We start from the raw sequence: 56,536 nt of genomic DNA, 5'->3' as shown, positions 1-56,536 counted from the left end.
CGACCAGCACCTTCATTTCGCCGTCGGCCTTGAGCGCGCGCAGCGTGCTCAGCGCGGCATCGGACTTGCCGGCATCGACCTGCGCCTTGGCCAGGCGCAGCGCCGCCAGTTCGGCATAGATGTTGGCCGAGCCCTTCTGCAGTTCCGCCATGTCCTTGGCGGCCTTGTCCAACTGATTGGCCTGGATGCTCTTGAGCACCGCTTCGTAGCGGGCATTGGCCTGGGCCAGGTCGTTGGACCGCTGCTTGGTCCACCACTGCCAGCCGATGATCGCGCCGAGGCCCAGCACGATGCCGCCGATCAGGCCAGCGCCGTTCTTCCTGAGCCAAGTGCGGACGCGTTCGCTTTGTTCGTGCTCGTCGAGCAGGTCGTCAATCGCCATGCGTACTCTCGCCCCGCCGCTGCGACGGGACATGAAATGTGGAAAGTGAGGAACCGCGCCGCCGTCACTCGGAGGCGGGCACCACGGAACCGTCAGAGGATACCGCAAAGCGCGCCACGTTCGCGCGCCTGAACGGGGTCAGGTCCACGGTACTCCCGGCATGCTGAACCTGGACCGCGGAGGCATTGCCCAGTACCACGCGCCCGACCTGGCCCGGCGCATAGGTGCGGCTCTCGCCGGCCTTGAGCAACGCCTTCTCCACCGGCGTGCCGTCCGGTGCGAGGATCTGCACCCAGCTGTCGCCCTGGAACGACAGGCTCAGGCTGTTCTTCTCCGGCTCCGCCGCCGGACGCGGCATCGGCGTCAGCGAGGCGATGTACGGCGCAGCGTTCGGTGCCGGCCGTGCGGCGGCCGCCGGCGCGGCCGGTGCCGGCGCGGGGTTACCGGCGGCAGGCGTTGCGGTCGCGGCGGCGGTGCTGCCCGGCGCGCCCGGCACCACGTCCAGCGACGCGGTGCTGGGACCGCTGTCGTCGGCGAAATGGCTGCGGGTGGCGTACCACACCGGCACCGCCAGTCCGGCGGTGATCACCACGTAGACCATGCGCCTGGTGGCGTTCTCGAGCATGCGCCGCAGCGGCGGGGTATGCGTGTGGCTGATCAATTCGACCGGCTGCACCGGCGCGATCTGCGCGGTCTGCAGCAACGGCTCCAGATCGACGCCGAGCAGGCGCGCATAGCTGCGCAGCTGCCCGCGGACGAACACCGGCGCGCCGAGGCGCTGCCACTGCTCCGACTCGAGTGCCTGCACCACATGCACCGGCATGCGCAGTCGGCTGCCGACGTCGTCGATGCTCAGGCCCGCCGCTTCGCGCGCTTCGCGGAGCTGTTGCCCGCAGCCTTTGGCGCCATCGAAAGCGTTCGGATTGGAATCACTGATCACAATGCACTAGCCCCGGGTGTCGTGGTCGCGGCGTCGGGAAACTCCTTGCGCAACCGCTGTTGGTAACGGCCGGCGGCAGCCTTGTCGCCCAGCCTTTGCTCAATCTGAATAGCAAGTTGTAACACGGAAGCGGTGGCAGGCGCAGCCGCCAGGCGCCGTTCGGAGAAGGCCCGCGCCTCGAAAAAGCGCCCTTGCGCGACCTCGTTGCGGGCCATCGCCTCGAGCGCGTACGCGTTGTCCGGATCCAGGTCCAGCGCCTTGCGCAGGTCGCGCACGCCGCGCTCGCGCTGGCCGACCTGCAGCGCGCAGCCGCCGGCGTTGGCCAGGGCCGAGGCCGGCGTGGCGTAGTCCTGCAGCGCGAGCGCGCGGTCGAACCAGGTCAGCGACTCGGCCGGCGAACCGTTCGCGCACAGCCAGGCGCCGTAGTTGTTCAAGGTCGCGCCATTGCTCGGCGCCAGCTCGGCGGCCTTGCGGTAGTAGCCGCCGGCGGTCGCGGCATCGCCACGGCGATCGGCGACCACTGCCAGCACGGTCAAGGCGTCCACCGAATCGGCGTCCAACGAAAGCGCCTTGCGCGCGTGCGTCTGCGCGGCGTCCAGGTCGTTGGAGGCGAGCCCATTGGCCGCGAGGCCCAGTTGCTCCTGCAAGGCGACACGCGCCTTCACCGCACGGTTGTCGCGGAAGGAATAATGCGGCTGCACCTGCTCGGCGGTGCGCACCGTACCGGTCTTGGCGGCGATCCAGTTGCAGCCCGGCAAGGCCAGCACTGCGATCGCCACCACCGCGAGGGAACGCCGTTGGCTACGCCGCCGCATCCCGATCCGCCCGCGTCTGCAATTCGCGCTTGAACTCGGCCTGGCGGCGGGTGCGGTCCATGACCTGCCCCTTGAGCTGCCCGCAGGCCGCATCGATGTCGTCGCCACGCGTGCGCCGCACCATGGTCAGCACCTGCGCATCCAGCAGGATCTTCTGGAACGCGCGGATCTCGGTCTCGCCGGAGCGCTCGTAGCGCGTGCCGGGGAACGGATTGAACGGGATCAGGTTGACCTTGCCGGCGTTGGCCGACTGCACCGCGTTGTCGAACTGGCGCATCAGCCGCGCCAGTTGCCGCGCGTGCTCGGGCTGGTCGTTGATCCCCTTCATCAGGGTGTATTCGAAGGTCACCGACTCGCGGCGCTTGTTGGCGCGCAGGTAGCGCGCGCAGGCGGCCATCAGTTCGGCGATCGGGTACTTCTTGTTGAGCGGGACCAGGGTCTCGCGCAGGGCATCGTTGGGCGCATGCAGCGACACCGCCAGCGACACGTCGCTCTCGCTGGACAGCCGGTCGATCTGCGGCACCAGGCCCGAGGTGGACAGGGTCACGCGCTTGTTGGCCAGGCCATAGCCCAGGTCGTCGCGCATCACGCTCATCGCGCGCACGACGTTGTCGAAATTCATCAGCGGCTCGCCCATGCCCATCATCACCACGTTGGTGAGACGGCGCATCTGGTGCGGCACGTTGCCCAGGTGCCGCGCCGCCACCCACACCTGGCCGATGATCTCGGCGGTGGACAGGTTGCGGTTGAAGCCCTGGGTGGCGGTGGAGCAGAAGGTGCAGTTGAGACCGCAGCCGACCTGCGAGGACACGCACAGCGTGCCGCGGGTCTTGTCGGGGATGTACACGGTCTCGATCGCGTTCTTGCCGTCCACGCCCATCGCAAGCAGCCACTTGTGGGTGCCGTCGGCGGAGGGCTTGTCGAACACGATGTTGGGGACGACGACCTCGGCATGCTGCTGCAGCTTGGCGCGCAGCGCCTTGCCGAGGTCGGTCATCTGGTCGAAGTCGGTGACGTAGCGATGATGGATCCACTTCATCACCTGGTGGGCACGGTAGCGCGCTTCGCCGAGGGTCTCGGCGAAGAAACGCTCCAGGCCCTCGCGATCGAGGTCGAGTAGATTCTGCTTGGCCGCCGCGCCGGTCCGCACGGGATCGGCGATGGCCAAGGGAGGATGGACGACCTCGTTCACGACGACCTCGCTTAGCGCGAAACCACTTCGGTGGCAGCGAAGAAATACGCCACTTCGTTGGCGGCGTTCTCGACCGAATCCGAGCCGTGCGCGGCGTTGGCGTCGATCGAATCGGCGAAGTCGGCGCGGATGGTGCCCGGCGCAGCGTCCTTCGGGTTGGTGGCGCCCAGCAGGTCGCGGTGCGCGGCCACGGCGTTCTCGCCTTCCAGCGCCTGGATCATCACCGGGCCGGAGATCATGAACTCGACCAGCGCGTTGAAGAACGGACGCTCGCGGTGCACGGCGTAGAAGCCCTCGGCCTCGCGGCGCGACAGCTGCTTGTACTTGGCGGCCACGACCTTCAGGCCGGCCTTCTCGAAGCGCGAGTAGATTTCGCCGATGACGTTCTTGGCGACGGCATCGGGCTTGATGATGGACAGGGTGCGCTCCAGCGCCATGGGAAGTTCTCCGTTGGGCGGGCCACTGAAGGCCCGAGGTTAACATGAAAAAAACCCGCGTCAAAACGCGGGCTTAGCCAGAATTGCGATGGACAATTCTATCCAATCGGCGCCGGCTTTGCACGGCCAGGCTGAATCGTGCTGCACAGCAGCATGACGCCACTGCCGGCCAGGCCTAGACTCAAACAATCGTTTGATTGATTCTGGCGGCCGCATGGCAAAGCAAGCGCACTTCTCGACCAAGGACCGCATCCTCAGCGCGGCCGAGGACCTGTTCGCGCAGCACGGCTTTTCCGGCACCTCGCTGCGCCAGGTCACCAGCCAGGCCGACGTCAACATCGCTGCGGTCAACTACCACTTCGGGTCCAAGGAAAACCTGGTCAACGAGGTGTTCCGGCGGCGCATGGACGAAATGACCGCCGCGCGCATGGCGCAGTTGGAGGCCGCACAGCGGCAACATCCCGGCCAGCTCGGCCCGGTGCTGGCCGCCTTCGTCGAGCCGGCCCTGGCCATGGCCCAGGAGCGGCAGAGCGGCGGCGCCTTCGTGCGGGTGATCGCCCGCGCCTACGCCGAGAACAACGACAGCCTGCGCCAGTTCCTGTCCGACCACTACGGCCACGTGTTGCGCGAGTTCGGCAAGGCCATTGCCGCCTGCGTTCCAGGACTGAGCAAGCAGGAGCTGTACTGGCGCCTGGATTTCCTGGCCGGCGCCCTGACCTACGCCATGGCCGACTTCGGCCTGATCAAGCGCCCCGCCGGCGTCAGCGAGAGCGCGCATCGCGCCCACGCCGCCCGCGAACTCATCCGTTTCGCCGAAGCCGGCTTCCTCGCCCACTCGGCTCCCTGATCCCGCAAACGTTGACCCACAGAGGCTGATCGCTATGTCCAATCCCCTGCTAGTCCGCCGTGCCGCCGTCCTGGGCGCGGGCGTGATGGGCGCGCAGATCGCTGCGCACCTGACCAACGCCGGCGTCGACACCGTGCTGTTCGATCTTCCCGCCAAGGAAGGCCCCGCCGATGGCGTGGTGCTCAAGGCGATCGCCAACCTGACCAAGCTCAGCCCGGCGCCGCTGGCCAGCACCGCGCTGGCCGAGGCCATCACCCCGGCCAACTACGACTCCGGCCTGGAGCAGCTGCGCGGCTGCGACCTGATCATCGAAGCCATCGCCGAGCGCATGGACTGGAAACAGGACCTGTACAAGAAGATCGCGCCGTTCGTGGCCGACCACGCGGTGCTGGCCTCCAACACCTCCGGCCTGGGCATCAACGCCCTGTCCGACGTGCTGCCGGAGCAGCTGCGCCACCGCTTCTGCGGCGTGCACTTCTTCAACCCGCCGCGCTACATGCACCTGGCCGAGCTGATCCCGGCCAAGCACACCGAGCCGGCGGTGCTGGAAGGCCTGGAGAGCTTCCTGGTCACCACCCTGGGCAAGGGCGTGGTCTACGCCAAGGACACCCCGAACTTCATCGGCAACCGCATCGGCGTGTTCTCGATCCTGTCCACCATCCACCACACCGAGCAGTTCGGCCTGGGCTTCGACGAGGTCGACGGCCTCACCGGCCCGCTGGTCGGCCGTCCGAAGTCGGCCACCTACCGCACCTCCGACGTGGTCGGCCTGGACACCATGGCCCACGTGATCAAGACCATGGGCGACACCCTGCCGAACGATCCGTGGCATGCCTTCTTCAAGGCGCCGAAGTGGCTGGAGGCGCTGATCGGCAAGGGCGCGCTGGGCCAGAAGACCGGCGCCGGCATCTTCCGCAAGGTCGGTAAGGACATCGTGGTGCTGGACCTGCAGAAGCAGGACTACCGCCCTGCCGACCGCGCCGCGGCGCCGGACGTGGTCGAGATCCTGAAGATCAAGAACCCGGCCGAGAAGTTCGCCAAGCTGCGCGAGAGCCAGCATCCGCAGGCGCAGTTCCTGTGGGCGACCTTCCGCGACCTGTTCCACTACAGCGCCTACCACCTGGCCGACATCGCCGAGACCGCGCGCGACGTGGACCTGGCGATCCGCTGGGGTTACGGCTGGGCGCTGGGTCCGTTCGAGACCTGGCAGGCCGCCGGCTGGAAGCAGGTCGCGCAGTGGATCGCCGACGACATCGCCGCCGGCAAGAGCATGAGCAGCGCGCCGCTGCCGAACTGGGTGTTCGACGGCCGCGACGGCGTGCACGCCGCCGAAGGCTCGTACAGCCCGGCGCGCGACGCCAAGCTGCCGCGCTCGGCGCTGCCGGTGTACAAGCGCCAGCGCTTCCCCGATCCGCTGCTGGGCGAGAAGTTCGCGCAGGGCGAGACCGTGTTCGAGAACGACGGTCTGCGCATGTGGCACGACGGCGACGACATCGCCGTGGTCAGCTTCAAGACCAAGATGAACACCGTGTCCGACCAGGTGCTCGATGGTCTGCAGGAAGCGGTCGGCCGCGCCGAGAAGGACTTCAAGGGCCTGGTGCTGTGGCAGCACAAGGAACCCTTCTCGGCCGGTGCCGACCTGGCCGGCGCGCTGGGCCTGCTGCAGGCCGGCAAGGTCGATGCGTTCGAGGCGATGGTGGCCAACTTCCAGGCCACCAGCCAACGCATCAAGTATTCGCTGGTGCCGGTGGTCGCGGCGGTGCGCGGGCTGGCGCTGGGCGGCGGCTGCGAGTTCCAGATGCACAGCGCCAAGACCGTGGCCGCGCTGGAGAGCTACATCGGCCTGGTCGAGGCCGGCGTGGGCCTGCTGCCGGCCGGCGGCGGCCTCAAGGAGATCGCGGTGCGCGCGGCGCAGGCCGCGGGTCCGGGCGGCGATGTGTTCGCCGAACTGAAGAAGACCTTCGAGACCGTGGCGATGGCCAAGGTCTCCACCTCGGCGGTCAACGCCAAGGAGCTGGGCCTGCTGCGCGGCACCGACAAGGTGGTGTTCAACAGCTACGAATCGCTGTACATCGCCAAGGCCGAGGCGCGTGCCCTGGCCGAGGGCGGCTACCGCCCGCCGCTGCCGGCGCGACGCATCCAGGTCGCCGGCGACGTCGGCATCGCCACCTTCAAGATGCTGCTGGTCAACATGCTGGAAGGCCGCTTCATCAGCGAGTATGACTACGAGATCGCCACCCGCATCGCCACCGTGGTCTGCGGCGGCGAGGTCGATCGCGGCGCATTGGTGGACGAGGAATGGCTGCTCAAGCTCGAGCGCAAGCACTTCGTCGAACTGGCCCAGCAGGAAAAGACCCAGGCGCGCATCGGGCACATGCTCAAGACGGGTAAGCCGCTTAGGAACTGAGAATCGGGAATGGGGAATCGGGAATGGAAACGCATTCCCGGCTCCTCCTTCTCCCCCTAATTTTCTGCCGGAAGTAGGACTGCCGCAGATCGCGCGAATCGCTTCACGATTCCCGACTCTCCATTCCCTATTCCCGGCTTTCGGAGAAAGCCATGAGCAAACAGATCCAGGAAGCCTACATCGTCGCCGCCACCCGTACCCCGGTCGGCAAGGCGCCCAAGGGCATGTTCCGCAATACCCGTCCCGACGACATGCTGGCGCACGTGCTGCGCGCGGTAGTCGCGCAGGCGCCGGGCATCGATACCTCGCGCATCGACGACGCGATCATCGGCTGTGCGATGCCCGAGGGCGAGCAAGGCATGAACGTGGCGCGCATCGGCGTGCTGCTGGCCGGCCTGCCGAACTCGGTGGCCGGGCAGACCATCAACCGCTTCTGCTCCTCGGGCATCCAGGCGGTGGCGCTGGCTGCCGACCAGATCCGCCTGGGCAACGCCGACCTGATGCTGGCCGGCGGCACCGAATCGATGTCGATGGTGCCGATGATGGGCAACAAGGTGGCGCTGTCGCCGAGCGTGTTCGCCGACGACCATGTCGCCATCGCCTACGGCATGGGCATCACCGCCGAGAAGGTGGCCGAGGAATGGAAGGTGTCGCGCGAGGACCAGGACGCCTTCGCCCTCGCCTCGCACCAGAAGGCCATCGCCGCGATCGCCGCCGGCGAGTTCCGCGACGAGATCAGCCCCTACGAGATCGTTTCGCACCAGCCCGACCTGGCCGGCAACGTCATCGCGCTGCGCAAGAAGCTGGTCGACACCGACGAAGGCCCGCGCCCGGACAGCTCGATCGAAGGCCTGGCCAAGCTGCGCCCGGTATTCCGCAACGGCCAGTTCGGCGGCAGCGTCACCGCCGGCAACTCCTCGCAGATGAGCGACGGCGCCGGTGCGGTGCTGCTGGCCTCCGAGCAGGCGATCAAGGACTACGGGCTGACCCCGCTGGCCCGCTTCGTCAGCTTCTCGGTCGCCGGCGTGCGTCCGGAAGTGATGGGCATCGGCCCGATCGAGGCGATTCCGAAGGCGCTCAAGCAGGCCGGCCTGCGCAAGGACCAGCTGGACTGGATCGAGCTCAACGAAGCCTTCGCCGCGCAGTCGCTGGCGGTGATCCGCGACAGCGGCCTGGATCCGTCCAAGGTCAACCCGCTGGGCGGCGCCATCGCCCTGGGCCATCCGCTGGGCGCCACCGGCGCGATCCGCACCGCCACCCTGGTGCACGGCCTGCGTCGGCACAAGCAGAAGTACGGCATGGTCACCATGTGCATCGGCACCGGCATGGGCGCCGCGGGCATCATCGAGGCGCTGTAAGCGGGCGGCACCCTCCCCTCATCCGGCCCTCCTGCGGGCCACCCGATGGGAGAAGGGAGCAGCACATAGCCCCTCTCCCACCGGGAGAGGGGTTGGGGTGAGGGTCCGGCATCAAGCATTGCTGTACAGACCCGCGCGCACACAAAAAAGGCAGCCTGACGGCTGCCTTTTCTGTTTGTCACCTGAGTCGACTCATCTGGATCGACATCGACTCAATTGATTGGGGATCCTTTGGCCAGCACGCCGCCCTGCAGCGACGCGCCCTGCCAGGCTCACTCCTCGGCGAGCATCTGAGTCAGCTTCTCGCGCGCGGGCTTGGCCAGCTTCTTGTTCTCCAGCGCGAAGCGGATGGTCGCCTCGACCAGGCCCAGGTGGGTGCCGCAATCGAAACGGGTGCCCTCGAAGCGATAGGCGTCGACTTCGTCGGTCTTCAGCAGCGCGGCGATGGCGTCGGTCAGCTGGATCTCGCCGCCGGCACCGGTGCCGGTGCTTTCCAGCAGGTCGAAGATCTTCGAGCTGAGCACGTAGCGCCCCACCACCGCCAGATCGCTCGGCGCGTCTTCCGGCTTGGGCTTCTCGACGATCTGCGCGATGCGGCCCTTGCGGCCGTCGAAGGCCTCGGTGGCGACAATGCCGTAGCTGGCAGTGTTCTCGTGCGGCACGTCTTCCACCGCGATCACGCTGGCGCCGCTGCGCTCGTTGAGATCGGCCATCTGCTTCAGCGCGCCGTCGCCACGGTTCCAGATCAGGTCGTCCGGCAGCAACACCGCGAACGGCTCGTCGCCGATCACCGACTTGGCGCACAGCACCGCATGGCCCAGGCCCAATGCTTCGGCCTGGGTCACGAAGATCGCGCGCACGCCCTCCGGCAGCACATGGCGGATCATCTCCAGCTGTTCGCGCTTGCCCGCGCGCTCCAGCTTCTGCTCCAGCTCGTAGGCCTTGTCGAAATAATCCGCGACCGCGTGCTTGTAGCGGTTGGTGACGAAGATCAGGGTGTCGCAACCGGCCTCGATCGCCTCGTCCACGGCGTACTGGATCAACGGCCGATCGATGATCGGCAGCATTTCCTTGGGAACGGTCTTGGTGGCGGGAAGGAAGCGGGTGCCCAAACCTGCCACCGGGAATACTGCCTTGCGGATTCTCTTGCTCATCAGAGCCTTCTGGCCTCGCGTGCGGGGAATGGAACGATGGTAGCGGAGCCGTCGTGATCGTCGTGCTGACGCAAGGGCGCGAACTCCGGCATGGTCATGCGCAGCACCTTCTCGATGGTCTCGCTGTCGTAGTCGGCCACGGCGGCACGCAACTGCTGCACGCCGCGCAGCACGTCCTCGCGCGAGAAACTGCGCACGCCCGCTTCCAGAATCTTCGGATGCGAGGTCGGCCGATAGTTCTCGTCGGCGTAGAACAGCGTCTCGTGCAGCTTCTCGCCCGGCCGCAGGCCGGTGTAGACGATGGCGATGTCGCGTCCGGGCTGCTTGCCCGCCAGGCGAATCATCTGCTCGGCCAGCAGGCGGATCGGCACCGGCTCGCCCATGTCCAGGGTGTAGATGGCGCCATGCGACGCGGACGCCGCGGCCTGCACGATCAGCTGGCTGGCCTCGGGAATGGTCATGAAGTAGCGCGTCACCTGCGGATCGGTGACGGTCACCGGGCCGCCCTGGCGGATCTGCTCGCGGAACAGCGGCACCACGCTGCCGGCCGAATCCAGCACGTTGCCGAAGCGCACCGTCACGAAGCGCGTACTCACCGCCTGGTCGTCCAGCGACTGGCACACCATCTCGGCGTAGCGCTTGGACGCACCGAGCAGGTTGACCGGATTGACCGCCTTGTCGGTGGAAATGAACACGAAGGTCGAGACCTTGGCCGCGACGCAGGCGCGCGCCACGTTCTCGGTGGCCAGCACGTTGTTGCGCACCGCCTCGCGGCATTGCTGCTCCAGCAGCGGCACCTGCTTGTAGGCCGCGGCGTGGAATACGGCATCCGGCTCGGCCACGCGCATGGCATGGCGGATCACCGCCGGATCGCCGCAGTCGCCGAGCACGCAGTCGATCTCCAGATCGGGGAAGGTACGGCGCAGGTCGGCATGGATCGTGATCAGCGCCAGTTCGTTGATCTCCAGCAGCACGATCTTGCGCGCGCCATGACGCGCGCACTGCCGGCACAGTTCCGAGCCGATCGAGCCGCCGGCGCCGGTGACCAGCACGGTCCGCCCGGACAGCCAGCCCTTGATCAGCTTCCAGTCCGGGGTCACCGGCTTGCGCCCCAGCAGGTCCTCGATCGCGACCTCCTTGAGCTCGCCCGGCAGGTAGTGGCCTTCGAGCACGTCGAGCAGGCGCGGCACGGTGCGGAACGGCAGGCCGGTGCTTTCGCAGATCGCCACCACGCGCTGCATGCCGGCCGCGTCCAGCGACGGGATCGCGATGACCAGCAGCTTGGCCGCGGTCTCCTTGGCGATCGCGCCGGCTTCGTCGATGCGGCCCAGGATCGGCAGACCCTGCAGCTTGGCGCCGTGCAGATGGCCGGCATCGTCAACGAAGCCCACGGGCTGATAGGCGCCGGACCGGCGCAGGTCGCGCACCAGCGCCTCGGCCGCACGGCCGGCGCCGACGATCAGCACGCGCCGCGCGCTATCGTCCGAGTGCGCGATCTGATAATCCTTCCAGGCGCGGTACAGCAGGCGCGGCGCGCCCAGCAGCGCCGACAGCGCGAACGGGTACACCATCAGCACCGACAGCGGGATCGCATCGAAACGGCTGTAGGCCAGCCCCAGGACGATCGCCACCAGGCCATAGAAACTGGCCTTGAAGATGTTCAGCAGGTCGGGAACGCTGGCGAAGCGCCACAGGCCGCGGTACAGGCCAACCTTCCAGAACACCAGGCCCTGCGCCGCCAACACGATCGCGGTGTTGAGGTTCCACAACGGCAGCGGGTGCTCGCCGGGGAGCATGGTGTAACGCGCAGCGTGCAGTAGTTGCCAGCAGACCCAGACGATGGCCAGATCGTGGATGACCACGGAGGCCTTGGGAAACAATTCGGTGACTCGGTCGCGCGTGGAAAGCATCAGTAATCCGTAAGAGTTCGGCGCATCCGGTTGCGCAAAGCCAGCCAAAGCACACCTGCCGAACAGAACCAGGCGATCGTCAGACCGGCCTGCGTACCCGCATCCAGCGGTCTGCCCAACCGCGCAATTGTAATCGCGACAATGCTAAACAAACCGTAGGCGAGCGTGACGACAGCATGGCTACTGCCGGTGTGTACCCAACGCTGATAGAAATGTTGCGCGTGCGGTTGCCACCAGCGTTCACCGGCGAGCATGCGCGAGGCGAGCGTGAAGCCGGCGTCGATGGCGAAGGCCGACAGCGGCAATGCTGGCAGCCATGGCGCCTGCTCGCCGGCGACGATGCACCAGGCGAACAGCGCGGCGATCAGGTAGCCAAGCGCGCCGCTGCCGACATCGCCGAGGAAAATGCGGGCACGGGGATAGTTGAACGGCAGAAATCCCGCGCAGGCCACCAGCAGGACCCAGCATGGCCATCGCAGCGGCGCCGGCAGCAGGCAGGCAAATCCGACGGCGGCGAGCATCGCCTGGCTGCTGGCCAGGCCATTGATGCCGTCCATGAAATTCCAGATATTGATCAACGAGACTGTCGCCAACCACGCCAGCGCGACCATCCACAGCGGCTGGTTCGTTTTGTAGACAAGTGCAGCCAGCAGGGTCGCCGCCACCGCGTGCACCAGCAATCGCAGCCCCGCCGACAGCGAGCGGTGGTCGTCCCACCAGCCGACGCCGGCAACCAGGAGCAGGCCCGCGGCGAAGGTGGCGATCCCGGCGCCCTGATGCGGCCATTGCAGCGCGGTCCAGCCGCAGGCCAGCAGCACTGCCGCCACGATCGCCACGCCACCGCCGCGCGGTGTCGCCACGGTGTGGCTGCGCCGCTCGCCGGGCGCGTCCATCAACTTGCGTTTGAGCGCGTACCGGCGCGACAGCCAGGTGCCGGCCGCGCTGAACACCCCGAGCGCCAAGAGCAGCGCGGCTCCTGCGATGGGCATTACACCACCGCGTAGTTGAGCAGCGGCTTGACCGTGCCCCACTCCTTGCAGCTGGGGCATTGCCAGTGGTGGGTGCGCGCGCCGAAGCCGCAGCGGGTGCAGCGGTAGCTGGGATTGCGCACCAGCAACTGGTCGGTGATGTGCTTGAGATCCTGCAGGGTCGCGGTGGAATCGGCGCCCTCGGCCAGGGTCAGGTCGATCAGCGCCGACTCGCCGCGCACCGACGGCCGGTCCTTGAGCTGCCGGCCCAGGTAGGAGCGCGCGGCGGAAATGCCTTCCTGCGACTCCATCAGGCGGGTCAGCGCCAGCACCGGGGCGATGCCGCGGTAGTGCTCGGTCATTTCCGAGAGAAACGCGCGCGCGCCGCTGAGATCGTTGCCGCGGCGGTAGCAGTCCATCAGCGCCGGCATGATCTCCGGCAGGTAGTCCGGGTCATGACGCGCGGCGCGCTCGAAGGCGCGGATGGCGGCCTCGTCGTTGCCGTCGTCGACGTCGATGCGCCCTTCCAGGATGCCGGCGCGCACCGACTTGGCGTCGGCCTGGTAGGCGCGCGCGATCGCCGCCCGCGCCAGGTCGTTCTTGCCCGAGGCGCGATAGCGGTCGGCCAGTTCGCATTCGAACTGAGCGATCAGCTTGCCCATCGGCTCGCCGGTCACCTCTTCGTAGCGGGTGGCGTTGTCGATGGCCTTTTCCCAGTCGCGCTCGGCCTGGTAGATGCCGATCAGGTGCTTGAGCGCCTGCGGGGCGCGCTGGTCGATCTGCGCCAGTTCGGTGAACACGGTTTCGGCGCGGTCCAGCAGCCCCGACTTCATGTAGTCCTCGCCCAGCGCCAGCAAGGCCTGCACGCGCTGCGCATCGCTCAGGTCGCCGCGCTGGACCAGGCCCTGGTGCAGGCGGATGGCGCGGTCGACCTCACCGCGGCGGCGGAACAGGTGGCCGAGCGCGACCTGGGTCTCGAAGGTTTCCTTGTCCAGTTCGGCGATGTGCAGGAACAGCTCGATCGCCTTGTCCGGCTGCTCGTTGAGCAGATAGTTGAGGCCGCGGAAATAGGTGCTGGAGAGCCGGCTGACCTGGGTATCGCCATGGCGCTGGCCGCCACGGCGGCCGATCACCCAGCCGCTCAGCGCCGCCAGCGGCAGGAACAGGAAGAACCAGAACCACTCGGTCAGAAAGTCCATCGAAGATCAGCGTCCGTCCAAGGGCTGGTGGGCATGGGGAGAGACCGGCGCGACGGCCGGCGCAGCGGCGTTCGCGGCCTTGTTGGCGCGACGCAGCTTGGCATACAGGGGGATCACCAGGGCCGCCAGGACCAGCGAGGCGCCGATCAACACGCCCGCGAACAGCGACACGATGATGGCGATGCCGGAGGTGGTGGCGATGCTGGAGAACACGAAGTTGATCTGGATCGGCTGCGAATTGAGCGACCCGATGACCAGGCCGGCCAACAGCAACACCAGCAGGATCAGCAGTCGTGCAATCTTCATGAGCAACTCCAGCGTCGGGAGACACTAGATTAGCCGAACAGGCGTGGATTCCGGCAAGCGCCGGACGCCGGGCTCAAGGCGTGTCGGATTCGACCGGGACGACGCCGCTCACGCGCTCGCGCAGCTCCTTGCCGGGCTTGAAATGCGGCACGTGCTTGCCGGGAAGCGCAACGGACTCGCCGGTCTTGGGATTGCGTCCCAGGCGCGGCGGTCGGTAATGCAGGGAAAAGCTGCCGAAGCCGCGGATCTCGATGCGATCGCCGCCGGACAGGGCGCCGCCCATCATTTCCAACAACGACTTCACCGCCAGATCGACGTCGTCCGACTTCAGATGCGCCTGCTTGCGCGCCAGGATTTCGATCAGCTCGGATTTGGTCATTTACGGATGCGTGCAGTGGGGTCGCAACCTGGCACGGCCCGGGAACACCGGGCCGTGCCAGTAACGCTGCGTGTGGCGGATTACTCGGACTTGTTGCCGTTCAGCTGCGCGCGCAGCAGCGCACCCAGCTGGGTGGTGCCGCCCGACGCGGACTGGTATTCCTCCAGCACTTCGCGCATTTCGGCATCGTCCTTGGCCTTGATCGACAGCTGCAGGGTGCGGCCCTTGCGGTCCATGCCCACGAACTTGGCTTCGATCTTGTCGCCGACCTTCAGGTGCTGGCTGGCGTCGTCGACACGCTCGTTGGCGATGTCGCGCGCGGCGACGTAGCCTTCGATGCCGTCGGCCAGGTCGATGGTGGCGCCCTTGGCGTCCACTTCACGCACTACGCCCTCGACCTTCGAGCCCTTCGGGTTGGCGGCCATGTACTGGCCGAACGGATCCTGCTCCAGCTGCTTGACGCCCAGGCTGATGCGCTCGCGCTCCGGGTCCACTGCCAGCACCACGGCTTCCAGCGTGTCGCCCTTCTTGAAGTTGCGCACGATGTCTTCGCCGGTGGTGTTCCAGCTGATGTCGGACAGGTGCACCAGGCCGTCGATGCCGCCGTCCAGGCCGATGAAGATGCCGAAGTCGGTGATCGACTTGATCTGGCCGGACACCTTGTCGTTCTTCTTGTGGGTGGCCGCGAAGGTCTCCCACGGATTGGCGGCGACCTGCTTCATGCCCAGCGAGATGCGGCGACGCTCTTCGTCCACGTCCAGCACCATCACTTCGACTTCGTCGCCGACCTGCACGACCTTGGACGGGTTGACGTTCTTGTTGGTCCAGTCCATCTCGGACACGTGCACCAGGCCTTCCACGCCCGGCTCGATCTCGACGAACGCGCCGTAATCGGTGACGTTGGAGACCTTGCCGAACACGCGGCTGTTGGCCGGGTAGCGACGCGCGATGTTGTCCCACGGATCCTCGCCCAGCTGCTTCAGGCCGAGGCTGACGCGGTTACGCTCGCGATCGAACTTCAGCACGCGCACGTCCAGCTCGTCGCCGACGTTGACCACTTCGGACGGATGGCGCACGCGCTTCCAGGCCATGTCGGTGATGTGCAGCAGGCCGTCGATGCCGCCCAGGTCCACGAACGCGCCGTAGTCGGTCAGGTTCTTGACCACGCCCTTCAGGATCGCGCCTTCCTGCAGCTTGTCCATCAGCTGCTCGCGCTCTTCCGAGTGCTCGCTCTCGACCACCGCACGACGCGAGACCACCACGTTGTTGCGCTTGCGGTCCAGCTTGATCAGCTTGAACTCCAGTTCCTTGCCTTCCAGGTAGGCCGGGTCGCGCACCGGGCGCACATCCACCAGCGAACCGGGCAGGAACGCGCGGACATCCTTGATGTCCACGGTGAAACCACCCTTGACCTTGCCGCTGATGCGGCCGGTGATGGTCTCGTTCTTCTCCAACGCTTCTTCCAGCTCGTCCCACACCATGGCGCGCTTGGCCTTCTCGCGCGACAGCACGGTCTCGCCGAAGCCGTTCTCGAGCGAGTCGAGCGCGACCTTGACCAGGTCGCCTTCGGCGACGTCGATTTCGCCAGCGTCGTTACGGAACTGCTCGATCGGCACGATGCCTTCGGACTTCAGGCCGGCGTTGATCACCACCACGTCGCCGCGGACTTCCACGACGGTACCGGTGACGATGGCGCCGGGCTTCAGCTTGGCCAGGTTGGCTTGGCTGGCTTCGAACAGTTCGGCAAAAGATTCGGTCATTTGAAATTACTCTAGTGGACACACGGACAGGGCGTTTTCTTCTGGAAAACAGCGACTGCCCACCTGGTTAGTCGGCCCGAACAGCGGCCGGGTGTGGAATGGAAAAACCGCAGCGCGGAATGCGCAGCGGAGCCTTTGGAACGATCGATGGAACATGCATGTTGCGGGTGTTGCGAGGAACCGGTGGCTCCATGACGGCGCCACCCTGCTGCCCTGCCCTGCGCGCCGCTCAGAGCGGCAGCAACTGCAGGACGCGGCCCACCACCTGGTCGATGTCCATCCCGGTGGTATCGAGGAGGACGGCATCGTCTGCCGGCCTCAGCGGGGCCACCGCGCGTTGGGCATCGCGTGCGTCGCGGGCCATGATCTCGCGCAGCAGGTCGTCGAATATAACCGAAACCCCTTTTTCCTTCAACTGCTTATGCCGGCGCTGGGCACGCTCCTCGGCACTGGCGGTCAGGAACACCTTGTAGGGGGCGTCCGGGAAAATCACCGTCCCCATGTCGCGGCCATCGGCGACCAGCCCCGGCGGGGTGCGAAAGGCCCGCTGGCGCTGCTTCAGCGCCGCGCGCACCTCGGGAATGGCGGCGATCGCCGAGGCGACCGCGCCGGTGGTCTCCAGGCGCAATTCGTCGGTGGCGTCGGCACCGTTGATGCGGACCCGCAGGCCGCCGCCGGCGACCTCGTCGAAGTCCACCCGGGTATCGAAGGTGCAGCGCACCAGGGCGGCGGCATCGGAAATGTCCAGATTGGCCCAGCTGGCCGCGACCCCGACCGCCCGGTACAGCGCCCCCGAATCCAGGTAATGCCAGCCCAGGCGGGCGGCGACGATGCGGCTGACGGTCCCCTTGCCGGCGCCGGAAGGGCCATCGATGGTCAGGACGGGAGCGGGCTCGTTCATGCGGTTCCTCGGACGGGGGGCGGCGCATTGTAGCGCCGACGCCGGCCCTGCTGGCGCAAGCAGTTGAAACCATGAAGAAAACCAGGCTACAATCGCCGGCTTACTGATCCCGCGCCATGGTTTCGGCCGTGCCGCCCTCCTTCGAATCCACAAGTTTACGCCGAGGTGTGCCATGAAAGTCCTGTCCTCCCTGAAGTCGGCGAAGGCCCGTCACCGCGACTGCAAGGTGGTCCGCCGCCGCGGCAAGGTCTTCGTGATCTGCAAGTCCAACCCCCGTTTCAAGGCGCGTCAGCGCTGATCCGACCCGGCCTGCCCTGCCGCGCCGCGCGCAGCGGTGGCCGGTCGTCAACGAAAGCCGCCTTCGGGCGGTTTTTTGTTGCCGAAGTTTGCTGTAATCGGCGTTCGTCCTCTGGGGAGTACACGTGATGAAGCATCGTCTGTCCGTCCTGCCGCTGCTGGCCGTGTTGGGCCTGGCCGGCGGCGCCCACGCCGAGACCCTGCTGGTCGATCGGGTCAAGGAGGAACCTGCGGCGGCGCTGCCGACGCGCGGCCTGAGCATGGCCCAGGTGCAGGCGCGCTACGGCGCCCCGCAGCAGAAGCTGGAGCCGCGCGGCGGCCAGAAGCGGCAGTGGCCGACCATCAACCGCTGGGTCTATCCGGCCTTCACCGTGTACTTCGAGAAGCAGAAGGTGGTGGACGTGGTCGCCAACAAGGCCGACGCCAACGAGATCGGCCCGAAGCCGGCGATCCGTTGAGACGGGTCGCACGCAAGCGCCCGGTGTAGGCGAATCCGTCGCAAGAGCCCGCACATCCCTGTGCGGGGACGTAAATAACAGCTGGGCTTCGGCCTGGCAGCACGTGAGCAGTGGTCGCAATGTCTGATCGTCTTCGCCTTCCCGCGGAATGGGAGCCCCAGTCCGCCATCCTGATCGCCTGGCCGCATGCCGGCACCGACTGGGCCGAGCGCCTGGCCGAGGTCGAGGAAACCTACATCGCCCTGGTCGCGGCGATCGTGCGCTTCCAGCGGGTGCTGATCTGCGTGGCCGATGCCGACCTGCAGATCTATGCCGAGGCGCGGCTGCGCTCGGCGCGGGTGGACATGCAGCGGGTGCGCTTCGTCGAGGCCGAGTACGACGACACCTGGCTGCGCGACTCCGGCCCGATCACCCTGACGCGCGCCGGCGGCGGCTTCCAGCTGCTGGATTTCCGCTTCACCGGCTGGGGCGGCAAGTTTCAGGCCAGCCGTGACGACCAGTTGGTGGGCGTGTTGGCCGACCAAGCGCTGTTCGCCGACAGCGACGTACGCCGCATCGATTTCGCCCTGGAAGGCGGCGCCATCGACTGCGACGGCGCCGGCACCCTGCTGACCACCTGGCAGTGCCTGCACGAGCGGCATCCGCAGCGCAGCCGCGAATCGCTCGGCCACGACCTGGCCGACTGGCTGGCGCAGCAGCGCGTGCTGTGGCTGGATCACGGTTACCTGGAAGGCGACGACACCGATGCGCACATCGACACCCTGGCCCGCTTCGCCGGCACCGACGCGATCGTCTACCAGGCCTGCGACGACGCCGGCGATTCGCACTACGCCGAGCTGCAGGCGATGGGCGCCGAACTGGCCGCATTGCGTACCGCCGACGGCGCGCCCTATCGGCTGTTCCCGCTGCCGTGGGCGCAGCCGGTCATCGATGAGGGCCGGCGCCTGGCCGCCTCCTACGCCAATTTCCTGATCGTCAACGGTGCGGTGCTGATGCCGGCCTACGGCGACGCGGCCGATGCGCAGGCGCAGGCGGTGATGGCGCAGGCCTTCCCGCAGCACGAGATCGTGCCGATCCCCTGCCGCGCGCTGATCTGGCAGAACGGCAGCCTGCACTGCATCACCATGCAGCTGCCGGCCGGACTGCTGGCGGACTGAGCCGCGCCTGCGCCGCACGCCGGCGCAGCACCGACCCCACCCGTGCCGCCGCCACGCGCGGCGCGGGATTCATCTCCCCGGAACCTGCCGCGCGGCCATCCGCGCTACCATGCCGGTTTACCGCGAACCTTGATTCCGCAATGAGCCGAAACACTCTTTCCGTCGCGCTGATCCAGGAGCGCAACCACGGCGACGCCGCGGCGAACCTGGCAGCGATCGAATCGCGTGTGGCCGAGGCCGCCGCGCAGGGCGCGCAGCTGGTGCTGCTGCAGGAACTGCACAACGGCGCGTACTTCTGCCAGCACGAGTCGGTGGACGAATTCGACCTGGCCGAGCCGATTCCCGGCCCCAGCACCGAGCGCCTGGGCGCCCTGGCCAAGCGCCATGGCGTGGTCCTGGTCGGCTCGCTGTTCGAGCGCCGCGCCGCCGGGCTGTACCACAACACCGCGGTGGTGTTCGAAAAGGACGGCAGCCTGCTGGGCAAGTACCGCAAGATGCACATCCCCGACGATCCGGGCTTCTACGAGAAGTTCTACTTCACCCCGGGCGATCTGGGCTTCACCCCGATCCAGACCTCGGTCGGCCGCCTCGGCGTGCTGGTGTGCTGGGACCAGTGGTACCCGGAAGCGGCGCGGCTGATGGCGCTGGCCGGTGCCGAACTGCTGCTGTATCCCACCGCGATCGGCTGGGACCCCAACGACGAACAGGCCGAGCAGGAACGCCAGCGCGACGCCTGGATCCTCAGCCATCGCGGCCATGCGGTGGCCAACGGCGTGCCGGTGCTGAGCTGCAACCGGGTCGGCCACGAGCCCTCGCCGCTGGGCGCGTCGGGCATCCAGTTCTGGGGCAACAGCCACGTGCTCGGCCCGCAGGGCGAGTTCATCGCCCAGGCCGGCGCCGAGCCGACCGTGCTGGTGTGCGACGTGGACCTGCAGCGCAGCGAGCACGTGCGGCGGATCTGGCCGTTCCTGCGCGACCGCCGCATCGATGCCTACGGCGACCTGCTGAAGCGCTACATCGATTGAGCCGCCGCGCCGTGCCGGGTCTGTGCGTGTGCTGCGCCGCTCCCCGCGGCGCAGCGCGACCCGGCCGCAGGCGCCCATGCCCGTCGCGGCCGTGCCCTCACACCCCCATGCCCGCTGAGCCCCGGCGCTGCCGAGGCGCCTTCCGATGAGTGATGGAATGAACGAACTTTCCCAGGCCGACGGCGACGACGCGCTGTTCGACGGCCAGCCGTACCGCATCGTCGAACGCGACGGCGTCCGCTACACCCTGCTCGGCACTGCGCACGTGTCCCTGGCCAGCGTTGCCGCCGTGGAACGGGCGATCGGCAGCGGCCGCTTCGATGCGGTGGCGGTGGAACTGGATCCGCAACGCCTGCAGGCGCTGACCGATCCGGACGCGCTGACCAAGCTGGACCTGGTGCAGGTGATCCGCAAGGGCCGCGTGGCCCTGTTCGCCGCCAACCTGGCGCTGGCCGCCTACCAGCGGCGCCTGGCCGAGCAACTGGGCATCGAGCCCGGCGCCGAGCTCAAGCGCGCAGTGCTGCTGGCGCGCGAACGGCAGTTGCCGGTGTACCTGATCGACCGCGAAGTCGGCCTGACCTTCAAGCGCGCCTCCAGCCGGCTCGGCTTCTTCGGCAAGCTGAAGCTGGCCAGCGGCCTGCTCGGCGGCCTGTTCGCCTCCGACGAGGTCGGCGAGGCGGAGATCGAGAAGCTCAAGCAGGGCGACATGCTCGAGGCCAGCTTCGGCGACTTCGCCAGCGAGAGCCCGGCGCTGTACGAAACCATCATCGCCGAACGCGACCGCTACATGGCGACGCGCCTGCGCGAGGAACAGGCGCAGCAGCGCGCGCTGCCGCTGCCCGACAACGCCGAGCCGCTGGACGGTGCCACGGGCGCCGGCGTGCGCGAGGTGCTGGCGGTGGTCGGCGCCGGCCACTTGGCCGGCCTGGTGCGACACCTGCAGGGCGACCAGGACGACCCGGCGACGCTGCGCAAGGCGCTGGAAGACGTGCCGACCAAGAAGAAGGTGCCGTGGATCACCCTGACCCTGACCGCGCTGGTGCTGGGCGGCGTGGCCTGGGGCTACTGGCATGGCGGCTTCGCGCTGGGTACCGACCTGCTGTTGCAGTGGGTGCTGTTCACCGGTGGCCTGGCCGGGCTGGGCTGCATCCTGGCCGGCGGCCATCCGCTGAGCGTGATCGCCGGCGCCATCGCCGCGCCGCTGAAGCCGTTCCGCCCCGGCGTACCGGCCGGTGCGTTCAGCGCCCTGGTCGAAGTGCACATGCGCAAGCCGGCCTATGGCGACTTCCTGGCGCTGCGCGACGACGCGCAGAACCTGCGCGGCTGGTACCGCAACCGCGTCTCGCGGGTGGTGCTGACCTTCCTGCTGACCAACCTGGGCAGCATGCTCGGCGTGTGGCTGGCCGGCTTCCGCATCTTCGGCAAGCTGGCGGGTTGAACAGCCGAAGGCATTGACCTCGTAGGAGCGGCTTCAGCCGCGGCGGGCCTTCCCTGAGACGCCTGTCGCGGCTGAAGCCGCTCCTACGAAACGCTCATGCGGCTTGCGGTGCGGCGATACCACGCGCGCGCCGCACCAACCCCGCCACGCCATTGCTGAGATCGTCGAGGATCGCGTAGATGGTCGGCAGGAACAGCAGGCTGACCACGGTCGAGAACGCCAGGCCGCCGGCAATCGCACGCGCCATCGGGTAGTAGGCCGGACCGTCGCCGAACATCTGCGTGGTGGTCAACGAGATCGGCACCATCGCCAGGATCGCCGTGCCCATGGTCATCATGATCGGCCGCAGGCGCTCGCGCGAGCCTTCGATCAATGCCTCGGTACGGCCCAGGCCGCGCCGGCGCAGATTGTTGATGTGCTCGATCATCACGATGCCGTTGTTCACCACCACGCCCATCAACACCAGGATGCCGATGAAGGCCATGATCCCGAAGCTGGTGCCGGTGATCCAGAACAGCCAGAACACACCGAACACCGAGAACAGCACGCCGCTCATGATCGCCGCCGGGAACAGCAGCGATTCGAACACTGCGGCCATCACCACGTAGATCATCAGCAGCGCGATCAACAGGTTGAACAGCATCTGCTTGCTGGCCTGGTCGTCGTCCTGACCTTCCACGCCGTCGAAGCTGTAGCGGTAGCCGACCGGGAAGCTGACCGCCTTGAGCGTGTCCTCGATCGCCTTCTTGGCTTCCGGCGCGGTCACCTTGGCGCCGAGGTTGGCGGTGATGGTCAGTGTGGTCTGCCGGTTGGTCCGGGCGATCTGAGTGGCGGCCGCGCGCGGCTGCGCATCGACCAGGCTCAGCAGCGGCACGCTGCGCCCGTCCTGGGTGCGCACGTTGAAGCTGTCCAGATCCTCCGGCGTGGTCTGCTCGGCACCGGCGAAGCGCACCCACACCGGTACTTCGTTGTCGCCGTGGCGGAACTCGCGCAGCGACGCGCCACGCAGCGCCAGGCCGACGAAGCTGGCGACCTGCTCGGCGCTGAAGCCGAACGCGGCGGCGCGCTCGCGGTCCACCCGCACCGCCAGCTCGGTGCTACGGTCGCCGCTGTCCACGCGCACGTCGCGCAGTTCCTTGCGCCGCGCCAGCACCGGCACCACGTCGTCGGCGAGCGCGCGCAGCGCCTCGGTGGAATCGCCGACCAGTTGCACCTGCACGGTCTGCCCGCCGCCGTTGCCGCCATCGCCACCGTTGCTGTTGCCGACGTGGAAATCCACCCGCGCCGAGCGCGGCAGTTCCTTGCGGATGCGTTCCATCAGCGCCGGCAGGTCGCGGACCTGCTTCAGGTCCACCGTCAGCGTGGTGCTGCTGCCTTCCTCCTCGCTGAACCAGGAATACACCTGGGTCACGTGGTACTGCGCGCGCCGCGCATCGATGAAGCGCTCGAGCCGGGTCACTTCCTCGGCCATCTGCTCGCGCGTGTAGGCGCCCTTCCACTGGTAGCCGATGAAGACCTGCTCGCCGCCGTCGCCGCCGAACATGTCCTTCTTGGTCTGCATCATCGGGATCACGCTCAGCGCGCTGATCAGCACGATCGCGCAGACGCTCCAGCCGCGGTGCGCCAGCGACCACGCCAGCACCCGCGCGTAGCGGCGCTGCAGGCGCGGGATCAGCCCGCGCGGGGAATGCACCAGCGCCGGAGTACGCATGCGCGCCGACAGCATCGGGATCAGGCTCACCGCCACCAGCCACGACGCCAGCAACGACACCGAGATGGTGATGGCGATCTGCGACATGAAGATGCTGATGTTGTTGGTCTCGCCGAACAGGTTCGGCACGAACACGATGCAATGGCACAGGGTGCCGGCCGACAGCGCGATGGCGACGTTGCGGGTGCCGACGATGGAGGCGCGCTGCGGCTGGTCAGGCATGCGTTCGCGCTCCTGGTAGATGCTCTCCACCACCACCACGGCGTTGTCCACCAGCATGCCTACCGCCAGCAGCAGGCCCATCATGGTCAGGATGTTGAGGGTGACCCCGGCGAAGTACATGAAGCCCAGGGTGATGGCGAAGCAGATCGGGATCGCCAGGGTCACCATCAGCGTCGACGGCCAATGCCGCAGGAAGAAGAACAGCACCGTCACCGACAGCAGCAGGCCGACCGCACCGGCCTCGGCCAGCTCCGCCAGCGACGAGGTCACCGCCTTGCCCTGGTTGTCGATGACCTTGACCTGCACGTCGCTCAGCGCCGGCTGCTTGCGGATCTGCTCGACCTCGGCCAGCACCGCGCGCGACACCTCCACCAGGTTGGCGCTGCGCTCCTTGAACACGTCCAGGCCCACCGCCGGGCGCCCGTCCAGGCGTCGGCCGTAGCTCATCCGGGTCGGTTTCAGCCGCACCTGCGCGATGTCGCCCAGGCGCAGGCCCTTGGCGTCGATGACCAGGTCGCGCAGCTCCTGCAGGTCGCGCAGTTCACCGACCGGCTGCACCCGCAGGCGCTGGCCGTTGTCGTCGATCTGCCCGGCCGACAGCGAGAAGTTGAGCTTGCCCAGGCGCTCGCTGAGCTGGTTGAGGCTGAGGTTGTGCGCGCTGAGCCGGTCCGGGGCGATGGCGATCTCGACTTCGTTCGGCGGCGCGCCCGACACCTCGACCTTGGCCACCCCGGGAATGCGCTCCAGGCGGCGCTTGAACTCGCGGTCGAGCATGTCGTACGCGCCGGTCAGGTCGGCCGCGCCGGCCAGCCGCACCTTCAGCACGGGCTGGTCGCTGCTGGACCACTTGAACACGTTGTAGCGCCGCAGGTCCGCCGGCAGGTCGGCGCGGATCGCGTCGATGCGCTCGCGCGCGTCGGAGGCGGCGATGGCGATGTCGCGGTCCCAGTCGGAGAACTCGATGAAGATGTTGGCGCCATCGGCGGTGGCGGTCGAACGCATGCGCTTGATCCCGGTCATCGTCGCCAGCGCTTCCTCGGTCGGCCGCACCAGGTTGCGCTCGACCTCGTCCGGGGTCGAGCCGGTATACGGCAACTGCACGAACAGGAACGGCGCGGAGATGTCCGGCAAGGCCTCCAGCGGCAGGCGGAAGGCGGCGATCAGCCCGACCACCACCAGCGACACGAAGCACATGATGGTGGTGACCGGACGGCGGATGCTGAACTCGGCGACGCTCATGCCGGTGCGCCCTCGCCGTCCTGCAGGCGCTGCTCGCCGTGCTCGCGTTGCCGCGCGCGCCGCCCGCGCTCGGCGTAGTACGCATCGGCGCGGCGATCCAGGCGGTCGTAGACCACCGGGATCACCAGCAGGGTCAGCAGCGTGGACACCAGCAGCCCGCCGATCACGGTGATCGCCATCGGCGCGCGCACCTCGGCGCCCTCGCCGCTGGCGATCGCCAACGGCAGGAAGCCGAACAGCGTGCACAGCGTGGTCATCACGATCGGCCGCAGCCGCGAGCGCGCGCCTTCGATCAAGGCCGCGCGCTTGGCCACACCCTCCTCGCGCAACTGGTTGACCTTGTCGATCAGGATGATCGCGTTCTTGGTCACCAGGCCTACCAGCAGGATCAGGCCGATGAACACCACCACCGACACCGGCTTGCCCGTCAGCAGCAGCGCCAGCACCGCGCCGACCAGCGCCAGCGGGATGGTGAACAGGATGACGAAGGGATGCAGCAGCGACTCGAACTGCGAGGCCATCACCAGGTACACCAGGAACACCGCCAGGCCGAACGCGAACAGCAGCGAGCGCGCCGACTGCGCCAGTTCCTCGCCCTGGCCGCCGATGTGCATGCCGACACCGGCGCCGAGCGGATCGCGCGCCACCATCTCGCCCACTTCGCGCACCGCGCCGCCCAGGTCGATGTCGCGCAGGTTGGCCGAGACGATCGCCACGCGGATCTGGTCGGCGCGGTGGATCTCGCTGGGGCCGGTGGTGGCGACCACGTCGGCGACCGCGTCCAGGGTCACCGGCCGGCTGCTGCCCGGATTGACGATCAACCGGCGGATGCTGTCGACGCTGGCGCGGTCGCTCTGCTGCGCGCGCACCAGCACGTCGATCTTGCGGTCGCGGAAGCTGTAGCGGGTGGCGACGTCGCCGCGCACCTTCTTCACCACCACGTCGGCGATCTGCCGGGTGGTCAGCCCCAGCGCCCCGGCGCGCTCCTGGTCGAAGCGGATCTGGATCTCGGGGAAGCCCTCCTCCACCGTGGACTTGACGTCGGCGAAGTGGCCGTTGCCGCGCAGCAGCGCCGCCAGCTTCTGCCCGGCGTGCTGGATCGTCTCCAGGTCCTGGCCGCGCAGTTCGATCTCCAGCGGCGTGGAGAAACTGAACAACTCGGGCCGACTGAAACCGACCTGCACGCCCGGATGGTTGCGCATCGTCGCGCGCATGCGCTCGCTTTGCTGCGCCTCGAACTGCGCGCTGCCGCCACCGGCCATGGCGATGGTCAGCTTGCCGATGTTCTCGCCGCTCTCGGTGGGGTTGGCGTCGAGCCGGGTGCCGCTGCCGCTGACCCCGTACAGCGCCTGCACGCCGGCATCCTTGCCGTGCAGCTCCTGCAGTTCGCGCACCAGCGCGTCGGTCTGCCGCAACGGCGTGCCGGCCGGCAGCTTCACGGTCATCTCGAAGCGGTCCTGCGCCAGTTGCGGGATCAGGTCGGCGCCCAGCAGTGGCGCCACCGCCAGGGTCGCGGCGAAGGCCAGCGCCGCCAGCCCCAGCACCCAGCCCGGACGCGCCAGCGCGCCCGGCAGCAGCCGCAGGTAGCCGCGCTCGGCCAGCGCGTACGGCGCCATCGCCAGGTCGCTGGCCTTGCGCATCACCGGCGCGACCACCGCCACCGCGCCGCGCCACAGCCGCACGCACAACCAGGCCACGCCGAAGAACAGGCCGCGCAGCGCCGCCCCGGTGCCGCGCCGGCTCCAGGCCAGCGGCGTCAGCCAGCCGCGCTGCGGCTGCCAGCGCGGTGCCGCCGGCTCCACCGGGAACGCCAGCGGCGCACGGCCTCTGAGCGAGCTGAGCATCGGGATCAGGGTCATCGACACCACCAGCGAGATCGCGATGGCGATCGCCACGGTCAGCGCCTGGTCGCGGAACAGTTGCCCGGCCACGCCTTCCACGAACACCAGCGGCAGGAAGACCGCGATCGTGGTCAGGGTCGAGGCGACCACGGCCATGCCGACCTCGCGGGTGCCGACGATCGCCGCATCGAGCACGCTCAGGCCGCGCTCGCGCGCCTTGGCGATGCTTTCCAGCACCACGATGGAGTCGTCCACCACCAGGCCGGTGGCCAGCGCCAGCCCGCCCAGCGACATCACGTTGAGGCTCAGCCCGAGCTGGCCCATGAAGAAGAAGGTGGTCACGATCGACACCGGCAGCGACAGGCCGATCACGAAGGTGCTCCAGCCGTCGCGCAGGAACAGGAAGATGATCAGGATCGCCAGCAGGCCGCCGATCACCGCATCCTTCTTGACGTCGCCGATGGCGTGCTCGATGAAGCGCGACTGGTCTTCCAGCGTGGTCAACTCGGCGTCGGCGGGAATCTGCGCCTGCAATTGCTCCAGGCGCTGGCGCAACGCCGCCGCGGTGGCCACGGTGTTGGCGTCGCCCTCCTTGTAGATGGCCAGTTCCACCGCTTCCTTGCCGCCCAGGCGGATGATCGCCTCGCGCTCCTTGTAGCCCTGCCGCACCTGCGCCACGTCCTTGAGCCGGATCGGCATGCCGCCAGCCACGCTGGTGGTGGTGCTGGACGTGGCGCTCTGCGCCGCCGACGCCGCCGCCAGCGCCGCTTCCGAGCCGGTGGAGGCGGCGATCGCGTACATCTGTTGCAGGGCCGCGTCGGCGGCGTTGCTGCCGGCACCCTGGGTGGTCAGCAACAGATTGCGGATCTCGTCCAGGTCGGCGAACTGATTGACCGTGCGCACCAGGTAGCGCTGCGTGCCCTGCTCCAGGCGCCCGCCGGAGAGATTGACGTTCTCGTCCTTGAGCCGCGCGATCACCGTGTCGATCGGCATGTTGAGCTGCGCCAGCCGCTGCTGGTCGATGTCGACCTGGATCTCGTCCTCCAGACCGCCACCGACCTTGACCGCGGCCACGCCCGCCACCGGCTCCAGCTTCTTCTTCAGGTCCTCGTCGGCGTAGCGGCGCAACTGGGTCAGCGCGCGCACCGCCTCGGCGTCGCTGTGCGCGGCGGTCTTGCTCGACAACACCAGGCGCATGATCGGCTGGGTGGAGGGATTGAAACGCAGCAGCACCGGCGCCTTGGCCTCCAGCGGCAGCGACAGCGCTTCCATCTTGTCGCGCACCTCCAGGCTGGCCTGGTCCATGTTGGTGCCCCAGGCGAACTCCAGCACCACGTCGCTCTGCCCGGTGCGCGAGACCGACTTGAGCTTGCGCAGGTTCTTGACCACGCCGACCGCTTCCTCCACCGGCTCGGTCACCAGCGTCTCGATCTCCGATGGGGCGGCGCCGGCGTATTCGGTACGCACGGTCAGGGTCGGATAGCTCAGGTCCGGCAGCAGGTTGACCTTGAGCCCGTGCAGCGCGATCGCGCCGAACAGCAGCATGGTCAGCGTGATCATCGCGATGGTCACGCGGCGGCGGGTGGCGAATTCGACCAGGCCGCCGCCGTGCGCAGCGGGCGCAGGCGGTGCGTGCGGGTCGGGACCGGCGCCGTGCATCAGCGCGCTCCGGCGGCGGTGGCGGGCGCAGCGTCGACGATCGCGCGCTGCGGCGCGATCACCTGCACGCGGCTGCCGTCGCGCAGCGCGACCTTGCCGGCGGTGACCACCTGGTCGCCGGCCTGCAGGCCCTGGCGGATCTCCACCCAAGGCCCTTCGGCATAGCCCAGCGTCACCGGCACCCGCGCGACCTTGCCGGCGACCACGCGGAACACCGCCGGCTCGCCATCGTCGAGCAGCGCCAGCCGCGGCACCACCAGCGCATCGGCGCGCTGGTCGTAATCGATGCGGATGCGCCCGAACATGCCCGGCTGCAGCGCCTGCGCGCCCTCGTCGAACGCGCACACCACGCGGAAGGTGCCGCTGCCGGCGTCCACCACCGGCGCGATGCGGTCGACCCGGCCGCGGAACTGCTTGCCCGGCAGCGCGTCGGCCAGCAGGGTCACCGGCTGCCCGGTCTTGAGCGTGGCCAGTTCGCGCTCGGGCACGTTGAGCGTGGCCTCCAGGCGCGAGTCGTCGACGATGCGGAAGATCGGCGTGTTGATCTGCACGAAGTTGCCGGTCTTGATCGAACGCGAGGCGATCACCCCGGAGATCGGCGCCACCACCGTCGCGTAGGACAGTTCCAGCGAGGCCAACTGGTGTTGCGCGCGCACGTTGGCGAGGTCGTACTTGATCTGGTCGACGTCGGCCGCGCTGACCAGTTGCTGGCCCACCAGCTGTTGCGAGCGGCGGTAGTTGTTCTCCAGCTTGCGCAGTTGCGCCTCGCTCTGCGCCAGCGCCAGCCGCGCGCGGTCCGGGTCCAGCCGCACCAGCGGCTGCCCGGCGCGCACCTGCTGGCCCTCCTCGGCCAACACCGCCAGGGCCACGCCGGAGGTCTTGGCGACCACCTGCGATTCGGCGCGTGCCTCCAGCGCCGCGGTGCCGCTGTAGCTTGCGGCCACCGCACGGCGGCTGGCCGCGGCCACTTCCACCGGCACCGCCTCCGGCGCCTTCTCGCTGTCGGCCGCCTTGGCCTTGGCCTCGGCGGCCGGCTTGCAGGCGCCGAGCAGCAGCGTGGTGGTGACCAGCAGCGCGGCAGCGCAAGTGGCAGTGCGGCGCGGAAGCGGTCGCGTCATCGTCGTATCCCCGGTGGATGGCGTAAATGGTGTTGTAGATAAGTAGATCACCAGTCGACACCGTGCCGAATGCCCCAAAGGTCACGGGTCCGCCGCGGCGGCCAGTTTCGGAGCCGCGAAAGGTGAGGCTATACTCGGGCCGTTCCGTGTTCCCCCACGCCGGAACCCCAATCCGTCCTCCGGACCACGAAACCATGCGCACGCAGCCGCTAGCCGCTTGTTTTGCTCTGGCCGTACTCGTTTCTGTTGGGGCCGCCCCGGCCATGGCGCAGACCGCGCCGGCGCCCGCCGCTCCCGCCGCCGCTGCCGCGGCGCCCGCGCCCATTCAGGGCAATGCCGCCAACGGCCGGGTGCTCACCTACACCTGCCAGGGCTGCCACGGCGTCACCGGCTACAAGAACGCCTACCCCAGCTACCGCATCCCCAAGATCGGCGGGCAGTCGGCGCAGTACCTGACCCAGGCGCTGACCGAATACCGGCTCGGCAAGCGCAAGCACCCGACCATGCAGGCCCAGGCGGAAAGCTTCTCCGACCAGGAGATCGCCGACATCGCCGCTTTCCTGTCCACCCTCAAGTAGGCCTCCCATGCCGAACGCCGCGCACGCCTTGCGTCCCGCCCTCGTCCTGCTTGCCGCCCTGTGCCTGGGGGCCTGTTCGCAATCGCAGGTGGAATCCACCAGCACCTCCGCCGGCGACCCCGGCCACGCCAGCGGCGAGCACGGTTCCGGCTCCTCCGCCGGCCTGCCCGCCGGGCGCATCGAGGCCGGCGACAAACTGGCCCACGCCAAGGGCAAGGCCACCGGGCAGAGCTGCATCGACTGCCACGGCGCCGACGGCAACGCGCCGATCGACCCGACCTACCCCAAGCTCGGCGGCCAATATGGCGACTACCTCGCGCACGCGCTGCAGGCCTACCGCGGCGGCACCCGCACGCATCCGCTGATGAGCCCGCAGGCGGCGCAACTGAGCGACCAGGACATCGCCGACCTGGCCGCCTACTTCGGCTCGCGCAGCAGCCAGTTGCGCGATTTGCACGGCGTCAACTGAGCAGGCGACGTCCGCCGCACCAGGCATGTCGGATGACGTGCGCGGCGGCGCGCACCACGCTGCGCCGAGCAGCGGCGACGGGACCGCGCACAGCGCGCCGCGGATGCGCCGCCGTCGATGCGTGACAAGCTCACCGCCACTTTCGCGTGGTGCGCAAACCGGCGTCGCTCCGACCCTATCCGACGACGTGAGGCACACACGCAGGAGCGGCTTCAGCCGCGACGGGCGTTCCCGGTAAAGCCCGTCGCGGCTGAAGCCGCTCCTACGAGACAGCACGCCATGCGCGGCAGGTCGTTTGGAGCGGCTTTCCGCCGCGACGAGGACTCTCAGGGAACGCCTTGCCGGCTGAGGCCGCCCACTCAGGGCAAGCTGCGTCCGGTTCTCGTGTTCTGAAAGCAGCTGATTTGCAGCGCACTCTTGTCACACCGAGCCCGCACCCGCCGCTCAGCGACTGCCGTTGTCTTCCTGCAGCTCGCGCTTGAACGGCACGTTCGGCGGCGGCCGCGCGCCGGCCGGCTGCTCGTTGAGATTGGGATCGGTGATGCCGCAGCCGCCGCCCACCTGCAGGATCGAGATCACGCAGGAAATGCTGCTGGTGGTGCCGGGAATCGGAATCTTCACCGACTTGATGCCGCGCCGCACCCACTCTTCCAGCAGCGTCGCGTTCGGCAGCCAGTACTTGTCGAACGAGGTCGGCGTGTAGTCGTACGGCGGACGCTTGAGCCACTCGCCGGCCTTTTCGATGCGATCGCGCGTCCAGGTGTCGGTCTCGGCGCCGGGCGCGCTGCGCGCCGGCGCCTGCTCGTTGCCGCGACCATCGGCCAGACGCACGCTGCCGTCGGCATTGAACAAGCCGCCGCCCTTGCTGGCGCCCGCACCGGCATCGCCGGGACGGTTGCGTGCGGCCGCGCCCCAGTCGTCGCCGCGCTGCGGCGTGGCCCAGCCTCCATCGCGGGCGACCGGTGCCGGGCCGCTGCCCGGGCTCGTCGCCTGGCTGCCGGGCGGCGCGGTGCCAGCCGCGGGCGCCGCCGGCTTGGCCGACGCGCTGGCGGCGGCGCCAGCCGAGGCGGCCGGTGCCTGTTGCGGGGTCGGCGCGCTGGCTGGGGCGGGGTCCGGGGTGGCGACCGCGGCGGCCGCCGGCGCCGGCGTGGGCGCGGTCGCCGTGGCGGTGCTCGGCGTCGGCACTTCGATCTGGCGCACCTGCGGCACGTCGGCGCTGCGCAGCACCGGCGTCAGCGCCGGCGTGCGCAGCTGTGGTGCCGGGACCTGCACCTGCGGCAGCGGTGCCGGCACCTCGCGTTCGCGCACCTGCACCTGCGGTGCGGCGGGGCGCGGCACCGCGATGTCGCGCGGACGCAACTGCGCCACGGTCGGCACGTCGGTGACCACCTCGACCTCGCGCACCGGCACCTGCACGTCGGGCGGCACGACCGCGCGCGGTGTGGGCACCGGTACACGTACGCTCGGTGGCGGCGGCAGCACGAAGTCGCGCGTGGGCGTCGGCGTCTCGGTCACCTGCAGCGGCTGCTCCGCCGGTGGCGGTGGTGGCGCACTGGCCGTGGTCGGCGCGGGCGCCGGCACTGCCGGGGTCGGCTCCGCGGCTGGTGCAGGTGCAGCAGCGGCTGGCAGCGTCGGGCGTGGCCGCGCGGACAGGGCGCGCCGCGCACGCGGTGGCGTCGGCGACGTCGCCTCCGTGGACGCGGCCGCCTCGGCCGGCGCACCGCCGCCGCTCTCGGCGGGCGTGCCGCGGCCGACGAATTCCACCTGCACGCGGCCGGCGGCGTCCGCATCGGTGCGCGGCGGCAGCCAGCGCACGAACGCCACCCACAGCAGGAACACCGCGAACAGCAGATGCAGCAGCAGGCTCAGCAGCACGGCGATGCGCCGCCACCAGCGCTGGTCGTACGGCGCCGGATCCCAGTGCTGCCACCAAAGGCGGCGGAACGCCTGCCACAGCGGCAAGGCCGGCAGACGCGTGGTTACCGGCGGCTGCGCCGGCGGCATCGCCGCAATCAGCTCCGGGGCGGCGAACAGCCGCGGCACGGCAGGTTGCGCCGCGATCCAGTGCGCCCATGCGTATGGCAGACCGGTGCGGCGGTCGCGCAGCAGCTTGCGCGGCGTGCGCGCCGACAACACATCGAGGATGTCGGTGGCGCGCGTCACCGGCAGCGGGACGTCAGGCGGCCGAATCGCGCGGAATGTAGGGAGCGCTGCCGCTGTCGTGGTCGGTGGCGTCGCGCACCGCGGTCACTCCCGGCACCCGGCCCATCAGCGTCTTCTCGATGCCCTGCTTCAAGGTCACGTCGGCCATGCCGCAGCCGTGGCAGCCGCCGCCGAAGCGCAGCAGCACCACGCCATCGGCGGACACTTCCTGCACCGCCACGCGGCCGCCGTGCTGGGCCAGTTGCGGATTGACCTCGTTCTCCACCACCCAGCGCACCCGCTCCACCAGCGAGGCCGCTTCGCCCGGTGCTTCGCCCTTGATCTTCGGCGCCTTGATGGTGAGCTGCTGGCCGGTGCCCTGGGTGACGTAGTCGATTTCCGCGCCGTCGAGCCAGGCGACGCTGTCGGCCGCCACGTACAAGGTGAAGCCGGCGCAGTCGATCGCCCACTCGTCGCCGGCCAGGTCCGCCGGCTCGGCGAACTCCAGCCGCGCATCGGCACGCGGGGTGCCGGCATCGACCGCGCTCAGGCGCACGCCCATGCCGGGCACGGCCTCGCGTTCGAGCAACTTGCGGAAATGGGCCTGTGCGTTGTCTGAGATCTGGATCATGCGGGTATTCTAGACCCTTCCACGCCCTGCGCTCATCGCGGGCGGTATGTTGATCGGCCCTGTCCGTTCCACCGCAGAGACTCTCCATGAACGACCTGATCCCGCTCGCCCAGGCCCACTGCTCGCCCTGCAAGGGCAGCGAGTACAAACTGACCCAGGCGCGCCTGGCCGAACTGCTGCCGCAGGTGCCCGGGTGGGAAGTCGTCGAGAACGGCAACGCGATCAGCCGCACCTTCCGCTTCCCCGACTACTACCGCACCCTGGCCTTCGTCAACGCGCTGGCCTGGATCGCGCACCGCGAGGACCACCACCCCGACCTGGGCGTGCACTACGACCGCGTGGTGGTGCGCTATTCCACCCACGACGTCGGTGGCCTCAGCGAAAACGACTTCATCTGCGCCGCCAAGGCCTCCGCCCTTTCGGAATGATCCCGATGATCGCTACCGTCGCCGCCCGTCGTCTGTTCCCCCTGGCCTGCCTGAGCGCCGTGCTGCTCAGCGCCTGCGGCCAATCCCAACAATCGCAGCAACACACCGTGGCCCAGCCGCCGACCGAGGTCGCCGCGGTGAAGACGCCGCCGCCGGACTACCCGATCGACGTGGCCTGCGCCGGACTCGGCGGCACGGTGGTGCTGAAGGTGGTGGTCGGCGTGCAGGGCAAGCCGACCGACGTGAACGTGGTCACCGGCAGCGGCCAGGCCAAGCTGGACGCCTCGGCGCAGCAGGCCGTGCGCGGCTGGACGTTCAAACCCGCCACCCGCAACGGCCAGGCAGTGCCGTGGACCATCCAGGTGCCGGTCAACTTCAATCCGCCGCAGCCGCGCCCGGACCGCTGCTTCGCGCTGGACGCGCAGGCGCACAAGGCCGGCTGAACCTCAAGTCTCCCGCCCCAACCACGGGCGCGCGCGCCGCGCCTTCACGCGACACCCGCACCGCGCCGGGTTTGATCGACGCCTCTTTCCTTGGAGCCGCCGGCGCATGCTGGAGATCCCGCTGCACAATGTCCTGGTCGCGCTCGCCGTGACCCTCGGCGCCGGCCTGGCCACCGGCCTGGGCAGCGTGCTGGTGTTGTTCAGCAGAGGCCCCAATCCGCGCTTGCTCGCCTTCGGCCTGGCGTTCTCCGCCGGCGCGATGGTGTACGTGTCGTTGACCGAGATCCTCGGCAAGTCGATCGCCGCCTTCAGCGAGGCCTTCGATCCACGCCTGGGCCAGGCCTACGCCACCCTGGCGTTCCTGGCCGGCATGGTGCTGATCGTGACCATCGACCGGCTGGTGCCCAATCCGCACGAAAGCCTCAACAGCCGCGATCCGTTGTTCCGCGACGACAACCGCGCCTACGTCAAGCGCGTCGGCCTGCTCACCGCGGTGGCGATCACGGCGCACAATTTCCCGGAAGGCCTGGCCACCTTCTTCGCGACGCTGGAGAGCCCGGCGGTGGGCATGCCGCTGGCCTTCGCCATCGCCGTGCACAACATTCCCGAAGGCATCGCCATCGCCGTGCCGGTGCATTACGCCACCGGCCGCAAGTCCTATGCCTTCGCCGCCAGCCTGCTGTCCGGCCTGGCCGAGCCGATCGGCGCGCTGATCGGCTACGTCGCGCTGGCGCGCTTCCTGTCCGATGCGGTGTTCGGCGCGGTGTTCGGGCTGATCGCCGGGGTGATGGTGTTCCTGGCCCTGGACGAACTGCTGCCGGCGGCCAAGCGTTATGCGCAGGGACACGAGACGGTGTACGGCCTGGTCGCGGGCATGGCCACGCTGGCCTTGAGTCTGGTGCTGTTCCGCCTGTCCGCGCCGGTCTGAGCGCACCCGCCGGCGCCGGCTGAACGCGGGCTCGCTGGCCTGCGCGGCAGCGCCGCGCAGAAAGGTCGCAGACACCAAGGGCGGCGCATGCTGCGGCCACCTTCGCCCCGCTCCGATGAGGTGTCGCATGGATCTCCGCCCCCTGCCCCCGGCCAGGCTGGCCCTGTTCACCGCGCTGAGCGTGGTGGCGCTGGGCGCCTGCCAGCGACAAGACGCGCCCGCTCCCGCAGCACAGGCCGACACCGGCGCCCCCGCTGCGGCGCCCGCGCCTGCCCCCTACGTCCCGCCCACCGCCGACCAGCTGTATCAGTTGGTGGCGCCGATCGCGCTGTTCCCGGACAAGCTGCTGGCGCAGACCCTCGCCGCCTCGGTGTATCCGGACCAGGTGGTGTCCGCGCAGGACTGGCTGCGCAACAACCGCACCCTGTCCGCCACCGACCGCCTGCAGGCGGCCGCGGCGCAGCCCTGGGACCCTAGCGTCAAGGCGCTGACCGCCTTCCCCGACGTGGTCGACCAGTTGGCCGGCAACGGCGACTGGACCCGCGCGCTGGGCGACGCCTATGCCCATGATCCCAACCAGGTGCTGGACGCGGTGCAGGTGATGCGCCAGCGCGCGCAGGCGCAGGGCCACCTGCGCAGCACCCCGCAGCAGCGCGTGCAGGTGGTGCAGCGCACCGTAGTGGAACCGGCGCCGGCCTATGCCGACGCGGTGCCGCCGCCGACCCGCACCATCGTCATCGAGCCGGCGCAGCCGGACGTGGTCTACGTGCCGCGCTACGACCCCGACGTGGTCTACGGCGCTCCGGTCAACGTCTACCGCGAATACCGCTACCGTCCGCCGCGCCCCTACTACGACACCGGCGACCTGGTCACCGCCGGCATCATCTCCTTCGGCGTGGGCGTGCTGGTCGGCGACGCGCTCGAACACCACCACCACAGCGTGTTCGGCTGGCTGGAACCGGCGCCGCCATGGCACAGCTGGGGCTGGAACAACTGGGGGGTGAACTGGAACGCGCCGCCGTCGGCGCCGAACTACGTGGTCTACCGCAACAGCGTGTACGCACCGCGCACCACCATCATCAACAACCACTACGACAACCGCAGCTACGTGCACAACGACTACCGCGGCGCGCCAGCCCCGGCGATGCCGATGAGTGGGCCGGCCGCGCAGCAGGCCTTCGCCGCCGCGCGTGCCCCGGGCGCCGCGCTGGCTGCCGCGGCGATGGGGGCGCGCACTCCGGCGGCCGCGTTCGGGCCGGCCCGCGCCCAGCCGCCGGCGATGCCGCAGACCATGCCGCACTTCACCAGCCAGATGCTGCAGGCCGGCCGCCCGGTGGCGGCGATGGCGCCGCCGGTGCAGCGCCTGCCGGCTCCGGGCACCCCGGCGGCCATGGCCGCCGCGCGCGACCAGCGCCTGCTGCCCGGCTTCGCGCCGCGTGCCCCGGCACCGCAACGCGCCCTGGCGATGGCCCAGCCGAACGCGCCACGCTCGACTCCGTCGATGCCGGTGCCGCAGTTCCACGGCCGGCCGGTGCCGCAGGCACTGTCGCCCACGCCGATGCCGCGCGAGGCCGTCGCCAATCATGGCGGCATGCCGGCGCCGCGCTTCGCCGAACCACCGCGGCACGGCGACCCGGGCATGCAGCCGTCCGGCTTCGCCCGCGAGATGGCCCGCGCGCAGCCGCCGCGCGCGGCGATGCCGGCCGAAGCGCCGCGCGCCCAGGCCTGGCATGCGCCGGCGCCCGAGCGCGAGGCGCGCGCGCCGGAGATGCCGCGCGAGGCGATGCGTGCGCCGATGCCGGAACCGCGCCAGGAGCAGCGCGTGGCCCGGTTCTCTCCGCCGCCGCGCATGCCGGCGCCGCGGCCGGCCGAATCGCACCCGGCACAACGGCCGGCCCCGGCCCACCATGACGGGCACCATGACCACGACCATCACGACAGCTGAACGCAACGCGGGGCGGCCGCATGCCGCTCCCGCCGCGCCGGCCTCAGCCGAGGCGGTTCAGCGCCTCGGCCAGTTCGTCGGCCAGCGGCGCGTTCAATAGATAAGGTGTCTTGCCGTCGTCCAGGGCGAACTCCAGCGAGGCGGCATGCAGGAACAGACGTTTGAGCCCGATCTGCTCGCGCAGGCGCTTGTTGACTGCAGGATCGCCGTACTTGTCGTCGCCAGCGACCGGATGCCCCAGGTGCTGGGCGTGCACGCGGATCTGGTGGGTGCGGCCGGTCTCGATCCGCACCTCGCAGTAGGAATGCCCGCCGCGCCGCTCCAGTACCCGGAAATGGCTCAGCGACGGCTTGCCCGCCGCGTTCACCTGCACGTGGCGCTCGCCGCCCTGGCGCAGGCCGATGTGCAGCGGCGCATCCACGCTCATGGTGCCATCGGGCATGCGCCCGACCAGCAGGGTCAGGTAGCGCTTGCTGATGCCGCGGCCCTGGACCCGATCGTCCTCGCGCATCAGCGCCTGCAGCTCGGTCAGCGCCGAACGCTTCTTGGCCACGATCAGCAGCCCGGAGGTGTCGCGATCGAGCCGGTGCACCAGCTCCAGCGACTGATTGGGACGCAGCGCACGCAGCGTCTCGATGGCGCCGAAACTGATGCCGCTGCCGCCGTGGCTGGCGACCCCGGACGGCTTGTTCAGCGCCAGCAAGCGTGCGTCCTCGTACACGATCGCCGCCTCCAGCCGGGCCATGAACGCATCCGGCGGCGCGCTCTTCTCGCCCTCCTCGGTCAGCCGCACCGGCGGGATGCGCACCTCGTCGCCGGCCTCGAGCTTGCGCTCGGCCTTGGTGCGGCCGCCGTTGACCCGCACCTGGCCGCTGCGCATCAGCTTGTAGATCAGGCTGCGCGGCGCGCCCTTGAGCTGGCCGAGCAGGAAATTGTCTACGCGCTGTCCGGCCCTGTCTTCCGGGACCTTGAGAATGCGCACCGCGCTGGTCGCGACATCGCGCGGCTTCGGAGGGATCGGGGGGGAAGTCATCAGGCAGTTTATTCTGTTACACTCGGGGGGCGAGATAAGGGTTTGATTTCGTTGGAAGTTAGTTGAGGGCCAGAAGCCCGGCTTACGACGATTCCGGCACAGTGCGCGACCACCGCCCCCGGGGCGGCCATGTTAGCGGCTCACCGGCCTGCCCGGCCATCGCCGGATGCCGCAAGCGTCCGCGCTGAACATGCCCCGTGCGGCGCCCAGCCTGGCTGGAGTCGCCGCCGGTCCTGAACCACCTAAAAGCAAGAAGCGCTCCCGCGGCTCGCCGTGGTGTCGTAGCGCTGGAAACCCAAGACGCCCACCCCGCGCCTGCGCGATGGGCGACGAAGCGTGACCAGAAGCGAAACCCCATGGCGTTCCGCGCGGTAGCAGCGCGAGGAACGCAACAATGAAGCGAATGCTGATCAACGCCACGCAGGCAGAAGAACTGCGTGTAGCCATCGTGGACGGCCAGACCCTGTACGACATCGACATCGAGCAGCCGTCCAAGGAACAGAAGAAGTCCAACATCTACAAGGGCCGCATCACCCGGCTCGAACCCTCGCTGGAAGCGGCCTTCGTCGAATACGGCGGCGAGCGCCACGGCTTCCTGCCGCTGAAGGAAATCTCCCGCGATTACTTCCAGGCCGGCGTCGACCACAACAAGGCGACGATCCGCGAACTGCTGCGCGAGGGCCAGGAAGTGGTGGTGCAGGTGGACAAGGAGGAGCGCGGCAACAAGGGCGCGGCCCTGACCACGTTCATCTCCTTGGCCGGCCGCTACATGGTGCTGATGCCGAACTCGCCCAGCGCCGGCGGCGTCTCGCGCCGGATCGAGGGCGAGGACCGCGCCGCGCTGAAGGAAGCGCTGGACAAGCTGAACATCCCCGACGACATGGGCGTGATCATCCGCACCGCCGGCGTCGGCCGCGATGCCGAAGAGCTGCAGTGGGACCTGGACTACCTGCTGCAGGTGTGGAAGTCGATCGCCGAGGCCGCCCTGGCCAAGCCGGCGCCGTTCCTGATCTACCAGGAATCGCGGCTGATCATCCGCGCCCTGCGCGACTACCTGCGTGCCGACATCGGCGAGATCCTGGTCGACACCGAGGAGATGTACGGCGACGCCAAGGAATTCATGCAGCAGGTGATGCCGCAGAGCCTGCGCAAGCTCAAGCACTACACCGACGACATCCCGCTGTTCAACCGCTTCCAGATCGAGTCGCAGATCGAGGCCGCCTACGAGCGCAGCGTGCGCCTGCCCTCCGGCGGCTCGATCGTGGTCGACCAGACCGAGGCGCTGACCGCGGTGGACGTCAACTCCTCGCGCGCCACCAAGGGCAGCGACATCGAGGACACCGCGTTCCAGACCAACCTGGAGGCGGCCGAAGAGGTCGCGCGCCAGTTGCGCCTGCGCGACCTCGGCGGCCTGGTGGTGATCGACTTCATCGACATGGCCTCCAACAAGCACCAGCGCGAAGTCGAGAACCGCCTGCAGAACGCGCTCAAGTACGACCGCGCGCGGGTGCAGATCGGCCGCATCTCGCGCTTCGGCCTGCTGGAGATGAGCCGCCAGCGCCTGCGCCCGTCGCTGGGCGAATCCAGCCAGATCGTCTGCCCGCGCTGCGACGGCCACGGCCGCATGCGCAGCGTCGAGTCGCTGTCGCTGTCGATCATCCGCGTCGCCGAAGAGCATGCGATGAAAGAGAACACCGGGCAGGTGCTGGTGCAGGCGCCGGTGGAGATCGCCAACTACCTGCTCAACGAGAAGCGCCGCGCGCTCAGCGAGATCGAGAAGCGCCACGACGCGCCGATCGTGATCGTCGCCGACGAGCAGCTGCACACCCCGCACTACGAAGTGACCCGCCTGCGCGAGAACGAGTTGGGCGAGGAAAGCACCAAGCCCAGCTACCAGCGCGGCACCCCGCGCAAGCTGCCGGTGCATGCGCTGACCAAGGCGCAGTTGAACATTCCGGCGCCTGCGGTGACCAATGTGAAGCACTCGCAGCCGGCCCCGGTGCGCGAAGTGGTCGAGGAACCGGCCGCCGCGCCGGCACCGGCCCCGGTCGTCGCGCCGACGCCGGTCGCGCCGCCGGCCACCGGCGTGGTCGGCTGGCTGAAGCGCATCTTCGGCGCCGGCGACAGCCCGGCCCCCGCCCCGGCCGCCGCCGAGCCGGCGCAGCGTCAGCGCCCGCAGGACGGCAACCGCAACCGCAACGACCGTGGCGATCGCAGCGACCGCAACGCGCGCCGTGACGGCAACCGCAACGGCGGCCAGGGCGGCAATGCCGCCCGCGGCAACGGCCACAACGGCGGCGGCAACGCACGCCGCGACGAGCGCCGCGCCGGCAACGGCAATGGCGCCGCCGCGCCGGCCGGGCAGCAGAACCCGCAGCCCAAGGCGCCGCGCAACGAGCAGGCCACACAGCAGGCCAAGCCGCAGCAGCCGCAGACGCCCAAGCCGCCGAAGCAGCAGCAGCCGCAGAACCCGCCGCGCCAGCCCAAGCCGCAGCAGGAGCCGGCGCAGGCTGCCGCGCAGGGCGACAAGCCGCCGCGTCAGCCGCGCGCCGAGGAAGCCGTCGCCAAGCAGCAGGCCGCGCCTGTCGCGACCAGCCCGGTGACGCCGGTGCAGGACGCCACCACCCTGGCCGCCGCCGCGGTCGCCGGTGGCGCGATCGCCACGTCCCAGGAGCCGGCAGCGGCCGTCGAGGCCACCGCCGCGCCGGCGCAATCGGCGCCGACCGCCGCAGCGAGCAGCATCGATGAGCGCGAAAGCGCCGCCGAGACCGCCCAGGCCGTGCCTGCCGGCGAAGGCGCCGAGGGCGAGGACGGCACCGGCGATGCCGGCGGCCGCCGCCGCCGCGGTCGTCGTGGTGGCCGCCGCCGCCGCCGTGGCAATGGCGAAGCCGGCGCTGCCGGCGATGCCGCCGGGCTGGACGATGCCGACCTGGATGCCGGCGACAGCGACGGCGAAAGCGCGCAGGCGCCGAGCCGCAGCCAGCCGGAGTTCGACTTCGACGACGACGCTGCCGGCGACGCGCCCGCGTCCAAGCCGCAGCCGCCCGTACAGGAGAAGGAGAAGCGCGAGCCGCAGGAAAAGCGCGAGCCGCGCCGCGAGCGTGCAGCCGCCGCCAGCAGCGCACCGGCACCGGCCGACGACGCAGCCCAGGCCCCCGCGCCGATCGCCGTCGACCCCGTGCCTGCGCCGGCCACCGCACCGATGCAGCCGACCGCGCCGGCCGACGCCGTGATCGCAGCGCCTGCGCCGACCGCGCCGGCCGCTGCCACCCAGGGCGCCAGCGATGCCGCCGTCGCCCACGCCGACACGGTGGTGGCTGCCGCACCTGCGGCACCGGCAGCGGTCGCCGAGACGACGCCGCCAGCGCAGCAGACCGTGGGCACCGAGCGCGCCGCGGCACCGGCCGAACGCGCAACACCGGCCGCCGCACCGGCCGCGCCGCAGCCGCAGGCGGTCACCACTGCCGTCGAGCAACCGACCGCGACCGCCGCCAAGGCCCCGGTCGCGGAGCCGGACGCCGCGGATGCCACGGCCACGGTCGAGGATCCGGCGAGCGTGACCGCGCCGGCGGCAGCCGCAGCCGCGCCGAGCGCAGCACCGGCCGTCACCGCTGCTCCCGTGGAGCCGCGCGCGGAGGAACCGGCACCGGCCAAGCCAGCCTACGCCCCGGTGCAGACCACGATGCTCGACGCCTTCGCCGATGCACCGGCGAAGATCCCGCACGGTGGCGAAGCAGCGGCCGCCGCGCCGACCGAGGCCGCATCGGCCACGCCGGCAAGCAGTGACACCGCAACGTCCGCCGCCACTGCCTCGACGCAGGTCGCGGCTGTCGACGAAGCGGAGAGGAAGGAACGTGCTGCCGCCGCCGCGCCGCAGTCCGCAGCGCATGCGCCGCATGCCGCGGACAAGGCGGACGGCGACGAGCACAAGGATCGCACCTGATCCTCACTCCTCTCGCGACATGAAAAAAGCGGCCTTCGGGCCGCTTTTTTCATGTGGGTGCCCGTGAAGCGCGTCCGTCGCTACGGCGCAAGACGATCGTCTGTACACGCACTCTCTCCGCGCATCCCGTTCGGCGCAGCAGTGGCGGTGGCAGGGGCAGTGGCTCGAAAGCCTCGCCAAAGCGCGCTTTGCCGTGGCTCAACGAGATACGCCATCACCTCGTAGGAGGGGCTTCAGCCGCGACAACCATCACCGGTACGGCTGTCGCGGCTGAAGCCGCTCCTACGAAAACGGGCGGTGGGTGGAGTACGTGTTGCGCGGAAGGCAGGCGACCGAAGTGTCTGGAAGGCACACCAATGCATGCATGTCCGCGTCGCTGGATGGTCCTGCAGTCGTGAATGATGCTGCGCGCACGCGTGTACCACCTCCTTCCCCGTGCTTGCACCACGTAATGCCGCGGCGGCACCCGGTCATTCCGACCGCGGCACGCGCGACTGCTGGGGACGTCGGCGATGCCGGAAGACGCATGGTCGCGGTCGATCCACTGCGAACAGGTCCGCGTTTGCGCAAGCAAAAAGCAAAAGCGGCACGAAGGCCGCTCTTTTACAGATCGGCAGGCGCCTCCGATTACAGCGGGTGCGTTGGATCCAGCAAGCCGTACTGCGTGGCCAGGCGCGCCAGGGCGATGTTGTCCTGGATGCCGACCTTCTCGAACAGTCGCGCCTTGTGCGTGTTGACGGTCTTTGCGCTGAGGCTCAGGCGCTTGGCGATGTCTTCCTGGCGCAGCCCGCGGGTCAGCAGCAGGGCTACCTCCAGTTCGCGCGGGGACAGCGCATCGAACGGCGAACCGCCGCCTTCCAGATTGGCCAGCGCCAGGTTCTGCGCGATGTTGGCGCCGAGGTAGCGCTTGCCCATCGCCACGTCGCGCACCGCGCGCAGCAATTCCTGCGCATCGCCGGCCTTGCCGACGTAACCGGACGCACCGGCTTCCAGCAGCCGCTTGGGCAGCGGGCCGTCTTCCAGCACCGAGACGATGATGACCTTGGTGCCGTGGTCGCCCTTGACGATGCGCTCGGTGACTTCCAGCCCGCTGACGCCGGGCATGTGCAGGTCGCACAGGACGATGTCCGGCTTCAGCTGGCGGATCTGCGGGAGGGCCGTTTCGCCGCTGTCGGCCTCGCCGACGATCTCGATATCCGTTTGATTCGACAGGATCAGCTTCATGCCCGTACGGACAAGAGCGTGATCATCGACCAGAAAAACCCTGATGGCCATCTCGTATAACCCCAACGCAGCGGATACCGCACGATCAGACTATCTGCGTGAATTATTCAGGGCAATACGAATTCGTAGACAAACGACGACGCTTCACGATGTGCTCATCTGCACTTCGCGAAACGTCATGCTGTTGTCATCAAAACCCTGCCGAGCTTACTCAAGGCTCGGCACGCAGGGTCGAGTGACCTGCCTGCGCTTCCTCGGAAGGCGCGCGACGGTCCCTGCGTCAGGCCGAGGCCAGTATGCTGGCGCAGTGGGGAAAACGTTATCAGGACAATCCTGATCTCACGTCAGAATTATCTGACCCTCCCCCTTCCCGCTTCCGGACACTACCCCGCTGCGGATCCCGGACAGGTCCGGCGAAATTTTCCGACACCCGCGTCGGAAATGGCCGATGCGAGCGCCCGCACCCGACGCCACCACGACATGACCGGCCGCCTGCGGCACACTGCTCGGGTGAACACCATCCGTCCGTACGCGGCGCAGGACCACGCCGCCTGCCTGGCGCTGTTCGACAGCAACGTCCCGCAGTTCTTCGACCACAGCGAACGCGCCGCCTTCGCGCGCTTCCTGGAGCGCGACGCCGGCGCCTGGCATTACCTGGTCATCGTCCGCGCGGGCGCGATCGTGGCCTGCGGCGGCCACGCGCTGAACGACGATGGCCGCGTCGCCGGCTTCGGCTGGGGCATGGTCGACCGCCGCCTGCACCGCCAGGGCCTGGGCCGCGTCTTGACCGAAGCGCGGCTCGACGCCTGCCGGCGCAGCGGCGTGGCGCGGATCGAACTGGACACCAGCCAGCACACCCAGGCGTTCTATGCACGCTTCGGCTTCGCCGTCGAACGCGTGGTGGCGAACGGCTACGGTCCGGGGCTGGACCGGTGGGACATGGCGTTGGATCTGGGCTACGCGCGCGACTGAAACGGATCGCGCCTGGCGATGACTGCCGTCAGGCGGCCAGCGCGTAACGACGGCAGTGCTCCAGATAGCCGGCTTCGTGATGACCGGCGAGCGCGACCACGCTCTCCCAGAGCCACGACGGCGTGTCGATGGCCTTGCGCCGGTCCGCATCCAGCAATTGCAGCCACGCGGCACGTGTCCCGGGCTTCATCTGCCGCGCATGCGCCTTGCCGACGACGAAGGCCAGATAGCGCGCCGAGCGCACCGCCTCGACGTGATTGAACTGGTCCACTTCCAGCTTCAGGTCGCGCGGCGACAGTTCGCGGATGAACAGCGAGCGGCCCAACAGATGCACCGGCAGCATCCTGCTGCCCAGGTACGGCGACAGCGCCCGCGCCGCGGCGGCCACGCGTTCGGCATTGTCCGCCGGCATCCGCGCATCCGGCGCCGCCGGCGCGATCGGGGCGACCGCCTCCTTCAGATCGACCAGCGCATACGACCAGTGGCCCTTGCCGGTCTTCAAGGCGACGATCGCCGCGTAGCGCAGCAGGCCGAGCGAACTGCAGCCCTTCATCCAGTACGCGGCATCGACCAGGCGTACCTCGCGGTCCTTGGGTTTGCCCTTCAGCGACAGCACCATCTGCGCCACCGCCGGATCGGCGAACAGCCGTTCCAACGCCTCGCGCTCTTCCGGCGCCAACGCCCAGAACTTCTCGCCCAGCGGGATGCGCGGCTCCACCGCCTGCAGACGCTCCTTGGCCAGGTGGCGCCAGCGCCGGCCGAAGGCTTCGCGGCGGATGCTGCGCACGGTCTCCGGTTCGGCACCGGGGTGATCGCGGGTCGGATCCTCGATGGCGGCGCCGTAGCCGTCGACCATCGCCTCCATCATCCGTGCAGTGGTGACGCCGGGCAGGTCCGAACCGCGGGCCGCGGTGGCCAGCGACAGGCCCAGGCGGATGAGATCGTGCGCGGGATTGCCGATCACGCCCTGGTCGAGGTCGCGGATCTGGATCTCGACACGTCCCTCGCCGTCGGCGACCGGGCCGAGGTTGCCGAGATGGCAGTCGCCGCAGATCCAGATCGCCGGGCCCATCGGCACGCGGCGCGCCGCCGGCGACGCCGCCAGCCATTCGTAGAACCTGGCCGTGTTGCCGCGCACGTAGGCGTGTGCGGAGCGGGCCATCTTCAGGGTGCGCTTGCGTTCGAGGATGACGGGACGTTCGGCGAGGCTGGGCATCGAAGGGCGAACCTGGAGCGGATGGCGTGGAGGTCACGCGCGGCGGCGCCGACGCTAGCAGAGCCGAACGGAATGGTCCGTGCACGACACACACGCATTCGCACTGCGCACCGCTGTCGGCGGGCTCGCGTGCCTGCGCAGTGGCCGAGGGGCTGTCTTGTCCGGCTACGGAGTGAATCTGCCGCGATCGATCCTTCCCCTTCGCGGACGCCTGCTGCATGGTCATGCGCGCACCGGCGGCAGTCCGCGGCGTCGACGTGATCTTAATCACGCCCCCGGCTATGCTCCGCGCACTTCACATAACTTAGGGAGAAGTTCATGCGTCTGACCATGCCGGCAACGCTTGCTGTGTGTGTGCTGCTCGCCGCCTGCAGCAAGGGCGGCGACAAGAACGGCGACAATGTCGCGATGTCCAACGCCTCGGTCGCCGACGTGGCCAAGGTGCAGGCGGCCAAGCTGCAGCCCGGCGAATGGGAGATGCGGATCGAGCAGGTGAGCAGCGAGACCACCGGCGGCTCCGGCAACATGCCGCAGATGCCGAAGGTGCCGCCGAGCACCACCAAGGTGTGCCTGACCGCCGAGCAGATCAACAATCCGTCGAGCATTTTCGGCAGCGCCTCGCCGATGCAGAAGAACTGCGTGTACGACACCTTCAACATGAAGGACGGCAAGATCGACGCGAAGATGCATTGCGCGATGGGCGACATCAAGATCGAAGGCACCAGCACCGGCACCTTCAGCGCCACCGAGATGGCGTCGGAATCGCACTCCACGGTCAGCGGGCTGCCCGGCGGCATGTCGATGAAGACGCACATGAAGCTGGACGGCAAGCGCCTGGGCGAGTGCCAACCGGGCGACGTCAAGGCGGGCGATACCAAGGCGCCGGCTGCCGGCTGAGCGCGCCTGTCCTGATGGCGACGCCCGGCGTCGCTTCCGGGGACATCCCAGTCCTGTTCTGTTCCAAGCGCCGCGACGAGACCCGTCGCGGCGTTTTTCATGTGCGCGCGTCGGCGCTTGCCGCGGCGCGATCCACCCTCTGAACAGTTGCCTGCGCAGCGAGGCACTGGCCTGTTCAGGCCTGGTTGCGGGCCGATCGGCTGAATGTACGTCGCCCAGGCCAGTCTCCAGCGACAGCCGTGCCGCTCTTTGCGTCCGTGCCGTGCCTACCCACAACGAACAGGAGACACCCATGCGCAACACCCTTCTGGCCACGATCATCGCGCTGGCGGCAGTACCCGCCCTGGCGAGCGCACGCGCGCCGGCGCCCGACTGTCACGCGGTGATGCTCGCCACGGTGAAGGACGACATGCAGAACACCTGGAACAAGGGCCAGACCTTGCCGGTGGACATCGCGCGCGACACGCCGTCGGGCGGCGCGTTCTGCACGCATGGCGGCAGCTGCCTGCCGCGCAAGGTGGCCGGCAAGGAAGCGGTTCGCCTCACCGATTGCAAGATCGGGCCGTCGATCGGCGACGGCGACTACCGCCTGGTCGCATTGCCGCGTTCGCACAAACACTGAATCTCCGACTTGCGCCAGGAGCGCCGACCATGAAACTTCCATTGCGACTGGCGGCGCTGTGCTGCCTCGCGTTCGCGTGCGTGTCCGCGGCGAACGCGCAACCCACGATCCGTGTCGCGGTCTATCGTGGCGCAGCCGGCTGCGACGATTGCTCCGAAACAGCCAAAGACGCGATCGAGGCACTGAGTCCGCAGTACAAGGTCGACATCATCGGCCCGAAGGAGGCGCAAGACGTCACGCCCGCCACCCTGCGCGGCTATGCGGTCTATGTGCAACCGGGCGGCGGGCAGGACATTCCGGCCGCGCTGCAGGCGATGGGCGAGCGCCGAATCGCCGCCATCCGCGACTTCGTCGCGCGGGGCGGCGGCTATCTGGGCCTGTGCATGGGCGCCTATCTTGCCGATGACACCAACATGGGCCTGATCGACGACGATCTCGATGGCGAGGTCGGCCGGCCCGGCTTCCCCGTCACCACCATCGATGAGGAGGCCGTCGCGGTGCGCTGGAAGGGCCGCCCCGACAGCGTGTTCTTCCAGGACGGCCCCTACTTCCCGAAGAGCAACCAGGGTGGCTTCCGTGCGCTCGCCACCTACGCCAATGGCGATGTGGCCGCGGCGCGATACAGCTTCGGCCGCGGCACCGTCGTGCTCAGCGGTCCGCATCCCGAGGCGGACCGGAGCTGGTTCGAACAGGCCGAGATCCCGCTGGACAGGATGCCCAGGACGCCGGTCCTGCAGGCGCTGTTCGACGAGTTCGCCACGCAGTCGTCGCGGCCCTGATTCTATCGCCGGCTGACGCGCCCCCCGCCCGATGCCGACGGCTCGGGCGGCGCGGACTACTTCAACGCCCGCCAGCTTCGACCGGCCCGGAAGGCGCGCTCCAGCGTCGCCGCGAGCAGGCAGATCTTCAGCGTCTGCGGCAGGATGCCGTCGCCGGGATCGCTGGGCGTGCCCAGCACCACCGACAGCTGATTGGCGATCGCCTGCCACACCACCTGCGGATGCGGGCCGATCAGGCGGGTCAGGCCCATCCAGGCCCAGGCCGAGGCCCAGTCCAGGGCGCGATACAGCACGATCAGCGTCACCAGCGCCGCCAGCCCGGTGGCGCCGGCCAGTTGCACGCTGTTGGCCGCAGCGCGATAGCGCGAGGCGGTGCCCGCCCAGAAATGGCCGATGAAGTCGCGTAGCCAGGTCGGCAATTTCCGCCACAGTCCGAGCGTGCCGTCGACCTTGCGCGACCACCCGGCCGGCGCGTTCAATTCGACGTTGTGCACGTCGTAGCGGTAGATCAGCGCGGCCAAGGCCAGCCAGACCACCGGCAACAACGCAGAAAAGAAGATCGCCACCAGCGTGTCCGCCACACCCGGCGGCGCCTGCTCCACCGCGCCCGGCAGCGCGGCATGCGCGACGCCGATGGGATGGCTGATGCCCTGCCACAGTTGCTGGCCGAGATCGGCGATGCGCAGATGCGCCAGCCAGCGGAACAGCCCACCCTTCCATTCGGTGAGCACGTACATGCCGACGAAGGTCCAACCGGCTTCGCACAGCACGATCAACATGCTCCACATCGGATGCGCGCTGCGCTGCTTCTGCTGTTTCGCCGCGCGCCGGATCAGCCACAACAAGGCGACCGAGGCGACCAGCCACCAGCCGCCGGACACATCGAACAGCAACCCGCTGTACACGGGATCGAACGGGTTGTACTGGCCCAGGCCCTCACGCGCATAGGCGCGGATCGTGTCGCCGAGGAACCCCCAGGCCGCGTAATAGGCGAAGAACGGCACCAGTGCTTGGGAGACGACAACCGATAGACGCCGCCAGCGCGGCGCGACCGCCTCGCGCCCTTGCTCTGGAGGTTCGGTGGTTGCCGCCTGCGACGCGCCGGCGATCGCCGGCAAAGCCGGGCGCAGCGTCTCGAACATCAGCACGATGACCACCAACTTGAACAGCACCACCAACGTCAGCGACAACAGCCCTGCCAGGCGGTTGTGATAACCCAGCCACACCGCGCCCTGCACCAGCACCTCGTTGAGCAGCGCCCCGGCCAGCGCCAGCGCCAGCAACTGCGGCAGGTAGCGAAACCAGAGGCGGCCACTGTCGCGAACCAGGGCGAGCGCGCCGAGGTTTGCAGAAATCGCGTTCATCGCACCTCCTGCGGCGCAAAGCGCAGATAGGCAGGGCGCCCTTCGCGCGTGCTCAGCGTCACCCGCAGGGTCGGCGGCAGCGGACGCGGCACCAAGTAGTAGGCGTCGATCGCGACGGCATTTGCCGGTTTGACATCGGACACGGCCAGGCTGTCACAGCGGGTACCTTTCGGCTCGCCCGGTTTGGCCAGCGCACGTTGCAACAGATCCGGCACCGTGTCGATGGACGCCCAGGAACGGCCAGTCGCGTCGACGAGGTCGACCCTGCAGTCGAGCCATCGGCTGCCGGCATGCGGATCGCGCGGTTCGATGAACAATCGCGCGCGCATAAATGTCCGATCCGTCGGTAACCCGGCCTCGAACGGCAGCACGTCGAGGGCACCGAGTCGCACCCCGGCTCCGATGTACTCCGCACGTTGCCCTGGCGCGACTTCGACCGGCCGCAGTTGACGCACGTGGAGGATCTCGCTCATGTCGCGCCAGCCGGTTGCCACGACCGTGCATGGCACCAGCACCGCCAACGCGGCGATCGCCAGCCGGCGCGTGCGCCGCTCGGCGAGGCCCTGGGCGAGGTCGGCGTCAGAGCTTGGCATGCAGCGCATCCAGGTCGAGCAGATCTATCGACGAACCAACAGAGAGCGCCGGATAGTGCACCTGCGCCTCGGCGCTCAGGCGCGGCTCGCCTTGTTCGGACAGCAGCAGCGTGCCGCCGCCGGCCGCAAGCGCGGTCGGCAGTTCGAACACCAGCAGATCCTTGCGTTCCAGGCCGGGCTGAAGCGTCTTGGTCGACGACAGCACCGCGACACCCTCTTCCGCACGGCCGCTTGCGCGATAGCGGCGGCCGTCAGCACTCACCCAGGTTCGACCGTAGAGATGGCCGGTCGTACGCTCTACGCGCGATCGCACCGGAATCACCAGCCACACGCCGCCGCTGGTGCGCACTCGCGGCTTACCGACGGTGTTGAAGCGAATGGCCCGGGCAAGCCGCGCGGGACCTGCGGCGACGACGAGATTGTCTGCATGCACCCACTCTCCCGGCTTGCCGCAGAACGCGATCGGACCGGTAATGCGGTCGTAGCGAGGGATGGTCCAACGCATTCCCGCCAGGGCGACGACGCCGACCGCAACGATGAGCACTGCCCTCAGGCGCTTCACAACGCACCTGCTGACGCGTCGGACGATGCCGCAACAAGCCGCAGATCAATAAACCCCGCCGGATGCGGATCGGTCCAGATCGGCTGCGCGTAAAGATTGTCGAACGGCTTGAAGGTGTTTGCAGTGACATCAAAGCGCAGGCGCGCCGCCGTGCGTTCTGCAGCCGGATACGTCCAGACCAAGGCGATCTTTTCCGGCAAGCCGGGCTGCAACTCGATGGTCATTTCGCGGTCGCGCACGAGATAGGCCGTCGGCAGCGGATCGATGCCCTTGATCGGTGTGGTCAGCTTGACCGCCCGCAGAAACGAACTGCTCGTGCGCGCGGTCCGATTGGTCGCCTGCAGCTCGAGCACGATCGCCTTGCGCCCAAACCTGGCAATGACGTCGCCATTCGGAAGGCGGTCGCTCAGGCTGACGCGATCGAACCGCAACGACCACTCTCCCGCGGCGATGGGTTGCCCCACCGGCAGACTCGGGGGGATAGGCTTTTCCTTCGCCTCGAACAGACCGATGCCCCACCCTGCCACGATGGCAGCAAGGCCACCGATCCCGGCCATCATCCGCGTCCGCCATTGCCCTAGGGAAAGTTTGCTCACCAAAGCAAGCACCATTCTGGAAGCTCGGCGCGACGGTAGCACCGGGCTGCAAAAAAATGCAACCTGCAACTGAATGGAAGCCAATTAATAATTCTATCTACAGATGCCGTTCGGCACCACCGTTCATGGCGCTCCCGGGCCAGCAACAAGTCATCATCGAGCCCTTCCAGGACCCACGTCATGACGATCGTGCCGCATCCATTCAACAACGTGCTTCAGGGCCCGCCTGGGCAGACCATAAAGTCACTACCGAATCTGCCGCGACCACTCCCATTGCATACCTTCGACAGATGAGCGCATCGAATCCACGCTCCTTTCGCCACGACATCTCTACTTTTTGCTGACCAAGAGATTTTCAGCCATCTTGCTGCGCCACTTTTCATCCCAAAATGGCACATTTAAAACGACATGAAAACCAGGGCCGCGACCTCACAACCTGCTCAATACTTACTGAAAAAATCACTACCTTGTGGATCGTGATCGATTATCACACTGGAAGCGATCTGAAAAATAGATCAATCGCGTTTCGCCGAATAAAGATTTAACCGACACCCATCAGAACAAGCAGCCTCTCGGACGTACCCTACAAAAATGCGCATAACCTAGCGTCGAACTACGCACGCATGCATTCAATGCATGGAGACGCCAGCGTCATGCGTCACCAACGAGCCGTCGATTACCAATTGACCGACGCCTCGAATCGGATGCCTATTCTGACCGCTTGAAATCGGGACCAACGTCGTCTCGCTCGAGGACCGACGGTGAAGCTTTAATCAGCCACTCGGCGGCCAGAAGGTTCGGTAGCCAGCATAACCAGGCAATCGCCCGATAGGCCAGGACAAATTCGATGCCCAGGATAAACGTCGAGACAGGCAGGTAAAGACGCAGCGTCACCGCAGACAGGGTCAAGGCGAAAGAGCGCATCATCCAGTGCCGATGCTCAGCCAGCCGACCTGTCAGGACCTTGCGTAACGCGATAGCCGTTGTCGCCATCCATGCGATTCCAAGCGCACCAAACCCTGCGCCAGCGACAGGGCCGGTGGAGATGCCGGCGGCAAGAAACAGCGCGGAGACGCCCCCGACCATGCAGCCCGCGACATAGACGCGTCCGGTCGCCCGATGCCACCCCGGGTGACGCAGACGAAGACGGCGAACGAACTGGAATGGCCCGCAAAGCAGCGCCGTCGCGGCGCTGGTCGCGTGCACGATCAACCATGGATGCACATGCCGGTTGGCTGCGACCCCAGGCGGCACGGGACCTCGGTCGAACAGATAGCGATAAGACACCAGGGCCACCGCGCCGCTCAACACAGCGAGCACGCCCCATGCGTAGCTCGACCGTCTGGATTTCACTGTCGTGCTTGCCTGCGACCGATACGCCGAATTCATCATGCTGCTTCTCAAGGAGAAAAATGCGGCCATCGGCCGGACTTCAAGCCGCGGCGGCCCACCACGTCCTTCAGGTGCAACAATATCGTTGCCGCGCAACCGAACCCATGTTCGATCGTCGAAACATCTATCGCTATCGTCCAGACATGACCGATCCGCTTTCCGACATCCTCACCCTCGTTCAGCTCAACTCCTATGGATTTCGCGGACTGGATGCAGGGCGCGACTGGGGACTGCGTTTCCCGCCAGCCGACGGCATCCGATGCTTTGCCATCGATTCGGGGGAGTGCAGGCTCGCGATGCAGGACGCCGGCTTTCCGATTGCCCTGGAACCGGGTGATGTGATTCTTGTGAAAGGAGGCGCCGCCATGCAGCTATATGCAGGCACGCCTTTGACGTGGCAAGACGCCATCCCCTTCCTGACACAGGTGCCGCCTGGCCACGTCGCTGAACTCAACGGCGGCGGCGTGTGTCGAGGCATCGGGGGGTTCTTTTCGTTACGCGGCCACCATGCCGCGGCCATCCTTGCAGCCGTACCGCCCGTGGTCCACATTCGGTCCCAGGACCACAAGGCGGCGCTTCAAGCCAGCGTACGGCGGCTCATCGTCGAACTGCGCGAACCTCGGCCAGGCAGCGATCTGCTCGCTGGACACCTTGCGCAGGCGCTCTTGATCGAGGCCTTGCGCGCCCATCTGGAGACAGGCCGGCAGCAGATGGGATGGCTCGCCGCGCTGGGCGTGCCCTCACTCAATCGTGCCCTGAGCGCCATGCACGCGAACGTCAGTCATCGCTGGACGGTCGCAGAATTGGCTGCTGCCGCACGGATGTCGCGCTCCAGTTTCGCCGCCCATTTCGAGCGCGTGACCGGCGAGACGCCGATGGATTATCTGACCCGGTGGCGCATGGCCCTGGCGTCTCATCGTCTGCTGACGTCCACCCTGTCCGTCGGCGCGATCGGCGTTTCCGTCGGTTATTCGTCCGAAAGCGCGTTCACGGTTGCATTCAAGCGCAGCTTCGATGCGTCGCCCAGCCAGTACCGCGCGCAATCGGTGCCGGCCAAGCCTTGAGGTTGTGATGCCTCCAGGACGTAAATGCTGCGGAGGTCCTGCTCCGCTAGATCGCCAGGTGTCCCGCCCTTGGGCTCTGCAGCCTTTCGCGGTTCGCAAATCGACAGGCACACGTGGGACGAACGACCAGCGGCCGGTGGACGACCGGTTGAAATGATGTGGGACGCGCATGCGAGCGCTTCTTCTGCATGCTTCCTGCCTTCCAACCAAATCAGACATTCAAATCAATGGCTTGGAAGCGAATGGCGGAGAGAGTGGGATTCGAACCCACGGAAGGTTTGACCCTTCGCCGGTTTTCAAGACCGGTGCCTTAAACCGCTCGGCCATCTCTCCGTTTGCGAACGCGGCGGTGCTGCGGACGAGCGTCGCAGCCGCTTGAAGCGCAACGTCGCAGGAGTGCGACGCTACTGTGCCTGCCCCGTTTGAGGCGATCGCTGCCTCTAACGACACGATGCAGCACGACCGGGCCACAAACACAGGCGCGCATTTTCGCACGCCCGCGTCGGTTTTGCTCGGCCAGCGTGCCCGGCCGGCGTCTCGATCAACCCGCCTCGACCGCCATCGCGCCCAGGGTCGAATGCTTGGCCTTGGTGCGTTCGGGGCAGTTGCCGCCGCAGTCCAGGCGCGAGGCTTCGATCTGGCGCGGCAGGTGTTCGGCGAGGAAGTCGATGAACACGCGCACCGCCGGCAGCAGGCCGCGGCGCGAAGCGAACACGGCGTGGCAGATGCCCTGTGGCAGCGACCACTCCGGCAGCACCACTTCCAGTTCGCCGTTGCGCACGGCTTCGGCGCAGACGGTCTCGGGCAGCAGGGTGATGCCGAAGCCGTCCTTGACCATGGACTGCAGCAGGGGGAAGTCGAAGCCGGCCACGCGCGGCTGCAGGTCGACGCGGCGCACTTCGCCGGCCGGGCCGTGCAGTTCCCAGCGCTGCCGCGCCTCGTCCTCGCTGATGCTGAGGGTGACGTGCGAGGTCAGTTCCTCGGGGTCCTTGGGGCGGCCGGCGCGGTCCAGGTACTTGGGGCTGGCGACCAGCAGTTCCTGCACCTGGCCGAAGCTGCGCATCACCAGGCTGCCGTCGTCGTCCAGGCGCGAACGCACGCGCAGGGCGACGTCGTAGCCTTCGTTGATGATGTCGACACGGCGATTGCTGATGTTCAACTGCAACCGCACCTTGGGGTACTGGTCGAGGAACATCGGCAGCAGCTTGGGCAGCTGCATCTGCGCCAGCGACACCGGCACGCTGACCCGCACCAGCCCGCGCGGCTCGGCGCTGAGCCGGTCGACCACTTCGCGCGCAGCCTGCGCCTCGGCCAGCATGGTCTGGGCGTGGCGATGCACGCTCATGCCCAGGTCGGTGACGGCGAAACGGCGCGTGGAGCGCTGCAGCAGGCGCACGCCCAGGTCGCTCTCCAGCTGGCTGATGCGACGGCTCAGGCGCGACTTGGGGATGCCCAGGGCGCGTTCGGCGGCGGCAAACCCGCCGTGGTCGACCACCATGGCGAAGTAGTACAGATCGTTGAGGTCGTGCATGTTCTTTCGATATTTAGAACGATGGGGACAATCGGATCCGGTTCATTCTACTCCTACAACGATTTGCGCTGCAGGGACGCCGGTCGCGCTCGCAGGACGCAGGCACGCCTGGACGACGCAGGGTAACCCTGGCCGGGCTAGCGCGAAGTGACGGGTGCGAGGTCTGGTGCACGCGGGACGCCGTTTGCGGCGAGTGCTGCATGGCGTGCATGGGCGGGCAGGCGACTGCCCTGCCCGCCAGGTCGCCAACATGCGGGTGCACAGCGCGTCGCGTGCGACATGGGCAATCAAGCCCGCACGCGCAGTCGCACGCAGCGCATCGCCGCCACAACAGCGGCGACGCCAGAGGATCGCCCGGAGCCGATGCCCGGGTCGGCGCAATCAGCCGATCCGCTCGGCCCCACCCATGTACGGGCGCAGCGCGTCGGGCACGGTGATCGAGCCGTCGGCGTTCTGGTAGTTCTCCATCACCGCGATCATGGCGCGGCCGACCGCGGTGCCGGAGCCGTTGAGCGTGTGCAGCAGCTCGGGCTTGCCGGTGGCCGGGTTGCGCCAGCGCGCCTGCATGCGCCGCGCCTGGAAATCGCCGCAGTTGGAGCAGGAGGAGATCTCGCGATAGGTCTGCTGCGAGGGCAGCCAAACTTCCAGATCATAGGTCTTGCTCGCGGAAAAGCCCATGTCGCCGGTGCACAGCAGCATCTTGCGGTACGGCAGGCCGAGCGTTTCCAGCACCACTTCGGCGCAGCGGGTCATGCGCTCGTGTTCGGCGGCGCTATCTTCCGGGCGGCACACGCTGACCAGTTCCACCTTCTCGAACTGGTGTTGGCGGATCATGCCGCGGGTGTCGCGGCCGCCGCTGCCGGCCTCGGAACGGAAGCACAGCGAGTGCGCGGTCATGCGCAGCGGCAAGCGCTCGGCCTCGACGATCTCGTCGCGCACCAGGTTGGTCAGCGAGATCTCCGAGGTGGAGATCAGGTAGCGCTTCTGTTCGCCCAGCGCGGTGGCGAACATGTCTTCCTCGAACTTCGGCAACTGGCCGGTGCCGTACAGGCTGTCGGCGTTGACGATCACCGGCACGTTGGTTTCCTGGTAGGCGTGCGGGCCGGTGTGCAGGTCCAGCATGAACTGCGCCAGGGCGCGGTGCAGGCGCGCGATCGGCCCGCGCAGCACGGTGAATCGCGCGCCCGACAGCTTGGCCGCCGACTCGCCGTCCAGCCAGCCGTGGCGTGCGCCGAGTTCGACATGGTCCTTGACCTCGAAATCGAAGCTGCGCGGGCTGCCCCAGCGCTGCAGTTCGACGTTGTCGGCCTCGTCCTTGCCAGCCGGCACGTCGGCCTGCGGCAGGTTGGGAATCTCCAGCGCCAGCGTCTCCAGCTGCGCGCGGATCTCGTCCAGGCGCTGCTCCGAGGCCTTCAGCTCGTCGCCGAAGCCGGCCACTTCGGCCATCAGCGCGGTCACGTCCTCGCCCTTGGCCTTGGCCTGGCCGATCGCCTTGGAACGGCTGTTACGCAGGCTCTGCAGTTCCTGGGTCCGCACCTGGATGCGCTTGCGGTCGGCCTCCAGGGCCTCCAGGGCGGCCACGTCCAGCGCATAGCCGCGGCTGGTGCGCAGGCGCTCGGCGAGGTCGGCGGGCTGTTGGCGAAGCAGAGCGGGATCGAGCATGGGCGCGGGGTGCCAGGGGAACGAACCGAGGATTATCGCCTGTCCGTCGCGGTTTTGCCGACCCGCGCCCGCCGCGGCGCGCGATTCACCGCGGCTATGCCAGAATCGGGCGGTTCCCCACGGTGAGCCTCATGTCCACGTCGCCTTCGTCTTCCAAGCCCGGCATCGTGCTGCACCTGCCGCGGCGCCTGCTCGCGATCGTCGGCATCGCCTTCGTCGCCGGCCTGCTGCTGTTCCTGGTGGTGTGGCTGGTCGGACGCAAGGACAACGATTTCTACAAGCCGCAGCCAGCGCAGGTGCAGCAGGAGACCGAACAGGTGAAGCCGCTGCCCGAGCCGCTGCCGGCCGGCAGCCCCGCCAGCAGCATGCCGCAGGCCAAGCCGGCGCCCGCCGGCGACGCGC

Annotated in this window: 49 protein-coding genes and 1 tRNA gene (2 of these 50 cut by a window edge); 21 read left to right on the top strand and 29 right to left on the bottom strand. The window is 68.5% G+C overall.

What is annotated here, in order from left to right; genetic code table 11:
- The 5 genes from NUG21_RS09565 to ndk all read right to left on the bottom strand — a co-directional run.
- A protein-coding gene (locus NUG21_RS09565) for a YfgM family protein (protein WP_160947811.1) crosses the window boundary here: on the bottom strand, nucleotides 1–382 show its 5' portion. The gene continues 257 nt to the left of window position 1, outside the view; only the first 382 of its 639 coding nucleotides appear in the window; its start codon is at nucleotides 380–382; the stop codon falls past the left edge of the window.
- A gap of 64 nt (nucleotides 383–446) precedes the next feature.
- Nucleotides 447–1,322, bottom strand: a complete 876-nt coding sequence (locus tag NUG21_RS09560) for a helix-turn-helix domain-containing protein (protein WP_242083221.1) — start codon at nucleotides 1,320–1,322, stop codon at nucleotides 447–449.
- Nucleotides 1,319–2,137 carry a type IV pilus biogenesis/stability protein PilW gene (gene pilW / locus NUG21_RS09555; protein WP_160947813.1) on the bottom strand — a complete coding sequence of 273 codons (819 nt, stop codon included), beginning with the start codon at nucleotides 2,135–2,137 and terminating at the stop codon, nucleotides 1,319–1,321. Before pilW ends, NUG21_RS09560 begins: the two co-directional genes overlap by 4 nt.
- On the bottom strand, nucleotides 2,124–3,305 hold the full coding sequence (rlmN, locus tag NUG21_RS09550) for a dual-specificity RNA methyltransferase RlmN (RefSeq protein WP_160947870.1): 1,182 nt from the start codon (nucleotides 3,303–3,305) through the stop codon (nucleotides 2,124–2,126). Before rlmN ends, pilW begins: the two co-directional genes overlap by 14 nt.
- Before the next feature lie 35 nt (nucleotides 3,306–3,340).
- The gene (gene ndk / locus NUG21_RS09545; protein ID WP_002812972.1) at nucleotides 3,341–3,766 is read right to left on the bottom strand and encodes a nucleoside-diphosphate kinase; all 426 of its coding nucleotides are present in this window, start codon (nucleotides 3,764–3,766) and stop codon (nucleotides 3,341–3,343) included.
- Between the two features lie 214 nt (nucleotides 3,767–3,980).
- Here ndk and NUG21_RS09540 point away from each other — a divergent pair, with 214 nt between their 5' ends.
- The 3 genes from NUG21_RS09540 to NUG21_RS09530 all read left to right on the top strand — a co-directional run bounded on the left by NUG21_RS09540 (nucleotide 3,981) and on the right by NUG21_RS09530 (nucleotide 8,378).
- A complete protein-coding gene (locus NUG21_RS09540; RefSeq protein ID WP_160947814.1) occupies nucleotides 3,981–4,613 on the top strand; it encodes a TetR/AcrR family transcriptional regulator in 633 nt (210 codons plus the stop codon).
- 34 nt (nucleotides 4,614–4,647) lie between these two features.
- Entirely contained in the window at nucleotides 4,648–7,020 is a 2,373-nt protein-coding gene (locus NUG21_RS09535) for a 3-hydroxyacyl-CoA dehydrogenase/enoyl-CoA hydratase family protein (RefSeq protein WP_263392908.1), read from the top strand.
- A gap of 152 nt (nucleotides 7,021–7,172) precedes the next feature.
- Nucleotides 7,173–8,378 carry an acetyl-CoA C-acyltransferase gene (locus tag NUG21_RS09530; RefSeq protein ID WP_019798701.1) on the top strand — a complete coding sequence of 402 codons (1,206 nt, stop codon included), beginning with the start codon at nucleotides 7,173–7,175 and terminating at the stop codon, nucleotides 8,376–8,378.
- 272 nt (nucleotides 8,379–8,650) lie between these two features.
- Here NUG21_RS09530 and galU read toward each other — a convergent pair whose 3' ends face one another.
- From galU to cmk, 8 genes are all read right to left on the bottom strand, one after another.
- Nucleotides 8,651–9,532 (bottom strand): UTP--glucose-1-phosphate uridylyltransferase GalU, encoded by an 882-nt coding sequence (gene galU, locus NUG21_RS09525; protein WP_160947817.1) that lies wholly within the window; start codon nucleotides 9,530–9,532, stop codon nucleotides 8,651–8,653.
- The gene (locus NUG21_RS09520) at nucleotides 9,532–11,442 is read right to left on the bottom strand and encodes a polysaccharide biosynthesis protein (protein ID WP_242083215.1); all 1,911 of its coding nucleotides are present in this window, start codon (nucleotides 11,440–11,442) and stop codon (nucleotides 9,532–9,534) included. The genes galU and NUG21_RS09520 overlap by 1 nt, the downstream gene beginning before the upstream one ends.
- Nucleotides 11,442–12,431, bottom strand: coding sequence for an MraY family glycosyltransferase (locus NUG21_RS09515; RefSeq protein ID WP_263392907.1), 990 nt, complete (start codon nucleotides 12,429–12,431; stop codon nucleotides 11,442–11,444). Before NUG21_RS09515 ends, NUG21_RS09520 begins: the two co-directional genes overlap by 1 nt.
- On the bottom strand, nucleotides 12,431–13,609 hold the full coding sequence (lapB, locus tag NUG21_RS09510; RefSeq protein ID WP_160947820.1) for a lipopolysaccharide assembly protein LapB: 1,179 nt from the start codon (nucleotides 13,607–13,609) through the stop codon (nucleotides 12,431–12,433). The genes NUG21_RS09515 and lapB overlap by 1 nt, the downstream gene beginning before the upstream one ends.
- Before the next feature lie 6 nt (nucleotides 13,610–13,615).
- On the bottom strand, nucleotides 13,616–13,915 hold the full coding sequence (locus NUG21_RS09505; RefSeq protein WP_010342891.1) for a LapA family protein: 300 nt from the start codon (nucleotides 13,913–13,915) through the stop codon (nucleotides 13,616–13,618).
- Between the two features lie 73 nt (nucleotides 13,916–13,988).
- The gene (locus NUG21_RS09500; RefSeq protein WP_010342890.1) at nucleotides 13,989–14,294 is read right to left on the bottom strand and encodes an integration host factor subunit beta; all 306 of its coding nucleotides are present in this window, start codon (nucleotides 14,292–14,294) and stop codon (nucleotides 13,989–13,991) included.
- A gap of 80 nt (nucleotides 14,295–14,374) precedes the next feature.
- Nucleotides 14,375–16,054 (bottom strand): 30S ribosomal protein S1, encoded by a 1,680-nt coding sequence (gene rpsA, locus NUG21_RS09495; RefSeq protein ID WP_010342889.1) that lies wholly within the window; start codon nucleotides 16,052–16,054, stop codon nucleotides 14,375–14,377.
- A 229-nt stretch (nucleotides 16,055–16,283) separates the two neighbouring features.
- On the bottom strand, nucleotides 16,284–16,955 hold the full coding sequence (cmk, locus tag NUG21_RS09490) for a (d)CMP kinase (RefSeq protein ID WP_160947821.1): 672 nt from the start codon (nucleotides 16,953–16,955) through the stop codon (nucleotides 16,284–16,286).
- 172 nt (nucleotides 16,956–17,127) lie between these two features.
- Here cmk and ykgO point away from each other — a divergent pair, with 172 nt between their 5' ends.
- From ykgO to NUG21_RS09465, 5 genes are all read left to right on the top strand, one after another.
- Nucleotides 17,128–17,253: a type B 50S ribosomal protein L36 gene (ykgO, locus tag NUG21_RS09485; RefSeq protein WP_010342887.1), complete on the top strand. Its 126-nt coding sequence runs from the start codon at nucleotides 17,128–17,130 to the stop codon at nucleotides 17,251–17,253.
- Nucleotides 17,254–17,380: 127 nt separating this feature from the next.
- On the top strand, nucleotides 17,381–17,710 hold the full coding sequence (locus tag NUG21_RS09480; protein WP_017913727.1) for a hypothetical protein: 330 nt from the start codon (nucleotides 17,381–17,383) through the stop codon (nucleotides 17,708–17,710).
- Between the two features lie 119 nt (nucleotides 17,711–17,829).
- Nucleotides 17,830–18,867, top strand: a complete 1,038-nt coding sequence (locus NUG21_RS09475) for an agmatine deiminase family protein (protein ID WP_263392906.1) — start codon at nucleotides 17,830–17,832, stop codon at nucleotides 18,865–18,867.
- A gap of 140 nt (nucleotides 18,868–19,007) precedes the next feature.
- Nucleotides 19,008–19,892: a carbon-nitrogen hydrolase gene (locus tag NUG21_RS09470; RefSeq protein ID WP_242083209.1), complete on the top strand. Its 885-nt coding sequence runs from the start codon at nucleotides 19,008–19,010 to the stop codon at nucleotides 19,890–19,892.
- Between the two features lie 157 nt (nucleotides 19,893–20,049).
- The gene (locus NUG21_RS09465) at nucleotides 20,050–21,330 is read left to right on the top strand and encodes a TraB/GumN family protein (RefSeq protein ID WP_242083207.1); all 1,281 of its coding nucleotides are present in this window, start codon (nucleotides 20,050–20,052) and stop codon (nucleotides 21,328–21,330) included.
- A gap of 94 nt (nucleotides 21,331–21,424) precedes the next feature.
- Here NUG21_RS09465 and NUG21_RS09460 read toward each other — a convergent pair whose 3' ends face one another.
- Genes NUG21_RS09460 through NUG21_RS09450 form a run of 3 tightly spaced genes read right to left on the bottom strand, consistent with a single transcriptional unit; the run spans nucleotide 21,425 to nucleotide 29,120 of the window.
- Nucleotides 21,425–24,502 carry an efflux RND transporter permease subunit gene (locus NUG21_RS09460; RefSeq protein ID WP_263392905.1) on the bottom strand — a complete coding sequence of 1,026 codons (3,078 nt, stop codon included), beginning with the start codon at nucleotides 24,500–24,502 and terminating at the stop codon, nucleotides 21,425–21,427.
- A complete protein-coding gene (locus NUG21_RS09455) occupies nucleotides 24,499–28,002 on the bottom strand; it encodes an efflux RND transporter permease subunit (RefSeq protein WP_263392904.1) in 3,504 nt (1,167 codons plus the stop codon). Before NUG21_RS09455 ends, NUG21_RS09460 begins: the two co-directional genes overlap by 4 nt.
- Nucleotides 28,002–29,120, bottom strand: coding sequence for an efflux RND transporter periplasmic adaptor subunit (locus tag NUG21_RS09450; RefSeq protein ID WP_263392903.1), 1,119 nt, complete (start codon nucleotides 29,118–29,120; stop codon nucleotides 28,002–28,004). The genes NUG21_RS09455 and NUG21_RS09450 overlap by 1 nt, the downstream gene beginning before the upstream one ends.
- A gap of 194 nt (nucleotides 29,121–29,314) precedes the next feature.
- On the opposite strand from NUG21_RS09450, the gene NUG21_RS09445 reads away from it, so the two are divergent.
- Nucleotides 29,315–29,698: a c-type cytochrome gene (locus NUG21_RS09445; RefSeq protein ID WP_048490255.1), complete on the top strand. Its 384-nt coding sequence runs from the start codon at nucleotides 29,315–29,317 to the stop codon at nucleotides 29,696–29,698.
- 7 nt (nucleotides 29,699–29,705) lie between these two features.
- On the top strand, nucleotides 29,706–30,167 hold the full coding sequence (locus NUG21_RS09440) for a c-type cytochrome (protein WP_160947829.1): 462 nt from the start codon (nucleotides 29,706–29,708) through the stop codon (nucleotides 30,165–30,167).
- Between the two features lie 444 nt (nucleotides 30,168–30,611).
- Here NUG21_RS09440 and NUG21_RS09435 read toward each other — a convergent pair whose 3' ends face one another.
- Nucleotides 30,612–32,330, bottom strand: a complete 1,719-nt coding sequence (locus NUG21_RS09435) for a transmembrane repetitive protein (protein WP_263392902.1) — start codon at nucleotides 32,328–32,330, stop codon at nucleotides 30,612–30,614.
- A gap of 13 nt (nucleotides 32,331–32,343) precedes the next feature.
- Nucleotides 32,344–32,940 carry an NfuA family Fe-S biogenesis protein gene (locus NUG21_RS09430; protein ID WP_019800223.1) on the bottom strand — a complete coding sequence of 199 codons (597 nt, stop codon included), beginning with the start codon at nucleotides 32,938–32,940 and terminating at the stop codon, nucleotides 32,344–32,346.
- Between the two features lie 86 nt (nucleotides 32,941–33,026).
- On the opposite strand from NUG21_RS09430, the gene NUG21_RS09425 reads away from it, so the two are divergent.
- From NUG21_RS09425 to NUG21_RS09410, 4 genes are all read left to right on the top strand, one after another.
- The gene (locus NUG21_RS09425; RefSeq protein WP_019798438.1) at nucleotides 33,027–33,368 is read left to right on the top strand and encodes a 4a-hydroxytetrahydrobiopterin dehydratase; all 342 of its coding nucleotides are present in this window, start codon (nucleotides 33,027–33,029) and stop codon (nucleotides 33,366–33,368) included.
- 5 nt (nucleotides 33,369–33,373) lie between these two features.
- A complete protein-coding gene (locus tag NUG21_RS09420) occupies nucleotides 33,374–33,811 on the top strand; it encodes an energy transducer TonB (protein WP_263392901.1) in 438 nt (145 codons plus the stop codon).
- Nucleotides 33,812–33,917: 106 nt separating this feature from the next.
- Complete coding sequence (zupT, locus tag NUG21_RS09415; RefSeq protein ID WP_019798069.1) at nucleotides 33,918–34,739, top strand: zinc transporter ZupT; 822 nt, start codon at nucleotides 33,918–33,920, stop codon at nucleotides 34,737–34,739.
- Nucleotides 34,740–34,866: 127 nt separating this feature from the next.
- A complete protein-coding gene (locus NUG21_RS09410) occupies nucleotides 34,867–36,684 on the top strand; it encodes a DUF3300 domain-containing protein (RefSeq protein ID WP_263392900.1) in 1,818 nt (605 codons plus the stop codon).
- Between the two features lie 43 nt (nucleotides 36,685–36,727).
- On the opposite strand, the gene NUG21_RS09405 is transcribed toward NUG21_RS09410, so the two are convergent.
- The gene (locus tag NUG21_RS09405) at nucleotides 36,728–37,717 is read right to left on the bottom strand and encodes an RluA family pseudouridine synthase (protein WP_160947833.1); all 990 of its coding nucleotides are present in this window, start codon (nucleotides 37,715–37,717) and stop codon (nucleotides 36,728–36,730) included.
- Nucleotides 37,718–38,111: 394 nt separating this feature from the next.
- On the opposite strand from NUG21_RS09405, the gene NUG21_RS09400 reads away from it, so the two are divergent.
- Nucleotides 38,112–41,660 (top strand): Rne/Rng family ribonuclease, encoded by a 3,549-nt coding sequence (locus tag NUG21_RS09400; protein ID WP_263392899.1) that lies wholly within the window; start codon nucleotides 38,112–38,114, stop codon nucleotides 41,658–41,660.
- Nucleotides 41,661–42,287: 627 nt separating this feature from the next.
- Here NUG21_RS09400 and NUG21_RS09395 read toward each other — a convergent pair.
- Complete coding sequence (locus NUG21_RS09395) at nucleotides 42,288–42,935, bottom strand: response regulator (RefSeq protein WP_160947835.1); 648 nt, start codon at nucleotides 42,933–42,935, stop codon at nucleotides 42,288–42,290.
- 459 nt (nucleotides 42,936–43,394) lie between these two features.
- Between NUG21_RS09395 and NUG21_RS09390 the strand changes: the two genes are divergently transcribed.
- Entirely contained in the window at nucleotides 43,395–43,856 is a 462-nt protein-coding gene (locus NUG21_RS09390; RefSeq protein WP_263393061.1) for a GNAT family N-acetyltransferase, read from the top strand.
- A 28-nt stretch (nucleotides 43,857–43,884) separates the two neighbouring features.
- Here the strand turns inward: NUG21_RS09390 and NUG21_RS09385 are convergent, their stop codons facing one another.
- Entirely contained in the window at nucleotides 43,885–45,072 is a 1,188-nt protein-coding gene (locus NUG21_RS09385) for a DUF2252 family protein (protein WP_263392898.1), read from the bottom strand.
- Nucleotides 45,073–45,390: 318 nt separating this feature from the next.
- On the opposite strand from NUG21_RS09385, the gene NUG21_RS09380 reads away from it, so the two are divergent.
- From NUG21_RS09380 to NUG21_RS09370, 3 genes are all read left to right on the top strand, one after another.
- Entirely contained in the window at nucleotides 45,391–45,969 is a 579-nt protein-coding gene (locus NUG21_RS09380; RefSeq protein ID WP_263392897.1) for a DUF3617 domain-containing protein, read from the top strand.
- A 292-nt stretch (nucleotides 45,970–46,261) separates the two neighbouring features.
- Nucleotides 46,262–46,591 (top strand): hypothetical protein, encoded by a 330-nt coding sequence (locus NUG21_RS09375; RefSeq protein ID WP_019797935.1) that lies wholly within the window; start codon nucleotides 46,262–46,264, stop codon nucleotides 46,589–46,591.
- 29 nt (nucleotides 46,592–46,620) lie between these two features.
- A complete protein-coding gene (locus NUG21_RS09370; protein ID WP_263392896.1) occupies nucleotides 46,621–47,370 on the top strand; it encodes a BPL-N domain-containing protein in 750 nt (249 codons plus the stop codon).
- Nucleotides 47,371–47,426: 56 nt separating this feature from the next.
- Here NUG21_RS09370 and NUG21_RS09365 read toward each other — a convergent pair whose 3' ends face one another.
- From NUG21_RS09365 to NUG21_RS09345, 5 genes are all read right to left on the bottom strand, one after another.
- On the bottom strand, nucleotides 47,427–48,734 hold the full coding sequence (locus NUG21_RS09365) for a hypothetical protein (RefSeq protein ID WP_263392895.1): 1,308 nt from the start codon (nucleotides 48,732–48,734) through the stop codon (nucleotides 47,427–47,429).
- On the bottom strand, nucleotides 48,731–49,327 hold the full coding sequence (locus tag NUG21_RS09360; protein WP_263392894.1) for a hypothetical protein: 597 nt from the start codon (nucleotides 49,325–49,327) through the stop codon (nucleotides 48,731–48,733). Before NUG21_RS09360 ends, NUG21_RS09365 begins: the two co-directional genes overlap by 4 nt.
- Nucleotides 49,314–49,889: a hypothetical protein gene (locus tag NUG21_RS09355; RefSeq protein WP_263392893.1), complete on the bottom strand. Its 576-nt coding sequence runs from the start codon at nucleotides 49,887–49,889 to the stop codon at nucleotides 49,314–49,316. Before NUG21_RS09355 ends, NUG21_RS09360 begins: the two co-directional genes overlap by 14 nt.
- Nucleotides 49,886–50,485: a hypothetical protein gene (locus NUG21_RS09350; RefSeq protein WP_263392892.1), complete on the bottom strand. Its 600-nt coding sequence runs from the start codon at nucleotides 50,483–50,485 to the stop codon at nucleotides 49,886–49,888. Before NUG21_RS09350 ends, NUG21_RS09355 begins: the two co-directional genes overlap by 4 nt.
- Nucleotides 50,486–51,193: 708 nt before the next feature.
- Nucleotides 51,194–51,907, bottom strand: a complete 714-nt coding sequence (locus tag NUG21_RS09345; RefSeq protein WP_263392891.1) for a DUF2306 domain-containing protein — start codon at nucleotides 51,905–51,907, stop codon at nucleotides 51,194–51,196.
- Nucleotides 51,908–51,981: 74 nt separating this feature from the next.
- Here NUG21_RS09345 and NUG21_RS09340 point away from each other — a divergent pair, with 74 nt between their 5' ends.
- Complete coding sequence (locus NUG21_RS09340) at nucleotides 51,982–52,941, top strand: AraC family transcriptional regulator (protein WP_263392890.1); 960 nt, start codon at nucleotides 51,982–51,984, stop codon at nucleotides 52,939–52,941.
- Between the two features lie 243 nt (nucleotides 52,942–53,184).
- On the opposite strand, the gene NUG21_RS09335 is transcribed toward NUG21_RS09340, so the two are convergent.
- The 3 genes from NUG21_RS09335 to serS all read right to left on the bottom strand — a co-directional run bounded on the left by NUG21_RS09335 (nucleotide 53,185) and on the right by serS (nucleotide 56,134).
- Nucleotides 53,185–53,274, bottom strand: a tRNA-Ser gene (locus tag NUG21_RS09335).
- Between the two features lie 208 nt (nucleotides 53,275–53,482).
- On the bottom strand, nucleotides 53,483–54,472 hold the full coding sequence (locus tag NUG21_RS09330) for a LysR family transcriptional regulator (RefSeq protein WP_160947841.1): 990 nt from the start codon (nucleotides 54,470–54,472) through the stop codon (nucleotides 53,483–53,485).
- A gap of 381 nt (nucleotides 54,473–54,853) precedes the next feature.
- Complete coding sequence (serS, locus tag NUG21_RS09325) at nucleotides 54,854–56,134, bottom strand: serine--tRNA ligase (protein WP_263392889.1); 1,281 nt, start codon at nucleotides 56,132–56,134, stop codon at nucleotides 54,854–54,856.
- 131 nt (nucleotides 56,135–56,265) lie between these two features.
- Here serS and NUG21_RS09320 point away from each other — a divergent pair, with 131 nt between their 5' ends.
- A protein-coding gene (locus NUG21_RS09320; protein ID WP_263392888.1) for an energy transducer TonB crosses the window boundary here: on the top strand, nucleotides 56,266–56,536 show its start. 383 nt of this gene lie beyond the right edge of the window; the window shows 271 of its 654 coding nt (coding positions 1–271); the start codon lies at nucleotides 56,266–56,268; its stop codon lies off the right edge, out of view.

Origin of the sequence: Xanthomonas sp. CFBP 8445, assembly GCF_025666235.1 — a bacterium.
In the GTDB taxonomy this organism is placed as follows: Bacteria; Pseudomonadota; Gammaproteobacteria; order Xanthomonadales; family Xanthomonadaceae; genus Xanthomonas_A; species Xanthomonas_A indica.
The sequence above is the reverse complement of the archived record's forward strand: the minus strand, read 5'-3'. Positions and strand labels throughout refer to the sequence as shown.

Bases quoted from the DNA above. Each gene is read 5' to 3' on its own strand.
- NUG21_RS09365 (WP_263392895.1), bottom strand. From the start codon at position 48,734: ATGAACGCGATTTCTGCAAACCTCGGCGCGCTCGCCCTGGTTCGCGAC.
- NUG21_RS09380 (WP_263392897.1), top strand. From the start codon at position 45,391: ATGCGTCTGACCATGCCGGCAACGCTTGCTGTGTGTGTGCTGCTCGCC.
- NUG21_RS09475 (WP_263392906.1), top strand. From the start codon at position 17,830: ATGTCTGATCGTCTTCGCCTTCCCGCGGAATGGGAGCCCCAGTCCGCC.
- NUG21_RS09535 (WP_263392908.1), top strand. From the start codon at position 4,648: ATGTCCAATCCCCTGCTAGTCCGCCGTGCCGCCGTCCTGGGCGCGGGC.
- galU (WP_160947817.1), bottom strand. From the start codon at position 9,532: ATGAGCAAGAGAATCCGCAAGGCAGTATTCCCGGTGGCAGGTTTGGGC.
- NUG21_RS09455 (WP_263392904.1), bottom strand. From the start codon at position 28,002: ATGCACGGCGCCGGTCCCGACCCGCACGCACCGCCTGCGCCCGCTGCG.
- NUG21_RS09395 (WP_160947835.1), bottom strand. From the start codon at position 42,935: ATGGCCATCAGGGTTTTTCTGGTCGATGATCACGCTCTTGTCCGTACG.
- cmk (WP_160947821.1), bottom strand. From the start codon at position 16,955: ATGAACGAGCCCGCTCCCGTCCTGACCATCGATGGCCCTTCCGGCGCC.
- NUG21_RS09430 (WP_019800223.1), bottom strand. From the start codon at position 32,940: ATGATCCAGATCTCAGACAACGCACAGGCCCATTTCCGCAAGTTGCTC.
- NUG21_RS09375 (WP_019797935.1), top strand. From the start codon at position 46,262: ATGCGCAACACCCTTCTGGCCACGATCATCGCGCTGGCGGCAGTACCC.
- NUG21_RS09460 (WP_263392905.1), bottom strand. From the start codon at position 24,502: ATGAGCGTCGCCGAGTTCAGCATCCGCCGTCCGGTCACCACCATCATG.
- ykgO (WP_010342887.1), top strand. From the start codon at position 17,128: ATGAAAGTCCTGTCCTCCCTGAAGTCGGCGAAGGCCCGTCACCGCGAC.
- NUG21_RS09405 (WP_160947833.1), bottom strand. From the start codon at position 37,717: ATGACTTCCCCCCCGATCCCTCCGAAGCCGCGCGATGTCGCGACCAGC.
- NUG21_RS09440 (WP_160947829.1), top strand. From the start codon at position 29,706: ATGCCGAACGCCGCGCACGCCTTGCGTCCCGCCCTCGTCCTGCTTGCC.
- NUG21_RS09330 (WP_160947841.1), bottom strand. From the start codon at position 54,472: ATGCACGACCTCAACGATCTGTACTACTTCGCCATGGTGGTCGACCAC.
- NUG21_RS09400 (WP_263392899.1), top strand. From the start codon at position 38,112: ATGAAGCGAATGCTGATCAACGCCACGCAGGCAGAAGAACTGCGTGTA.
- NUG21_RS09345 (WP_263392891.1), bottom strand. From the start codon at position 51,907: ATGGCCGCATTTTTCTCCTTGAGAAGCAGCATGATGAATTCGGCGTAT.
- NUG21_RS09370 (WP_263392896.1), top strand. From the start codon at position 46,621: ATGAAACTTCCATTGCGACTGGCGGCGCTGTGCTGCCTCGCGTTCGCG.
- NUG21_RS09340 (WP_263392890.1), top strand. From the start codon at position 51,982: ATGTTCGATCGTCGAAACATCTATCGCTATCGTCCAGACATGACCGAT.
- ndk (WP_002812972.1), bottom strand. From the start codon at position 3,766: ATGGCGCTGGAGCGCACCCTGTCCATCATCAAGCCCGATGCCGTCGCC.
- NUG21_RS09540 (WP_160947814.1), top strand. From the start codon at position 3,981: ATGGCAAAGCAAGCGCACTTCTCGACCAAGGACCGCATCCTCAGCGCG.
- NUG21_RS09520 (WP_242083215.1), bottom strand. From the start codon at position 11,442: ATGCTTTCCACGCGCGACCGAGTCACCGAATTGTTTCCCAAGGCCTCC.
- zupT (WP_019798069.1), top strand. From the start codon at position 33,918: ATGCTGGAGATCCCGCTGCACAATGTCCTGGTCGCGCTCGCCGTGACC.
- NUG21_RS09420 (WP_263392901.1), top strand. From the start codon at position 33,374: ATGATCGCTACCGTCGCCGCCCGTCGTCTGTTCCCCCTGGCCTGCCTG.
- NUG21_RS09410 (WP_263392900.1), top strand. From the start codon at position 34,867: ATGGATCTCCGCCCCCTGCCCCCGGCCAGGCTGGCCCTGTTCACCGCG.
- NUG21_RS09360 (WP_263392894.1), bottom strand. From the start codon at position 49,327: ATGCCAAGCTCTGACGCCGACCTCGCCCAGGGCCTCGCCGAGCGGCGC.
- NUG21_RS09500 (WP_010342890.1), bottom strand. From the start codon at position 14,294: ATGACCAAATCCGAGCTGATCGAAATCCTGGCGCGCAAGCAGGCGCAT.
- NUG21_RS09385 (WP_263392898.1), bottom strand. From the start codon at position 45,072: ATGCCCAGCCTCGCCGAACGTCCCGTCATCCTCGAACGCAAGCGCACC.
- NUG21_RS09450 (WP_263392903.1), bottom strand. From the start codon at position 29,120: ATGACGCGACCGCTTCCGCGCCGCACTGCCACTTGCGCTGCCGCGCTG.
- lapB (WP_160947820.1), bottom strand. From the start codon at position 13,609: ATGGACTTTCTGACCGAGTGGTTCTGGTTCTTCCTGTTCCTGCCGCTG.
- NUG21_RS09465 (WP_242083207.1), top strand. From the start codon at position 20,050: ATGAACGAACTTTCCCAGGCCGACGGCGACGACGCGCTGTTCGACGGC.
- NUG21_RS09470 (WP_242083209.1), top strand. From the start codon at position 19,008: ATGAGCCGAAACACTCTTTCCGTCGCGCTGATCCAGGAGCGCAACCAC.
- NUG21_RS09530 (WP_019798701.1), top strand. From the start codon at position 7,173: ATGAGCAAACAGATCCAGGAAGCCTACATCGTCGCCGCCACCCGTACC.
- pilW (WP_160947813.1), bottom strand. From the start codon at position 2,137: ATGCGGCGGCGTAGCCAACGGCGTTCCCTCGCGGTGGTGGCGATCGCA.
- NUG21_RS09445 (WP_048490255.1), top strand. From the start codon at position 29,315: ATGCGCACGCAGCCGCTAGCCGCTTGTTTTGCTCTGGCCGTACTCGTT.
- NUG21_RS09515 (WP_263392907.1), bottom strand. From the start codon at position 12,431: ATGCCCATCGCAGGAGCCGCGCTGCTCTTGGCGCTCGGGGTGTTCAGC.
- serS (WP_263392889.1), bottom strand. From the start codon at position 56,134: ATGCTCGATCCCGCTCTGCTTCGCCAACAGCCCGCCGACCTCGCCGAG.
- NUG21_RS09480 (WP_017913727.1), top strand. From the start codon at position 17,381: ATGAAGCATCGTCTGTCCGTCCTGCCGCTGCTGGCCGTGTTGGGCCTG.
- NUG21_RS09505 (WP_010342891.1), bottom strand. From the start codon at position 13,915: ATGAAGATTGCACGACTGCTGATCCTGCTGGTGTTGCTGTTGGCCGGC.
- rpsA (WP_010342889.1), bottom strand. From the start codon at position 16,054: ATGACCGAATCTTTTGCCGAACTGTTCGAAGCCAGCCAAGCCAACCTG.
- NUG21_RS09425 (WP_019798438.1), top strand. From the start codon at position 33,027: ATGAACGACCTGATCCCGCTCGCCCAGGCCCACTGCTCGCCCTGCAAG.